The sequence below is a fragment of the Clostridium sp. MCC344 genome, from assembly GCF_018785365.1.
Taxonomy (GTDB): Bacteria; Bacillota; Clostridia; order Lachnospirales; family Lachnospiraceae; genus Pilosibacter.
Genome location: NZ_WQPQ01000060.1, coordinates 239,200 through 296,870 on the forward strand (window position 1 = coordinate 239,200; position 57,671 = coordinate 296,870).

49 protein-coding genes are annotated in these 57,671 nt (G+C 51.9%); 46 read left to right on the plus strand and 3 right to left on the minus strand.

The features are described 5' to 3' along the window. From infB to GPK90_RS14805, 14 genes are all read left to right on the plus strand, one after another. Positions 1-2,095, plus strand: a 2,095-nt coding sequence (gene infB, locus GPK90_RS14740; RefSeq protein WP_215703314.1) for a translation initiation factor IF-2, incomplete at its 5' end; no start/stop codon positions are given. Positions 2,096-2,117: 22 nt separating this feature from the next. After that, a complete protein-coding gene (rbfA, locus tag GPK90_RS14745) occupies positions 2,118-2,510 on the plus strand; it encodes a 30S ribosome-binding factor RbfA (RefSeq protein WP_142412148.1) in 393 nt (130 codons plus the stop codon). Positions 2,511-2,522: 12 nt separating this feature from the next. Further along, a complete protein-coding gene (locus GPK90_RS14750; RefSeq protein WP_252197491.1) occupies positions 2,523-3,665 on the plus strand; it encodes a DHH family phosphoesterase in 1,143 nt (380 codons plus the stop codon). Between the two features lie 55 nt (positions 3,666-3,720). Then, entirely contained in the window at positions 3,721-4,623 is a 903-nt protein-coding gene (truB, locus tag GPK90_RS14755) for a tRNA pseudouridine(55) synthase TruB (RefSeq protein WP_215703315.1), read from the plus strand. Position 4,624: 1 nt separating this feature from the next. Continuing rightward, on the plus strand, positions 4,625-5,569 hold the full coding sequence (locus GPK90_RS14760) for a bifunctional riboflavin kinase/FAD synthetase (protein WP_215703316.1): 945 nt from the start codon (positions 4,625-4,627) through the stop codon (positions 5,567-5,569). A gap of 88 nt (positions 5,570-5,657) precedes the next feature. Continuing rightward, a complete protein-coding gene (locus GPK90_RS14765) occupies positions 5,658-7,442 on the plus strand; it encodes a L,D-transpeptidase family protein (protein ID WP_215703317.1) in 1,785 nt (594 codons plus the stop codon). 289 nt (positions 7,443-7,731) lie between these two features. After that, complete coding sequence (gene rpsO / locus GPK90_RS14770; protein ID WP_118298984.1) at positions 7,732-7,998, plus strand: 30S ribosomal protein S15; 267 nt, start codon at positions 7,732-7,734, stop codon at positions 7,996-7,998. 278 nt (positions 7,999-8,276) lie between these two features. Beyond that, positions 8,277-10,496 carry a polyribonucleotide nucleotidyltransferase gene (locus tag GPK90_RS14775; RefSeq protein ID WP_215703318.1) on the plus strand — a complete coding sequence of 740 codons (2,220 nt, stop codon included), beginning with the start codon at positions 8,277-8,279 and terminating at the stop codon, positions 10,494-10,496. Positions 10,497-10,622: 126 nt separating this feature from the next. Beyond that, complete coding sequence (locus GPK90_RS14780; protein WP_118298987.1) at positions 10,623-10,901, plus strand: type II toxin-antitoxin system HicB family antitoxin; 279 nt, start codon at positions 10,623-10,625, stop codon at positions 10,899-10,901. 154 nt (positions 10,902-11,055) lie between these two features. After that, positions 11,056-11,499, plus strand: a complete 444-nt coding sequence (locus tag GPK90_RS14785) for a protease complex subunit PrcB family protein (protein WP_215703319.1) — start codon at positions 11,056-11,058, stop codon at positions 11,497-11,499. Positions 11,500-11,649: 150 nt separating this feature from the next. Then, positions 11,650-12,300: a serine O-acetyltransferase gene (cysE, locus tag GPK90_RS14790; protein WP_215703320.1), complete on the plus strand. Its 651-nt coding sequence runs from the start codon at positions 11,650-11,652 to the stop codon at positions 12,298-12,300. Between the two features lie 75 nt (positions 12,301-12,375). Beyond that, the gene (locus GPK90_RS14795; RefSeq protein WP_346011269.1) at positions 12,376-13,932 is read left to right on the plus strand and encodes an SPOCS domain-containing protein; all 1,557 of its coding nucleotides are present in this window, start codon (positions 12,376-12,378) and stop codon (positions 13,930-13,932) included. Between the two features lie 420 nt (positions 13,933-14,352). Beyond that, complete coding sequence (locus GPK90_RS14800; protein WP_118298991.1) at positions 14,353-14,628, plus strand: GIY-YIG nuclease family protein; 276 nt, start codon at positions 14,353-14,355, stop codon at positions 14,626-14,628. Then, a complete protein-coding gene (locus tag GPK90_RS14805; RefSeq protein WP_215703321.1) occupies positions 14,625-16,214 on the plus strand; it encodes a D-alanyl-D-alanine carboxypeptidase family protein in 1,590 nt (529 codons plus the stop codon). The genes GPK90_RS14800 and GPK90_RS14805 overlap by 4 nt, the downstream gene beginning before the upstream one ends. Before the next feature lie 577 nt (positions 16,215-16,791). On the opposite strand, the gene trhA is transcribed toward GPK90_RS14805, so the two are convergent. Beyond that, a complete protein-coding gene (trhA, locus tag GPK90_RS14810; protein ID WP_118298993.1) occupies positions 16,792-17,448 on the minus strand; it encodes a PAQR family membrane homeostasis protein TrhA in 657 nt (218 codons plus the stop codon). Between the two features lie 135 nt (positions 17,449-17,583). Here trhA and GPK90_RS14815 point away from each other — a divergent pair, with 135 nt between their 5' ends. The 6 genes from GPK90_RS14815 to ychF all read left to right on the plus strand — a co-directional run bounded on the left by GPK90_RS14815 (position 17,584) and on the right by ychF (position 23,364). Next, positions 17,584-18,309, plus strand: coding sequence for an RluA family pseudouridine synthase (locus GPK90_RS14815; protein ID WP_118530718.1), 726 nt, complete (start codon positions 17,584-17,586; stop codon positions 18,307-18,309). A gap of 387 nt (positions 18,310-18,696) precedes the next feature. Next, on the plus strand, positions 18,697-19,197 hold the full coding sequence (locus GPK90_RS14820; protein WP_118298995.1) for a GNAT family N-acetyltransferase: 501 nt from the start codon (positions 18,697-18,699) through the stop codon (positions 19,195-19,197). A 355-nt stretch (positions 19,198-19,552) separates the two neighbouring features. After that, positions 19,553-20,101, plus strand: coding sequence for a biotin transporter BioY (locus GPK90_RS14825; RefSeq protein WP_118299020.1), 549 nt, complete (start codon positions 19,553-19,555; stop codon positions 20,099-20,101). Positions 20,102-20,104: 3 nt separating this feature from the next. Continuing rightward, complete coding sequence (gene bioD / locus GPK90_RS14830; RefSeq protein WP_215703322.1) at positions 20,105-20,839, plus strand: dethiobiotin synthase; 735 nt, start codon at positions 20,105-20,107, stop codon at positions 20,837-20,839. Positions 20,840-20,852: 13 nt separating this feature from the next. Further along, positions 20,853-22,052: an adenosylmethionine--8-amino-7-oxononanoate transaminase gene (bioA, locus tag GPK90_RS14835; RefSeq protein ID WP_215703323.1), complete on the plus strand. Its 1,200-nt coding sequence runs from the start codon at positions 20,853-20,855 to the stop codon at positions 22,050-22,052. 214 nt (positions 22,053-22,266) lie between these two features. Further along, positions 22,267-23,364, plus strand: coding sequence for a redox-regulated ATPase YchF (gene ychF, locus GPK90_RS14840; protein WP_118530747.1), 1,098 nt, complete (start codon positions 22,267-22,269; stop codon positions 23,362-23,364). Positions 23,365-23,709: 345 nt separating this feature from the next. On the opposite strand, the gene GPK90_RS14845 is transcribed toward ychF, so the two are convergent. After that, on the minus strand, positions 23,710-25,011 hold the full coding sequence (locus tag GPK90_RS14845) for an amidohydrolase (protein ID WP_215703324.1): 1,302 nt from the start codon (positions 25,009-25,011) through the stop codon (positions 23,710-23,712). Positions 25,012-25,424: 413 nt separating this feature from the next. Here GPK90_RS14845 and lgt point away from each other — a divergent pair, with 413 nt between their 5' ends. From lgt to sigE, 16 genes are all read left to right on the plus strand, one after another. Then, positions 25,425-26,300: a prolipoprotein diacylglyceryl transferase gene (gene lgt, locus GPK90_RS14850; RefSeq protein WP_118322479.1), complete on the plus strand. Its 876-nt coding sequence runs from the start codon at positions 25,425-25,427 to the stop codon at positions 26,298-26,300. Position 26,301: 1 nt separating this feature from the next. Next, complete coding sequence (locus GPK90_RS14855; RefSeq protein WP_118530749.1) at positions 26,302-26,454, plus strand: aspartyl-phosphate phosphatase Spo0E family protein; 153 nt, start codon at positions 26,302-26,304, stop codon at positions 26,452-26,454. Positions 26,455-26,838: 384 nt separating this feature from the next. Then, positions 26,839-27,264, plus strand: coding sequence for a division/cell wall cluster transcriptional repressor MraZ (gene mraZ, locus GPK90_RS14860; RefSeq protein ID WP_118322480.1), 426 nt, complete (start codon positions 26,839-26,841; stop codon positions 27,262-27,264). Continuing rightward, positions 27,261-28,196, plus strand: coding sequence for a 16S rRNA (cytosine(1402)-N(4))-methyltransferase RsmH (gene rsmH / locus GPK90_RS14865; RefSeq protein ID WP_215703325.1), 936 nt, complete (start codon positions 27,261-27,263; stop codon positions 28,194-28,196). The genes mraZ and rsmH overlap by 4 nt, the downstream gene beginning before the upstream one ends. An 80-nt stretch (positions 28,197-28,276) precedes the next feature. Next, positions 28,277-28,768, plus strand: a complete 492-nt coding sequence (locus tag GPK90_RS14870) for a septum formation initiator family protein (protein WP_118530750.1) — start codon at positions 28,277-28,279, stop codon at positions 28,766-28,768. Positions 28,769-28,787: 19 nt separating this feature from the next. Further along, complete coding sequence (locus tag GPK90_RS14875) at positions 28,788-30,929, plus strand: peptidoglycan D,D-transpeptidase FtsI family protein (RefSeq protein WP_486463672.1); 2,142 nt, start codon at positions 28,788-28,790, stop codon at positions 30,927-30,929. Between the two features lie 145 nt (positions 30,930-31,074). Then, on the plus strand, positions 31,075-31,752 hold the full coding sequence (locus GPK90_RS14880; protein ID WP_118299006.1) for a YkgJ family cysteine cluster protein: 678 nt from the start codon (positions 31,075-31,077) through the stop codon (positions 31,750-31,752). A 59-nt stretch (positions 31,753-31,811) separates the two neighbouring features. Continuing rightward, on the plus strand, positions 31,812-33,611 hold the full coding sequence (locus GPK90_RS14885; RefSeq protein ID WP_486463673.1) for a peptidoglycan D,D-transpeptidase FtsI family protein: 1,800 nt from the start codon (positions 31,812-31,814) through the stop codon (positions 33,609-33,611). Positions 33,612-33,783: 172 nt separating this feature from the next. Next, complete coding sequence (gene mraY / locus GPK90_RS14890) at positions 33,784-34,752, plus strand: phospho-N-acetylmuramoyl-pentapeptide-transferase (protein WP_118299008.1); 969 nt, start codon at positions 33,784-33,786, stop codon at positions 34,750-34,752. A gap of 19 nt (positions 34,753-34,771) precedes the next feature. Further along, on the plus strand, positions 34,772-36,118 hold the full coding sequence (gene murD / locus GPK90_RS14895) for a UDP-N-acetylmuramoyl-L-alanine--D-glutamate ligase (protein ID WP_118299009.1): 1,347 nt from the start codon (positions 34,772-34,774) through the stop codon (positions 36,116-36,118). A gap of 12 nt (positions 36,119-36,130) precedes the next feature. Continuing rightward, complete coding sequence (locus GPK90_RS14900; protein ID WP_346011270.1) at positions 36,131-37,549, plus strand: FtsW/RodA/SpoVE family cell cycle protein; 1,419 nt, start codon at positions 36,131-36,133, stop codon at positions 37,547-37,549. Between the two features lie 88 nt (positions 37,550-37,637). Further along, the gene (gene murA / locus GPK90_RS14905; RefSeq protein ID WP_215703327.1) at positions 37,638-38,906 is read left to right on the plus strand and encodes a UDP-N-acetylglucosamine 1-carboxyvinyltransferase; all 1,269 of its coding nucleotides are present in this window, start codon (positions 37,638-37,640) and stop codon (positions 38,904-38,906) included. Positions 38,907-38,990: 84 nt separating this feature from the next. Continuing rightward, positions 38,991-39,806 carry a cell division protein FtsQ/DivIB gene (locus GPK90_RS14910; RefSeq protein WP_346011271.1) on the plus strand — a complete coding sequence of 272 codons (816 nt, stop codon included), beginning with the start codon at positions 38,991-38,993 and terminating at the stop codon, positions 39,804-39,806. Between the two features lie 141 nt (positions 39,807-39,947). Next, positions 39,948-41,141: a cell division protein FtsZ gene (gene ftsZ, locus GPK90_RS14915; protein ID WP_118515276.1), complete on the plus strand. Its 1,194-nt coding sequence runs from the start codon at positions 39,948-39,950 to the stop codon at positions 41,139-41,141. 474 nt (positions 41,142-41,615) lie between these two features. Further along, positions 41,616-42,470 carry a sigma-E processing peptidase SpoIIGA gene (locus GPK90_RS14920; protein ID WP_215703328.1) on the plus strand — a complete coding sequence of 285 codons (855 nt, stop codon included), beginning with the start codon at positions 41,616-41,618 and terminating at the stop codon, positions 42,468-42,470. 16 nt (positions 42,471-42,486) lie between these two features. Further along, on the plus strand, positions 42,487-43,227 hold the full coding sequence (gene sigE, locus GPK90_RS14925) for an RNA polymerase sporulation sigma factor SigE (protein ID WP_118299014.1): 741 nt from the start codon (positions 42,487-42,489) through the stop codon (positions 43,225-43,227). A 180-nt stretch (positions 43,228-43,407) separates the two neighbouring features. On the opposite strand, the gene GPK90_RS14930 is transcribed toward sigE, so the two are convergent. After that, a complete protein-coding gene (locus GPK90_RS14930; protein ID WP_215703329.1) occupies positions 43,408-44,124 on the minus strand; it encodes a hypothetical protein in 717 nt (238 codons plus the stop codon). Positions 44,125-44,519: 395 nt separating this feature from the next. On the opposite strand from GPK90_RS14930, the gene GPK90_RS14935 reads away from it, so the two are divergent. The 10 genes from GPK90_RS14935 to holA all read left to right on the plus strand — a co-directional run bounded on the left by GPK90_RS14935 (position 44,520) and on the right by holA (position 57,378). Continuing rightward, the gene (locus GPK90_RS14935; RefSeq protein WP_215703330.1) at positions 44,520-45,404 is read left to right on the plus strand and encodes a DegV family protein; all 885 of its coding nucleotides are present in this window, start codon (positions 44,520-44,522) and stop codon (positions 45,402-45,404) included. Beyond that, positions 45,391-46,863 carry a sensor histidine kinase gene (locus tag GPK90_RS14940; protein ID WP_182426776.1) on the plus strand — a complete coding sequence of 491 codons (1,473 nt, stop codon included), beginning with the start codon at positions 45,391-45,393 and terminating at the stop codon, positions 46,861-46,863. The genes GPK90_RS14935 and GPK90_RS14940 overlap by 14 nt, the downstream gene beginning before the upstream one ends. A 9-nt stretch (positions 46,864-46,872) precedes the next feature. Continuing rightward, complete coding sequence (locus tag GPK90_RS14945; protein ID WP_118299017.1) at positions 46,873-47,811, plus strand: GerMN domain-containing protein; 939 nt, start codon at positions 46,873-46,875, stop codon at positions 47,809-47,811. 28 nt (positions 47,812-47,839) lie between these two features. Further along, positions 47,840-50,395 carry a ComEC/Rec2 family competence protein gene (locus GPK90_RS14950; RefSeq protein ID WP_215703331.1) on the plus strand — a complete coding sequence of 852 codons (2,556 nt, stop codon included), beginning with the start codon at positions 47,840-47,842 and terminating at the stop codon, positions 50,393-50,395. A gap of 377 nt (positions 50,396-50,772) precedes the next feature. After that, on the plus strand, positions 50,773-51,618 hold the full coding sequence (locus GPK90_RS14955) for a sugar phosphate isomerase/epimerase family protein (protein ID WP_182426778.1): 846 nt from the start codon (positions 50,773-50,775) through the stop codon (positions 51,616-51,618). Next, on the plus strand, positions 51,548-52,627 hold the full coding sequence (locus tag GPK90_RS14960; RefSeq protein WP_118530770.1) for an ABC transporter substrate-binding protein: 1,080 nt from the start codon (positions 51,548-51,550) through the stop codon (positions 52,625-52,627). The genes GPK90_RS14955 and GPK90_RS14960 overlap by 71 nt, the downstream gene beginning before the upstream one ends. Before the next feature lie 91 nt (positions 52,628-52,718). Beyond that, a complete protein-coding gene (locus GPK90_RS14965; protein ID WP_118530844.1) occupies positions 52,719-54,440 on the plus strand; it encodes an ABC transporter permease in 1,722 nt (573 codons plus the stop codon). 31 nt (positions 54,441-54,471) lie between these two features. Then, positions 54,472-55,500: an ABC transporter ATP-binding protein gene (locus GPK90_RS14970; protein ID WP_215703332.1), complete on the plus strand. Its 1,029-nt coding sequence runs from the start codon at positions 54,472-54,474 to the stop codon at positions 55,498-55,500. A 1-nt stretch (position 55,501) separates the two neighbouring features. Continuing rightward, on the plus strand, positions 55,502-56,221 hold the full coding sequence (locus GPK90_RS14975; protein ID WP_252197495.1) for a phosphatase: 720 nt from the start codon (positions 55,502-55,504) through the stop codon (positions 56,219-56,221). 179 nt (positions 56,222-56,400) lie between these two features. Next, the gene (gene holA / locus GPK90_RS14980; protein WP_118515570.1) at positions 56,401-57,378 is read left to right on the plus strand and encodes a DNA polymerase III subunit delta; all 978 of its coding nucleotides are present in this window, start codon (positions 56,401-56,403) and stop codon (positions 57,376-57,378) included. Positions 57,379-57,671: the final 293 nt, after the last annotated feature.

The window sequence follows — 57,671 nt, forward strand, 5'->3', positions numbered from 1 at the left end:
TGATGGAAACCGCCAGGGCGGCTACCAGGGAAGAAACGACGGAAACCGTCAGGGCGGCTATCAGGGAAGAAACGACGGAAACCGTCAGGGTGGCTTCCAGGGCAGAAATGACAACCGTCAGGGTGGAAACCGCGGCGGAATGGGCATGTCCAAACCGTCCTTCGATACTCCGCTTGCACAGAAGCAGCAGAATACGAAGCAGAGCAAGAATGCTTACAAGAAAGAGCATGACGCAAAGAAAGACCGCGACATGGAGATGAAAGGCAAACCAGGAAAGGGCCAGAAGGGCGTAAAAGCTCCGGTTATGCCGCAGCCGAAGAAGGAGGAGGCGAAGGTCGAGGAGATCAAGACCATCGTGATCCCGGAGGTTATCACCATCAAGGAACTCGCGGAAAAGATGAAATTACGTCCGGCTGATATCGTTAAGAAGCTCTTCTTACAGGGCACGATCGTGACGATCAACCAGGAGATCGACTTTGAGAAAGCCGAAGAGATCGCAATGGAATATGACGTTCTCTGCGAGAAAGAGAAGAAAGTCAATGTCATCGAGGAACTCTTAAAAGAGGATGAAGAGGACGAGAAGGACATGGTTCCGAGACCGCCGGTCATCTGCGTAATGGGTCATGTCGATCACGGTAAAACTTCTCTTCTCGATGCGATCCGCCAGACAAACGTTACCTCCAGAGAGGCAGGCGGCATCACACAGCACATCGGTGCTTATGTTGTAGATTACAACGGCCAGAAGATCACATTCCTCGATACACCTGGTCATGAGGCGTTCACAGCCATGCGTATGCGCGGTGCCCAGGCAACCGATATCGCGATCCTCGTAGTAGCAGCGGACGACGGTGTTATGCCGCAGACCGTTGAGGCGATCAACCATGCGAAAGCCGCAGGCGTTGAGATCATCGTTGCGATCAACAAGATCGATAAGCCGAGCGCAAACGTAGAGAGAGTAAAACAGGAATTATCCGAGTATGAGCTGATCCCTGAGGACTGGGGCGGAAATACCGTATTCGTACCGGTTTCCGCACATACAAAAGAGGGAATCCCGGAACTTCTCGAGATGATCCTTTTAACAGCAGAAGTAAAAGAGCTAAAGGCAAACCCGAACCGCCGCGCAAGAGGCCTTGTGATCGAGGCGCAGCTTGATAAGGGAAGAGGACCGGTCGCAACTGTTCTCGTACAGAAAGGTACGTTAAGAGTCGGCGACGCAGTAGCGGCAGGCTGCTGCTACGGTAAAGTCCGCGCGATGATGGACGACAAGGGCAACCGTGTCAAAGAGGCAGGCCCGTCCACTCCGGTCGAGATCCTCGGTCTCAATGACGTTCCGAACGCAGGCGAGATCTTCATCGCCCACCAGAACGAGAAAGAGGCGAGAAGCTTCGCTGAGACATTCATCGCTGAGAGCAAGAACAAGCTGATCGAAGATACAAAGGCAAAACTTTCCTTAGACGACCTGTTCTCCCAGATCAAGGCCGGAAATGTCAAGGAACTTCCGATCATCGTAAAAGCCGATGTACAGGGTTCCGTAGAGGCTGTAAAACAGAGTCTCGTAAAACTTTCCAACGAGGAAGTTGTTGTCAAAGTCATCCATGGCGGCGTCGGCGCGATCAACGAGTCCGATGTTTCCCTTGCATCCGCTTCCAACGCGATCATCATCGGTTTCAACGTTCGTCCGGACGCACAGGCGAAGTCCATCGCAGACCGCGAGAAAGTCGATATGCGTCTGTACCGTGTCATCTACCAGGCGATCGAGGATGTCGAGGCAGCCATGAAGGGTATGCTCGACCCGGTATACGAGGAGCAGGTAACCGGTCATGCGGTTGTCCGCCAGACATTCAAGGCATCCGGAGTCGGCACGATCGCTGGTTCCTATGTGCTTGACGGTAAGATCACCCGCGGAAGCAAGGCACGCATCACAAGAGACGGTGAGCAGATTTTCGAGGGACCGCTTGCATCCTTAAAGCGTTTCAAGGACGATGTGAAGGAAGTTGCAGCAGGTTACGAGTGCGGTCTTGTATTCGAGGGATTCAACGATCTCCAGGAAGACGATATGATCGAAGTTTACATCATGGTAGAGGTACCGAGATAGGTTTTAAAGAAGAGGTAATATCATGAGAAAAAACAGTGTTAAAAATATCCGGATCAACGGCGAGGTCCAGAAAGCTCTGAGCGAGATCATCCGCTCCGAGCTCAAGGATCCGCGCATTCATCCGATGACAAGCGTGGTCCAGGTCTCGGTCACACCGGACCTCAAGATCTGCAAGGCGTATATCAGCGTTCTTGCGGATGAGGAGCAGGCAAAAGATACGATCCGCGGCTTAAAGAGCGCGGAGGGCTTTATCAGGACCCAGCTCGCGAAGAAGATCAACCTCCGGAATACTCCGGAGATCTTCTTCGTGCTGGATCAGTCCATCGAGTACGGCGTCCGCATGTCAAAACTCATCGATGAGGTGACAAAGGATCTGCCGGATGAGGATGATAAGAAAGAAAACGACGACCAGTAGAAAATCTGGTGAATGATCGGAGCGGTCCGGAGGAGTATCCGGGAGCCGGAACGATCGGAACAGAAGACGCACCGCGGCTGCGGAAATGAAGCAGCCGCGGAGGATCATATGGAGGAATCCGGTCAGACGCGCGCGGCGCGGATTCTGCCGGATTTTTCTGATTACGAGGAGGCGAAAGCATTGGGAATTCTTGATGAGATGCTGGAGGGAAAGAAGAGCATCGTGATCTTAGGACATGTAAACCCGGATGGGGACTGTATCGGATCCTGCCTGGGACTTTATAATTATCTGAAGGAAAATTATGAGGGACTTGAGGTTTCGGTCTATCTGGAGAAAATGGGAGTGAAATTTTCCTATCTTTCCGGTTATAATGATGTACACACAGAATATGACGGAACAAAAACATTCGATCTTTGCATCACATCGGATGCCAGCGATGTTCCGCGCCTCGGTGCGTTCGCACCTTACCGGGAGACGGCAAAGGACACGTTCTGTATCGACCATCATATCACAAACAAAGGTCTCTGCAGGGTCAATGTGATCGAAAGCGGGGCGAGCTCCGCGAGCGAAGTGCTGTTTGGTCTCCTCGATCAGGACAAGATCAGCAAAGCGGTCGCAGAGTGCCTGTATACAGGGATTGCCCATGACACAGGCGTCTTCAAGTATTCCAACACCTCCAGGAAGACCATGGATATCGCGGGGTTCCTGATGGAGAAAGGGATCGATTTCCCGAAGATCATCGATGAGAGCTTTTTCGCAAAGACATACGGTCAGGCAAAACTTCACGGACGTGCGCTCCTCGACAGTGTCAGGATCCTCGACGACCGCTGCATCTATACTGTGGTGACAACGGATGAGTTAAAGGAATACGGATGCACGGTCAAGGCGACGGACGGGATCGTGGACCAGCTGCGAGTCATTGAGGGCGCAGAGGTCGTATTCCTGCTCTATGAGACGGGAAATTCGGACGAATATAAGGTGAGCCTCAGGACGAACTCGGAGGTTGATGTGAGCAGGATTGCCCAGAGCTTCGGCGGCGGCGGTCATGTAAAGGCTGCAGGCTGCACGATGACAGGAAAGCCGGAGGAGATCGCAGAGAAGATCAGCGGAAAGATCAAAGAGCAGTGGGATGAAAATGCTGCTTTTCACGGGTGAAAATTTTCTGGAATGAAAATTCCGGGACCGTGTGTCCATAAGAGCGGAGGAAAGAATGTACGACGGAATTATTAACGTATATAAAGAAAAAGGATTCACCTCCCACGATGTCGTGGCGAAAATGAGAGGGATCCTCGGACAGAGAAAGATCGGTCATACAGGGACTCTTGACCCGGCGGCGGAAGGCGTTCTTCCGGTGTGTGCCGGAAAAGGAACAAAACTCTGCGATATGCTGACCGATCATGATAAGACATACCGGGCTGTTCTTCTTCTGGGAACGGAGACGGACACGGAGGATACAACGGGGACAGTGATCGGGACAAAGGACACGTCAGGACTTACAGAAAGTCAGGTCCGTGAGGCAGTCCTCTCCTTTACCGGGGATTATGACCAGGTTCCTCCGATGTATTCGGCGTTAAAAGTCGATGGAAAGAAATTATATGAACTTGCAAGAGAGGGAAAGACCGTGGAGCGGAAGGCGCGCCCGGTAAAGATCTTCGATATTCAGATCGAGACGATAGATCTCCCGGAGGTCACAATGACCGTGTCCTGCTCAAAGGGAACGTATATCCGGACCCTGTGCCATGATATCGGCGCGAAGCTTTCCGTCGGCGGATGCATGAAGGAACTGCTCCGCACGAAAGTGGGGAGATTTGAGATCAAAGACAGCCTGAAGCTGGATGATCTTCAGAAGTTGAAGGAGGAAGGGCGCCTCGGTGAGGTGGTACTTCCGGTGGAGGAAGTCTTTAAAGATCTTCCGGAGATCCGATCGGAGACGGAGGAGCTGGATAAGCTCTTAAAGAACGGAAATCCGTTCCGCAGCCGCGCGGTGAAGAATGTAACAGACGGGGACATGTTCCGCGTTTACCATTCGGATGGAACGTTTATCGGCGCATTTCGGTATGACGCGGAAAAACGGATGTACTATCCGGAGAAAATCTTTCTGGGAGGAAATTGACATGCAGTACATCGCAGAAACCAGAGAGTTTCAGATCAAAGAGAAGACAGTTGTCAGCATCGGAAAGTTTGACGGACTTCACAGAGGTCACCAGAAGCTGATGCACGAGATGCTGAAATGGAAGGAACAGGGATTTAAGATCGCCGTGTTCACGTTCGCGACGCCTCCGTGGACGCTCGTGAAGGGAAAAATGCAGACCATGATCATGACGAACCCGGAGCGCGAGATGCTCCTGGAGCAGGTCGGCGTGGATTATATCGTGGAGTACCCGTTTGACGAGGAAGTCTGCCATATGGCACCGGAACAATTTATCTCCGATATTCTTGTCGGGCGGATGAACGCCGGAGTCATTGTCTCCGGACCGGACTGCCATTTCGGATACAAAGCGGCCGGGGACTGTGCGATGCTGGAGCGGCTTTCCGGAGAGTATGGTTATCGCTATTTTATCGTGGATAAAGAGCGCGATGAGGAAGGAAAGATCATCAGCAGCACCTATATCCGGGAAATGCTGGCGGATGGAAATATCCGGAAGGCGAATGACCTGCTGGGATATTGTTATTTTGTCACCGGAAAAGTGGAGCATGGAAATGCGATCGGGCATACAAAGCTGTATCCGACGGCGAATCTGATCCCGCCGGCTGTGAAGCATCTTCCGAAGTTCGGCGTCTATGTGACGCGGGTGACTGTGGACGGAAAGGTTTACGGAGGCCTTACGAATGTAGGAGCGAAACCGACGATCTCCGGGGATAATCCGATCGGTGTGGAGACATATCTCTATGATTTTTCGGGGGATCTCTACGGAAAAGAGATGAAAGTGGAGCTCCTCGATTTTGTGAGACCGGAGATGAAGTTTGCATCGATCGACGCGCTGAAAGCGCAGCTGGATCATGATATCAGGGAGTGCAGGGAACGCTATCACTCTTTTCAGAAAAGCCAGCTTGGCTGAATACAGATAAAACAGAGTCAGAAAAGGATGCGCCTGGATCTTGAAAGAAAAAAGGCGGCAGAATGACTGGAAAAGTGGAGAAGGAAAATTGGAGTTAGAAAATAAGCCGGATGGCGAGGGAAAAGGAACGTCCGGGCAGAAGCCGACGATGACATATGCGGAATTCAAAGCCCAGAAAGGAAGAAAACGGGGAAGAGACCGCGGACCTGGAATAAATAAGGATCTTGCAGTGAAGATCGCTGCCGTGTGCGGCGGCGTGGTCGTCCTCGTCGGAGCCGTTGGCGGCGGACTTTACTGGCATGAATCTTTAAAATACAAGACATGTTTTCTGCCGGGAACCATCGTTGACGGGATGGATGTGACAGGAAAGACGGCGGCGGAAGTGGAAGACGCGATCATGGAGCAGTTAAAGGGCTACAAACTCACGATCAACGGGCGTGAGGATCTCTCCGAGTCGATCACCGGGGAAGAAGTGGGACTCTACGCGGAGTTTGACGATACCCTGGCGAAGGCGATCGCGGCCCAGAAACCGATGGAGTGGGGAAAATACCGCTTCGGAAAATCCGTGAATGAGGTGAATACGGACGCGCTGATCCGATACAATGATGAGATGCTGGGCGAAGCGGTGGACAGTCTTTCCTGCATGGATAAGGAAAATATGAGAGAACCGCAGGACGCGAAGATCTCTGATTATACGTCCGGGGGCTACACGATCATCAAAGAAGATGAGGGAACGGAGCTTCTGGAGGACAAGGTGAAAGAGGCGGTGGCCGCTGCGGTCATGTCTCTGGCGGAGAGCGTGGATCTGGAGGAACAGGGATGTTATGTGTCTCCGTCCATCACTTCCGAGGACGAGGCGTTAAAGACGGCTTGTGAGACGATGAACAAGTATGTCGGGGCAAGGATCACTTATCAATTCGGTGACAAGTCTGAGACTTTGAGCGGAGATGAGATCCACAACTGGCTGACTGTGAACGGAACGAGTGTCAGAATCAATGAGGGAAAGGCGACTGAGTATGTCAAGAAGCTGGCTGCCTCTTATGATACTGCGTATAAAGCGAAGAGTCTGAAGACATCCTACGGGAAGACGGTTTCCATCACCGGCGGAAGCTACGGTTATAAGATCAATCAGGCGAAGGAGGCAGCGACGCTTGTGAGCCTGATCAAAAACGGGGAACAGACCTCGAGGGAGCCGGAGTATTCCCAGAAGGGCGCGAGCCGGACGGGGAATGATTACGGGAATACATATGTGGAGATCAACCTTACGGCACAGCATCTTTATTTCTACGTGAAGGGAAAGCTGGTGGTCCAGTCGGATTTCGTATCGGGAAATGCGGCGAAGGGCTGGAGTACTCCTGCAGGAGCATATTCGATCACTTATAAGCAGCGGAATGCGACTTTAAAGGGACAGGGATATGCGACGCCGGTATCTTACTGGATGCCGTTTAACGGAGGGATCGGTCTTCATGACGCGAACTGGAGAAAGACGTTCGGTGGGACGATCTACAAGACGAACGGTTCTCATGGATGTGTCAATCTGCCGCCGGCGGTCGCAAAGACGATCTACGAGAATATTTCGGCGGGCGATCCGGTCCTGTGCTACCATTTAGACGGTACGGAGAGTGCTTCGACGAGCGGAACGAAGAAGGATGAGACGGCGGCGACTACGGCTGCTGCGACGACGGCAGCACCGGAGACGACAGTAGCGCCGACAACGGCAGCACCGGAGACAACGGCGGCTCCTACAACAGCGGCACCGACTACGGAAGCGCCGACAACGCCTGCGGCGGGCGGTGATCAGGAGAGTGTCGGACCGGGGTTTGCGCCGGAGACGGAAGGGACGACGGAGCAGGAGGTTGGACCGGGATTTTGAGGAGAGTGAAAGCTGGTTGGCGGGAGTACGCGGTGAGCTTCCGGGCGCTCCAGCCCGGAAGCTCACCGCTGGGAATCGTCGGTAAGAGGGGAAAGCGCTTCGCGCTTCCTGGTGGGAGATTACAATTGAAGCTAAAAAGTGATCTAAAGCAATAAAAAGTGATTTACTTTTGCAGACAGGTATGATATACTGTCGGAGTATGCGAAAAGCGCCGACGCTCGGTCTGCGGATAACTCCAACCGGGACCTGGTGATCGGTAAGTTTTAAGAATTTTAAGGAGGAAATCACAATGATTTCAAAGGAAAAGAAAGCAGCTATTATCGCTGAGTATGGCAGAAAACCGGGCGACACAGGTTCACCGGAGGTTCAGATCGCAATTCTTACAGAGAGAATCGCTGAGCTCACAGAGCATTTAAAAGTTAACCCGAAAGATCATCACTCCAGACGTGGTCTTCTTATGATGGTTGGTCAGAGACGTGGTCTTCTTGCATACCTGAAGAAGAAAGATCTTGAAGGATACCGTGCTCTTATTGAGAAGTTAGGCATCAGAAAGTAATAGCAAACTTATGGGTGGAGCGCATGTTTTTCGTGTACTCCACCTTTGTGTTATCTAAGTAAACAAAATATTGGCAGAAGAAACGTCCGAGACCGCTAAAGTGTGCATGAGAAACATCGGAAAAATCCTGCTGCAGTGCAGGGGCATGGAGTGCCCATGGATTGTAACTCGTGTCCAGTTTAGTAGTTTCGGATGGATGTCCGGCAGGTCCCGGCCTGTTGACGGACAGATCCATTTCGGCTTCTTCTGTCGCAAATGAATGAAAAGGAGACGAAGCCATGTTTAAGAGTTTTTCCATGGAACTTGCAGGACGTACCCTCACTGTTGAGGTTGGCCGTGTTGCAAAGCAGGCAAATGGTGCAGCTTTCATGCACTACGGCGATACTGTTGTTCTTTCTACCGCAACAGCATCTGACAAGCCGAGAGACGGGATCGATTTCTTCCCGTTAAGTGTAGAGTACGAAGAGAAATTATACTCTGTAGGTAAGATCCCGGGCGGATTCACAAAGAGAGAGGGAAAGGCATCCGAAAATGCAACCCTTACCTCCCGTGTTATTGACCGTCCGATGCGTCCGTTATTCCCGAAGGACTACAGAAACGACGTAACACTTGACAACATTGTTATGTCTGTTGACCCGGACTGCAGCCCGGAGCTTACAGCAATGCTCGGTTCTGCGATCGCTACCTGCATTTCCGATATCCCGTTCGACGGCCCGTGCGCAATGACACAGGTTGGTTTAATTGACGGTGAGTTCATCATCAACCCGACTTCTGCACAGAAGAAGGTATCTGATCTTGCACTTACTGTTGCTTCCACAAGAGAGAAAGTAATCATGATCGAGGCCGGTGCAAAGGAAGTTCCGGAGCAGACCATGATCGATGCGATCTTCAAGGCACATGAAGTAAACCAGGAGATCATCAAGTTCATCGACCGCATCGTTGCTGAGTGTGGTAAAGAAAAGCACACTTACGAGAGCTGCGCAATTCCGGATGAGCTGTTCGCTGCGATCAAAGAGATCGTTCCGCCGGCTGAGATGGAAGAGGCAGTATTTACAGACGAGAAGCAGAAACGTGAGGAGAACATCCGCCAGATCACAGAGCGTCTCGAAGAGGCTTTCGCTGAAAACGAAGAGTGGCTTCCGCTTATCGGACAGGCTGTTTACCAGTATCAGAAGAAGACCGTAAGAAAGATGATCTTAAAAGACCACAAGCGTCCGGATGGCCGCCGCATCGACGAGATCCGCCCGTTAGCTGCTGAGATCGACATCCTTCCGCGTGTACATGGATCCGGTATGTTCACCCGTGGACAGACTCAGATCTTAAATGCCTGCACACTGGCTCCGCTTTCCGAGGCACAGCGTCTTGACGGTCTTGATGAGAATGAGACAACTAAGAGATATATGCACCACTACAACTTCCCGTCCTTCTCCGTAGGCGAGACAAAGCCGTCCAGAGGACCGGGACGCCGTGAGATCGGTCATGGCGCTCTTGCTGAGCGTGCTCTTGTACCGGTACTCCCGAGCGAGGAAGAGTTCCCGTACGCGATCCGTACTGTATCTGAGACAATGGAGTCCAACGGTTCCACATCCCAGGCCAGCATCTGTGCATCTACCCTGTCCCTTATGGCAGCAGGTGTTCCGATCAAGACTATGGTAGCTGGTATCTCCTGCGGTCTTGTAACAGGCGAGACAGATGACGATTATATCGTTCTTACCGATATCCAGGGTCTTGAGGACTTCTTCGGAGACATGGACTTCAAGGTAGGCGGTACTCACGAAGGTATCACTGCGATCCAGATGGATATCAAGATCCACGGTTTAACACGCCCGATCATCGAGGAGGCGATCAGACGCTGCCGTGAAGCAAGACTTTACATCATGGATAACATTATGGCTCCGGTTATCAGCGAGCCGAGAAAGACTCTGTCCAAGTACGCTCCGAAGATCACACAGATCACCATCGATCCGGCTAAGATCGGCGATGTAGTCGGCAAGCAGGGTAAAGTGATCAATAAGATCATCGAGGAGACAGGAGTTAAGATCGACATCACAGACGACGGTGCTGTAAACGTTTGCGGTACTGATCAGGAGATGATCGACAAGGCTATCGCTACCATCAGAAACATCGTGACAGATGTCGAGCCGGGCATGATCTACACAGGTAAGGTTGTCCGCATCATGGAATTCGGTGCATTCGTTGAGCTTGCTCCGAACAAGGATGGTATGGTTCACATCTCCAAGCTTTCTGACAAGCGCGTCGCTAAGGTTGAGGATGTTGTCAACATTGGCGATGAGGTTACCGTAAGAGTCGTTGAGGTAGACCGCATGGGCAGAATCAACCTGACGATGAGACCGGAGGACATGACAGCTGATCTTGAGAAGCTGACTCGTCCGGAGAGACGCGAGAGAAGCGACCGTCCGGAGAGACGTGACGACAGAAGAGGCGGACGCCGCGACGACAGACGTGAGCGTTCTGATAAGAAAGAGGATAACGAGTAATCGAAAACTGGGAAGGTAATGAACAGTTATAGAAGATCACCCGCTATATAAAACATGGGCCGCAGCCTGCAGCGTTTTGCTTTGCAGCCTGCGGCCTGTTTTCGTTTTATAGGAAAGGAGAGTATCATGACATTTACATATCCTGCTGTATTTACAAAGAAGGAAGACGGAACCGGTTTTCACGCATTTTTCCCGGATCTGGAGATGTGTGAGGCAGATGGCGCTGACTTAGAGGACGCGATCGAGAATGCCCGTGATGCGGCGCAGAACTGGATCAGTGTGGAGCTTGAGGAGTTTGAGGGCGATCTGCCGTTCGCGACTCATGTGGATGATATTGAGCTTGCGGAGAATCAGGTTGCAAAGCAGATCATGGTGAAGATCAAGTTTCTGCCGGACAGCGACTGAGGGAAAAGAACCGGTCGTCTCTGCGCTGAAATGCAGATATGAGGTTATTTTCACGGGCAGGAAGTGCCCGTGGATTGTAACGATGTGAGAGCATCATAATTTCAAGATCCCCGGAATAGGATTGTAACAAAATCCATGATGGGGATCTTATTTTATGTTCAGACGGTTGCCAAAACGCGCGAGAAAGGTGCTTACGGTGCTGGGAGTCCTGATGGTCATTTTGGGCGGGATCGCGGCATTTACTGGATGTCAGTCCGGGGCTTCGGAGGAGAAAAGGGGAGAGGATCTGGAGTTTACGGTCAGCGGGGAGGCGGATATTCCGGCAGCGCTGAAGGAGCTGATCGATAAGAAGAGGGAGAAAGCGTTTAAGCTTACATATGCGGACGGGCAGGAGATGTATATTGTGATCGGTGAGGGACCTCAGAAGGGCGGCGGGTACAGTGTGGCAGTGAAGGCGCTTTATGAGACGGATAATTCGATCGTGATCCGGACGGAGCTTCAGGGGCCGGAGGCCGGGGAGGCGAAGGGGACGGAAGAGTCGTTTCCGGTGTTGATCGTGAGGACGGAGTTTCGGGATAAGCCGGTGGTGTTTCAGTAGGATAGTTTAGCACTTTACTTTAGCGATGAATTCTGTTAAAATACTGGTAATTATTTTGGCGGATCTGCAAGCTGTCCGGAGGGGATTGTGCCGGAACGGGCTGGGTGATCTTTGATGGTTACGGATGAATGACAGAAGGAGAGGAAAAGGATGTTATTGAAGGATATCTGGCTTGATGTTAAGGCGGTGCAGGAGAGGGATCCGGCGGCCAGGAGTGCGCTGGAGGTTCTGTTGTTGTATCAGGGAGTTCATGCGCTGATCTGGCACCGGATCGCTCACTGGTTCTGGACGCATAATATGCGGTTTCTTGGGCGCCTGATCTCTCAGATTGCCAGATTTTTTACTTTGATCGAGATCCATCCGGGGGCAGTTTTAGGACATGGGATCCTGATCGACCATGGATGCGGGATCGTGATAGGGGAGACTACGGTTGTCGGGGATAATTGTACGATCTATCAGGGTGTGACTCTGGGCGGCGTCGGAACCAAGAAGGGAAAGCGCCATCCGACGATCGGAAATAATGTCCTGATCGGAGCCGGAGCGAAGATCCTCGGTGCTTTTGAGGTTGGGGATAATTGTCAGATCGCGGCGAATGCGGTCCTTCTGAAGCCATTGGAGGAGAACAGTACGGCTGCGGGAATTCCGGCGAGGCAGGTGAAGAAGGACGGTCTTCCGGTGAAGGATCCGGCGAAGAAGGTCAATATGGGGCACATCTGTAAGATCCAGGACACGATCGATGAGCTGGAGCGCCGGGTGTGGGAGCTTGAAAAAGAGCTGGAAGAGGCGAAGAAGGAGCTGTAAACAGCAGGTATAAAATGTTAAACGTCATCATACAATTTCCTGAAGCATAAACTGGAAAGGTATGGTGGCGTTTTTATGATGGAACTTTTGAAGAAGCATATCCACATGAATCGTCGCCGGGGGAACGTCACGTCCCAGATGACCCTGGATGACGATTTTAATGTGCCGGATTCCATGGATGATGTGGAGGAGCTGATCATGGAAAACGGGGAGGTAAAGATCGACTCGGTGAAAAATCCCGGTGAGAAGGCGGAGGTGAGTGGAAAGCTGGAGTTTCGGATCCTGTACCGGCGTCCCGGCGGGGAACTCACGGCGCTCGCGGGCAGCATTCCGTTTACGGAGACGGTACATATGCCGGGACTTTCGGAAAATGATTATGTTCAGGCGGGATGGGAGCTGGATGATCTGAACGTGAGTCTCATCAATTCGAGAAAGCTGAATGTCAAGGCACTCGTGACGCTGAACCTCAGGGCGGACGAGATCCGGGACATGGAGGCGGCGTCCGATGCGAAGTTTGACGGTGAGGTCGAGGTGTTAAAGAAGACGCTGACCGTGGCGGCGATCGCTGTGCGGCGGCGGGATACGTTCCGGGTGCGGGAGGTACTTTCAATACCGGGAAATAATCCGGATGCGGAGACTCTTTTGTGGCAGGATATGCGTCTTCAGGATGTGGAGACGAAGCCGCTCGACGGGAAGATCCATATCAACGGAGATCTTCTCGTGTTCGCAGTCTACTCGGCAGGCGGCGGGCAGATGCCGGTGCAGTGTTTTGAGGAGACTGTTCCGTTTTCCGGGGACGTGGAGCTTACGGAGTCGGCGGAGGACATGATCCCGTTTATCACGGTAAAGCTGGTGCACCGGGATCTAGAGCTGCAGCCGGATGCCGACGGGGAGCTGCGGGAGATCGCCGTGGACGCGGTCATGGAGCTGGATATCAGGCTCTATGAGGAGGAAGAGGTGGAGCTTTTGAGCGACCTCTATGCTTTGGACCGGGAAGTGATCCCGGAGACAGGCACTGTATGTTTTGATACGCTGGCGGTCCGGAACCAGGCGCGGACAAAGCTCCAGGAGAAGATACAGCTCACCGGGCGACAGAGGATCCTTCAGGTGTGCCATGCTGACGGGGATGTGAAGATCGACGAGGTGCAGATCAGGGAGGACGGGATCCACATGGACGGGGTGCTGGAGGTCCGGCTTCTGTACCTGACGGCGGATGATCAGGCGCCTGTCGGTGCGGCGTCGGAGGTCCTGCCGTTTCATCTGATGGCAGCCGCGGACGGACTGCCGCAGGATGCGGTCTACGAGATCGCGCCGGGGATTTCCGGACTTTCCGCGGTCATGGCAGGCGGGGATGCCGTTGAGGTGAAGGCGCAGATCACGGCGGATGTGCTGGTGCTGACTCCTGTGTGTGTGCAGACTGTGGCAGCGGTGACGGAGGAGCCGCTTGATACAGAGAAGTTAAAGAAGATGCCGGGGATCATCGGATATGTGGTGAAGCCGGGAGATACGCTCTGGAAGATCGCAAGGATGTTCCACACCAGCGTGGAGCGGATCATGGAACTGAATCATCTGACGGACAGCACGATCCGGTCCGGTGACAGGCTGATCCTGGTAAAAACGGTACAGGGCTGAAATTTTTATTTTCCCCGAATGTCTGGTTGCAATTCGGGGAAAATTTTATATAATGGTATGAGTGGGATTTTTGTTACTTTTCGCGGGTAGGAATTTTCTGAACTGAAAATTCCGTATGATACCATTATGGTCGCGGATTTTTTGCGCACGCCGGAAAGAGAAAAAAATTGCTTCCGGAGCTTCCGGAACCTTTCTGATGACGCCGCATAAAATAACAGTATCACAACAGAACAGGGCATCCCGATGCTTTCATATAGATTCCGCAGGCGCTGGCTTTCGGAGGACGGTAATGGATTCCATGGTCCCATTGCCGTTTACATAATATGTAAAAAGACGGAACGCGAAGCATCGGAAGATCGCGCTGCGGTGCGCGGGCAGGGAGTGCCTGGGTACCGGAACCTGAGAAAGAGAGAACGGCAGATGAACTACACATATCTTCTGGAGTGTTCGGACGGAACGCTTTACTGCGGATGGACGAATGATCTGGAAAAGCGGGTGAACGCGCACAATTCCGGGCGCGGCGCAAAATATACGAAACCGCGGCGGCCGGTGCGGCTGGTGTGGTATGAGACGTTCGAGACGAAGGAAGAGGCGATGAGCCGGGAAGCAAAGGTAAAACAGCTTTCCCGGAAACAGAAAGAGGAGCTGGTGGCCCAGGGGCCGAATAACCGGAACACAGGGAGAAAAGATTTATGATTCATACGTTAAAAAAGAAACTGGCAAAGGTACTCTGCGGCGTGCTCGTATTTGCCCAGATGGGGACGATACAGGCGTTCGCGAGACCGGACTGGCCGTCCGATACGGGGATCGAGGCGGAAGCCGGAGCTGTCATGGACGTGGACACGGGAACGATGCTCTTCGGACAGAACAGCCATGTGGAATATTATCCGGCGAGTATCACAAAGATCCTCACGGCGCTTGTAGTGCTGGAGCATGCGGACCTTACCGATACGGTTACTTACTCGGACAAAGCGATGAACTCCGTGGAGGCGGACAGCGGAAATAAGTTAAGCCTCGTGGCTGGCGATACGATGACGGTTGAGGACTGTCTCTATGCGCTGCTTTTGGCGTCCGTGAACCAGGCGGCCAACGCGCTGGCGGAACATGTCGCGGGCAGCATCCCGGATTTCGTGGATATGATGAATGCGAAGATCGCGGAGCTTGGATGCACGGAGAGCCATTTTGCGAATCCGTCAGGACTCAACAATGATGATCAGGTTGTCACTGCGTTCGACATGACAAAGATCGCAGCTGCGGCGTACAGCAATCCGAAGCTTTTAGAGATCAGCTCCGCGAAATCATGGAAGGTCGGTGCGACCACGAACAACCCGGACGGGGTGAGTGTGAGAAATGAGCACCGCCTTGTGATCACGGAGGATACCGAGAGCCCGTACTACTGTCCGGAGGCGGTTGCCGGAAAGACAGGGTATCTTTTAAAAGCGGGAAACACACTCGTTACATACGGAGAGAAGGACGGTAGACGTGTCGTATCTGTTATCTTAAAGGGAAGTCCAAGACAGTATTTTGTAGACGGAAAGAATCTCCTGCAGTTTGGACTGAACCGTTTCCAGAACGTGGACATCGCGGAGAATGAGACAAGATATGTCACAGGCGATGACCAGGTGGATGTCAACGGGACAAGCTATGCACCGTCTGATCTGGCGGTCCAGGCGGGAAAGAAGATCACACTCCCGAAGGATGCGAGCTTTGCGGACGCGGAGCTGAGTCTCGGTGCGGTTCCGGACGGAGCGCCGGAGGGAACGGTCGGCGTCCTGAACTATATTTATAACGAGAGAAAGATCGGATCCGCGTACCTGATGACGAAGGCGGGGGCGGAGGCGCTCGCGGCTGCGGAGGCAGCAGGCGGGACGGAGACCATGGCTGCGGAAGAACCGTCCGAAGAAAGTGCGGACGCAGCGGATCCTTCGTCCGATGACGGAAACACCGATGACCAGACAGAGACGGAGACCATGGGAGAAACGGATGTGACGACTGCGGCAGACAGTGAAGACGCGTCGGACCAGGCCGGAAGCGGAGATGTAAGAGCTGCATTCCCGGTGAAGATCGTCCTGATCATTGTGGGGATCCTTGCGGCAGCAGCCCTGATCGGCGGCGGTATCTGGTTCAGGATCCAGAGCAACAAGAAAGAGGCGGAAGCGGAAGCACTCCGGCGTGAAAAGAGAAGGCAGCGTCTCATGGCGGAAGGCGGCGACGCGGAAGCCGAATTCAACCGGCTGCTCGAGGAGAAGCGGAAGCGGGACGAAAAGAGACGGAAACGATAAAAAGACAGGCAGGATCCGGAATATGGATCTTGTGAGGAAAAGCGCCCGGGGTAAGAATCCGGTCATGCATAAGAACAATAATAAAGGAGCAGAGCTTGCTGGCGAAATGCTGGCAGGCTCTGCTTTTTCTGTTTACGCGAACAACGAGCCAAAGCCCGCGCTTGCGCGAGACCTTGGCCGACTGTCGCGATAACAAGGGGAAACTCGCGAAGCGTGTTTTCAATTGTTTCATTTCACAGGAAATGCCGATGGAACTTTCTATGAAACCAGGCAGGATAACCGCCAAAACAGTTCAGAATGACAAAGCAGCCGAAGTCTGCTATACTGAAAAAGGCGCGGTTTTTAGCCGCGCCGGAAATGAAAACAATAGAAATTGGTGTAGTTGGAAAGTTTGTAACTGTTCAGTAGGTCTGCGCATTTACTGCGCTGACCGTAAGAAAACATGGGTTTGAAGGCAAAAATCCCATCGGCGCAGCCGATCTGGAATGGATTTTTGCGTGTAACTTGCCATGCATCCGAAGGGAAGCTCCGGGGGAGGTTCCTGTAGGTGTGAAGGTACTGAACAGTTACGAAAATTTTATGCAGCTGCCACATATCCGTACATCATCATATAGTGGCAGAAGCTTCCTCCCATGACGAAGAGGTGGAAGATCTCGTGGGAGCCGAAGTTTTTGTGCTTTGAGTTGAAGATCGGCAGTTTCAGAGCGTAGATCACGCCGCCGATCGTGTAGATGATCCCGCCGGCGAGGAGCCAGGCGAAAGCGGCAGGAGTCAGGGCTGCGACGATCTGACGGATCGCCATGACGCACACCCAGCCCATCGCGATATAGATCACGGAGGAGAACCACTTCGGGCAGTTGATCCAGAGGGCGTTGATGATGATTCCCACGATCGCGATGCCCCAGACGAGGGACAGCATCCGGTATCCGGAACGGTTTCCGAGGACGATGAGGCATACCGGAGTGTAAGTTCCGGCGATCAGGATGAAGATCATCATGTGATCGATCTTTCGGAGAAGTTTATTGACATGCTCCGAGATATCGAAGGTGTGGTAGACCGTACTTGCGGCGTAGAGCAGGATCATACTGACGATGAACACGCTGAGCGCCTTTAAATGCATCGTTCCGGGGACGGATGCGGCTTTTACGAGAAGCGGCGCTGCGGCAGCCATAGCGGCCAGCATTGCGATAAAGTGAGTCAGCGCGCTTCCGGGATCTTTTATTTTCAGTTCCATAATCATTCCTCCAATCATGTGAATGAGTAACCTGTATTAAATACCAGAAACATGATATGTAGTTTTGAAAACTACTTATCATGTTTGAATATACTATACCACTTACGATAAAAATATGCAAGGGGAAATATTTTGATGTTAAAAGTATTATACGAGGATGACGAGATCATCGTCGTCGTAAAGCCGGCGGGAGTGGAATCCCAGGCGGCAAAACGATTCGCGCCGGATATGGTGAGTGAGGTAAAAAAACACCTGGTTATCAACAAATCATGCACACCGGGGAAGGAACCGTATGTGGGAGTTATCCACAGATTGGACAAGCCGGTTTCCGGTGTAATGGTGTACGCGAAGACGAAACGGGCAGCAGCGGCTTTGAGTGAGCAGGTTCAGAGCCATAAGATGAAAAAAATCTACACGGCAGTTGTCTACGGAAAGCCTGTGAATACGGTGGATAACTATGTGGATTATCTGGTGAAAACACCGGACGGGAATTATTCACAGGTTGTGGATAAGGGGATAACCGGAGCAAAGAAGGCGGAGCTCTCCTATGAGGTGTTAAAAACGATCGATGGGGAAGAGAATGGGATGCCCGGAAAAGGGCTGAGTCTCGTAAAAGTTGCATTAAAGACCGGAAGACATCACCAGATCCGTGTGCAGATGGCGTATCATGGAACGCCGCTTTATGGGGATATGAAGTATGGCATGGCGGCAGAAAAAAGAACATCAGCCGGAAATTTTTGCGGACAGAGAGAGTCGATCGCCCTTTGCGCATCATCGCTGACTTTTTTCCATCCGGTGACAAAAAAAGAAATGACGTTTGCGATGGAACCGGCGGGCGGTGTGTTCCAGCTTTTTAGGTGATGTGACTGCCCGGGGAATGCGATTCATGGAAAAAATGGAACAGGGAACCTGTTATCAGCGCGCATAGCAGGCGGATTTTGGACCATACTATGAGCAGTACAAAGGAAGTACAGAACAGAAAACAGGTGATTCCATGGTAAGCCCTGGGAAAGACTGAAGAAATATTTTAACAAGAGCAAGTAAGTCTCACGCTTTTGCTGCGTAAAGTAATAAGCAGTGGCAGGAAACTTGCACTGAGGATCACAGGGCGGGATGCAAAGGATCCCGGTGGATTTTCCTCCCTGTGATCCTTACGCAAAAAATGACAGATTGTCTTGCAAAATATGCTGTGATACAATGATGAAAACAGGCCAGTGAAAAATATACATATGCAGGAGGATGAAATCCATGACAGAAGATACCTTTACAATCAGAAAAGCAGCTCCGGCCGATCTTCCGAGAATCCATGAAATCTACGCGGCCGCCCGCCAGTTCATGCGTGACCACGGGAATTTCAGCCAGTGGGACGGCGAAGATGCTCCGGAGCGTCTGCTTCCGGGGGATATTGAAGCAGGAAATCTGTACGTTCTCGAGGAAGCAGGCGAGATCCATGCGGCCTTTGCTTTTATCATCGGCGCAGACCCATGCTACGCGGTGATTGAGCAGGGCGAGTGGAAATCCGATGCCCCATACGCCGCGGTACATCGTGTCGCGAGCGACGGAACCCTTCACAATGTCATCGGGCGGATCATGGATTTTGCAAAATCCAACATCTCCCATATCAGGATCGATACCCACGAACATAATAAAGTCATGCAGAAAGCCCTGGAAAAACAGGGATTTGAGAGATGCGGGATCATTTACGTTCCGGATGGAACACCGCGGATCGCGTTTGAGTGGATGAAGTGAGATTGTTCGAAGCGCGCGGGAACAGGAACGATAAAACGTAATGATACCAGGATACCGAGTAGGCCATAGAGCTTAGTCGGTATCTTTTTAATATAATTGTCAACCATATAAAAACAATAGGTTGACAATACGAAAATTCTGTGATAAGCTCCTTCTCAGTTCTTCTCTGTGATACCACCCGGGATCTGAGGATGGCGGCGGCTGTCTCAGAAGGTATGGGAGAGACGGGAAAAGCATGCGCATGTGCAGAAAGCTGAGACGCTCCGGATCGCTGGAGATTTCAGACATTTCAAGGGAAAATGTTCCGGATTGCCGGGACGTTCATGTATTTGAGGAGGAAATCATTTTGAAGCGTATGAAAACAAAAGACCTTGTGCTGTGCGCGATGTTTGTCGCGCTGATCGCAGTCGGGGCATTTATCAAGGTTCCTGTTCCGGTCGTTCCGTTTACCCTGCAGTTTCTGTTCACTATGCTGGCCGGGCTTCTTCTCGGCCCCGGAAACGGGGCGCTGGCGGTCGTGATCTACATCGTGCTGGGCCTGGCGGGACTCCCAATCTTTACGCAGGGCGGCGGGCCTGGCTACATCTTTCAGCCGAGCTTCGGGTACATCATCGGATTTGCGGCGGCCGCTTATGTGACCGGACGGATCGCGAATGAGAAAAGTCATCCCGGCTACGGACGGCTTCTGGCAGCAAATTTCATCGGCCTTTTTATCGTCTATGCGTTCGGCATGGTCTACTATTATGTGATCAGTAATTTCGTGCTGAACACACCGATCGGTCTGTGGCCGCTGTTTTTATACTGCTTCTTGCTGGCAGTTCCGGGGGATATCGCGCTGTGCATTCTGGCTGCGGCGATCGGAAAACGGATGATCCCGATGATCAGGGAAGGGAGACTTGGATAAGAGATGAGCAGAAATATTTTTATCACAGGCACGGGAACCGATGTCGGAAAGACGTATGTGACCGGTTTGATCGTGAAAAAGCTGAAGGAGAGCGGAGCGGACGCGGCCTACTATAAGGCGGCAATGAGCGGGAATGAGAGGCGCCCGGACGGCAGTCTGATCCCGGGGGATGCTCTTCAGGTAAAAACAATGTCGGGGATCCGTCAGCCGCTGGAGGAGATGTGTCCGTACGTCTATGAGACGGCAGTCTCCCCGCATCTGGCATCGCGGCTGGAGGGAAATCCGGTCCGGATGGAAACGGTACTGGAAAAGTTCCATGAAGTCTGTGAAAAATACGAATATGTGACCGTGGAGGGAAGCGGCGGGATCCTGTGTCCGCTCTGCTTCGATGAGGCAGATCTCCGCCTTCCGGATGTTGTAAAAGCCTGTGACCTTGGCTGTCTGATCGTCGCGGACGCGGGTCTTGGAACAATCAACGGCGTGGCTCTGACCGCATATTACCTCAAAGAACAGGGGATCGCTCTGAAGGGGATCATTTTAAACCACTACAGACAGGGAGACGTGCTCTGTGAGGACAACCGGAAAATGTGTGAATTTTATACAGGAGTTCCGGTCATCGCCTGTGTGGCGGATGGTGACACGGAACTTTCCATCGGGGCGGAGAAATTGAAGTCCTTATATGACGATGGGAAATCATGCAGCGCGAAACAGGCGGAGCAGGAAACAAAGATGAGATAAGGAGAAGAGAAAAATGATCTGGTATCCATATGAACAATTAAAGACAATGAAGGCACCGTACGAGATCGTGGACGCAAACGGGGTGTACCTGTATACAAAGGATCAGAAAATGATCGATTCCGTTTCCTCTTGGTGGAGCGTGATCCATGGATATAAGAATCCCGTCATCAACCAGGCGATCATCTCCCAGGTGGAAAAGTTTTCCCACGTCATGCTCGGCGGACTGACCCATGAGCCGGCGAGAAAACTTTCGGAAAAGCTGGCATCCTGGCTGCCGGGAGATCTGGACTATTGTTTCTTCTCTGATTCCGGCAGTGTGGCAGTCGAGGTTGCACTGAAAATGGCGCTTCAGTACTACATGAACCGCGGGGATGAAAAGAGAACGATGATCCTGGCGCTGGAGCATGCCTACCATGGAGACACTTTTAAGACGATGGAAGCTGGGGATGATGAAGATTATCATTTCGTGCTGAAGGCGTACGGGGCAAGCCCATATGTCGTCCATATCCCGACGGAGATCACGGCGCTGGAGCAGGCGTTTGAGACATACCATGACCGGCTGAACTGTGTATTGGTGGAGCCGCTTCTCCAGGGAGCCGGAGGTATGCGGATGTATGATGTATCGTTCTTAAAAAAGGCGCGGGAGCTCTGTGACCGGTACGGTGTGCTCCTGATCTTTGATGAGGTGGCGACCGGATTCGGGCGGACCGGAAACCGCTTTGTGGCGGATCTTGTCCTTCCGGACATCCTGGTTCTCGGAAAGGCTCTGACAGGCGGATATATCGGTCATGCCGCTACCGTGGCGAACCGGAAAGTATTTGAAGGCTTTTATGATGACGTTCCGGAACATGCCCTGATGCATGGACCGACCTTCATGGGAAATGCGCTGGCCTGCAGCGCGGCTCTGGCATCGATCGAGCTGTTTGAGACGCAGAATTACATGGAGAAGATCAGAAAGATCGAGGAGATCACACGCCGCGAGATGGCAGGTTTCACAGACCCGAGGATCCGGGAAGTCCGGATCATGGGTGGATGTGTCTGCGTTGAGGTCTACGATCCGGCCGTTCTGAAAGGATATCAGGAGTATGCTTACCAGAGAGGTGTGTTCAGCCGTCCATTTTTAAATTATCTCTACGCGATGGTTCCGTATGTGATCAAAGAGGAGGAACTGGTACAGGTCCTTCAGTGCATGAAGGATTGGTTTGCAAGGTAGACATGTGAGGCAGTGCGGCAGTCATGCAAGTCATGCAAAAAATTCCTGTTAAGATTTACAAAGCAGAGCCCTTATGCTATAATTTATAGTCGCGATGGACTTTTTTGCCGGAAAGCGGGAGTTGCATCGAAAAAGTAAAAATTGCGTACAGGAAAATTAAAGAAAGGCGAAGAGTCCTGCATGGAAAGGTTCTTCGAACAGGGATTAAAATAAAATGAAGCTTGGGATCGTCGGTCTGCCGAACGTAGGAAAAAGTACCTTATTTAACTCATTGACAAAGGCGGGTGCAGAATCCGCGAACTATCCGTTCTGTACTATCGACCCGAACGTGGGCGTTGTACCGGTACCGGATTTCCGTTTAAAACTTTTAACAGACCTCTATCACTCTGAGAAGACAACACCGGCTGTAATCGAGTTCGTTGATATCGCCGGCCTCGTAAAGGGCGCGTCCAAAGGTGAAGGACTTGGAAACCAGTTTCTTGCAAATATCCGTGAGGTTGACGCGATCGTTCATGTTGTCCGCTGCTTTGAGGACCCGAACGTCATCCATGTAGACGGAAGCGTTGACCCGCTCCGCGACATCGAGACGATCAACCTGGAGCTGATCTTCTCAGATATCGAGCTCATCGACCGCCGGATCGCAAAGATGGGAAAAGGCGCAGCTTCCAACAAGGCACTCGCGAAGGAATTAAATATCTTAAAGGCCGTAAAGGAACATCTTGAGAACGGCAACCTTGCAAAGAGCTTCGAGTGCGAGGACGAGGAGGAGCAGGCATTTGTCGCATCTCTCGACCTTCTCACCTGGAAACCGGTGATCTTCGCAGCGAACGTAGGTGAGGATGATCTCGCAGATGACGGTGCTTCCAACCCGCATGTACAGGCTGTCCGCAAGTTCGCGGCAGAAAACGACAGTGAGGTATTTGTCGTATGTGCCCAGATCGAGGAAGAGATTTCTGAACTCGACGATGATGAGAAGAAGATGTTCTTAGACGACCTCGGATTAAAAGAGTCCGGTCTTGACAAGCTGATCGCTGCAAGCTACCGTCTCCTTGGCCTGATCAGCTATCTGACAGCAGGAGAGAAGGAGACACGTGCATGGACCATCAAGGTTGGCACAAAAGCTCCGCAGGCAGCAGGAAAGATCCACTCCGACTTCGAGCGCGGATTCATCAAGGCAGAGGTTGTCAACTACAAGGATCTTTTAGACTGCGGTTCCTACAACGGTGCGAAGGAGAAAGGTCTTGTCCGCATGGAAGGTAAGGATTACGTGATGAAGGATGGAGATGTTGTTCTCTTTAGATTCAACGTATAATTTTTCAACTGGATCATAAATTTTTACAATAGATACGATCCCGGCAGAAAGTTTGTGAGTTTGTTGTGACAATCTCAGGATAACAGGAAATGTGAGCTGTTAAATGACTATCACAGAAGAATTATAAAAAATACAGGAAAAGCCATGGAATGAGTATTATGTACTGTTCCATGGCTTTTTTGTATCAAAATTTATCCTGTTCTGAGAAGTTCAACCTTTTGAACACGACGAGGTAACAGGTTCAGTGATGCGGAGGAAAAACTTCAACTAAGAGAAAATTTTCACAATGCAGGTATCAGATATTCTGCGCTGACCGAAATGAAGTGCAGACCACGTAGTCTTTTACTAGCGGTGCATGATCTCCCACACGGTGGAGACATAAAGCCGCAGCCCCGTGAGCAGGGACGACTCATCAAAATTAAAATGATCATTGTGGTGCGGAGCAGCAATATTGGAGCCGATGCACATATAAGCAGCCTTTCCGCCGTGGGACTGGACTTTTGCCATCAGGTAGGTGGCATCCTCAGACCCGGAGAAAGCGGCTTCCTTTACATAATTGGTGATCTCCGAGATTCTCGCGGCTCCGGCCCTGATGAACGGTTCCAGCTCTGCACTGCTGTCGGCACTCGAAGCGCTGCCCATGATCTTCGTATCCACGGAGCAGTCGAACATTTCGGCGGCCCCGTTTACCGCGTTCATCGCCTTTTTCAGGACAAGCTCCTGAATATCGGCGGTCTCCCCGCGTGTCTCAAAGCGGATCATGGCGTCCGCCGGGACCACATTCCGTCCGCTTCCGCCCTGGATCGTTCCGACGTTGATCCGGGATGCGCCTCTGGAGTCCTGGCAGGCGGTGTGCATGGCGAGAGTTGCCGAGCATGCCGCAAGGATTGCATTTTTTCCGTCCTGCGGGGACATTCCGGCATGAGCGGAGACTCCCTTAAATTCGGCATCGACCTTCGTTGTGGAGAGAAATTCTTTTGAGAGGGCGACGAGGGAACCGGTATTCCATCCCATCCCGAGGTGTCCGGTGAGAAGATAGTCCACATCATCGAGGATCCCGCCTTCCGCGATCGACTGTGCGCCGCGGACTCCTTCCTCGGCGGGCTGGAAGATGACTTTGATGGTCCCGCAAAGATCATTTTTGATCTCATTCAACGCGATACAGGTGTGGAGTCCCAGGGATGCGTGTCCATCATGACCGCACGCATGCATGGAGCCGTCATGGATCGAGCAGAATCCGTCTTTCACAGGCTGGCGGTCCGCATCGGTGCTCTCGGTGACATCGTTACAGTCGATATCAAAGCGGAGTGCGAGGACAGGTCCCGGCGTTCCGGTCTCGATCACGGCGCAGAGACCGGTGAAACCGTCCATTTTTTCGATGATTTCCGGGTCGGCGCCCTCTGCAAGCGCCCGGTCGATGGCGCTTTTCCGAACGCTTTCAGACGGGTAAGCCCAGAGATAATCCTTGTTGATGATCTCTTTTCCGTATTTCACCGGGATCCCGTGTTCCTTTAACTTCTTAATAAGAAGCGCGGTGGTGCGGTATTCGAGCCAGCCGGTCTCCGCGTGTCTGTGAAGATCGCGGCGCGTCCGGATCATGGAAGGTTCATATGATTTCAGTGTATCGAGATAGGATTGAATGTCCATGGCTGTTCCTCCTTGTAAGGGATAAATTCAGATGAATGTTTTCGAGTATTGTGGGAGCACGAAGTGCGGAACAATACGGTATCACAAGGGGTCAAAACCTTTTGACCCCAACATCTTATGGTTTCAGTATAAAAACTTATAAAATTGATGTCAATGGAAAGTATAAAATATACCGTAACAGGATTTTGCCGATGCTTCGCATTCCGAATCGGCAAAACCCGCGGCCACAACGGTATCATACGGAATTTTCAGTTCAGAAAATTCCTGCCCGCGAAAAGTAACCGGAAAGTTCCACAGGAATCGTCAACTTTTGTCGAATAAACATGAGGAGTGTCTGGCGAATCTGTTTGCTTTTTGCATGTTTTCGGAGTAAAATAAAACTCACCAAAGAAATAAAGGAGAAAAAATACGATATGACAGGAGCAGATGTAAGCTTCGTTCACCTCGGGATCACGATCCCGCATATGGTGAAGAGCTTTTCGATCGGAGGGATCTCCTTCGCATACTACGGGCTGATCATCGGGATCGGTATGATCATGGGACTTCTGGTCGCCCAGTCCGACGCGAAGCGCAGGGGACAGGATCCGGATATTTATGTTGATTTCGCACTCTACGGGATTATCTTTTCCATCATCGGAGCGCGGATCTACTATGTTTTCTTTCAGTGGGGATATTACAAAGACCACCTGCTGGAGATCGTGAATTTAAGGAAAGGCGGACTTGCGATCTACGGGGGAGTGATCGCCGGGATCCTGACGCTGCTCGTATTTACGAAAAAACGCCATCTTTCCTTTTTGTCCATGGCAGACAGCGCCTGCCTCGGACTTGTAACCGGACAGATGATCGGACGATGGGGAAACTTTGTGAACTGCGAGGCCTTTGGCCGTTATACGGACTGTCTGTTTGCCATGCGGCTCAAACGTAGTATCGTGAATGAAAGCATGATCTCACAGAACCTCCTCGACCATCTGATCCTTGACAACGGGATCGAGTACATTCAGGTCCATCCGACGTTCCTCTATGAATCACTGTGGAATTTCGGACTTCTGATGTTTATGCTCTGGTTCCGCAAACGGAAAACGTTCACGGGGGAAATGCTTTGTATCTATCTTGCCGGATACGGGATCGGAAGAACATGGATCGAAGGCCTGCGGACGGATTCTCTCCTGATACCAGGTACCGGGATTGCGGTATCCCAGGCGTTATCTGTTGTGCTGGCGACGGTATCTCTTGTGGTACTGATCTACCACAGGAGAAAAGCGTTCGCCCAGAGAAAGGGAGCAAACTGATATGGAGAGCAGGGAAGAACTGGTAAATCGGATCGAAGAGGCGAGAAAACGCCTGAACGGAAGCATTGATGGAAAAGAGGCATATGATCTGATCTACCGGTATAGTGTGGAGCTTGACCGGCTGATCGAAGAGTATATGGATGCGGGATATTAAAGTCCGCAGTACATAAAAATCGAATATACACCTGATGAAATGAAAAAAGCTGTCCGGATGGGCAGCTTTTTTCATTTCATCAGGAAAATTCCTTTGCTTAGGTGTGAAATCAGTCACAGGCAGAGGGATCCGGCGCAGTTATATCCGGCACATATGGGATCTTTTCTGTGGAAAACTCTGAAAATATCCGGTTTTACACCGTTTCCCCGGCATGTGGATAACTAAAAAAGCGCACCTCCTTTTATACATGAAAAAGTGAAAAATTCCTTGCTATTTTAAAGTAAATGTACTAAGATTACATTAGAAGTGGTGGAAAGTGGATAAAAGTGGTTTAAAATGGTGGATCGGTGGATAAAAAACAGTCGCCGTCCAACGGGGAGAGTCATGTTCATAGGGGAGTACAGTCACACAATCGATGCAAAAGGTCGTCTGATCGTCCCTTCCAAATTCCGTGAGCAGCTGGGCGATGAGTTCGTTGTGACAAAGGGATTGGACGGGTGTCTTTTCGTGTACGAAAATTCCGAATGGAAATCCTTTGAAGAAAAACTCCACGCACTTCCTCTTACGAATGCCAATGCCAGAAAGTTTTCAAGATTTTTCCTGGCAGGAGCCTGCGCCTGCGAGGTGGACAGGCAGGGAAGGATCCTGATCCCTTCTGTTTTAAGAGAATTTGCACATCTGGAAAAAGACGTTGTCTTAGTTGGCGTCGGAAGCCGGATCGAGATCTGGAATAAGGCAGTCTGGAACGAGAAGAATGTCTATGATGACATGGAAGAAATTGCAGAAAATATGGAAGGTCTTGGCATATGATTTTTGAACACAAATCAGTCCTGCTGATGGAGACCGTCGACAGTCTGAACGTAAAACCGGGCGGTATTTACGTGGACGGAACACTGGGCGGCGGCGGACATGCATACGAAGTATCGAGGAGACTTGGCGAAAACGGACGCCTGATCGGGATCGATCAGGACGCGGACGCGATCGCGGCTGCGACAGAGCGCCTTCTCCCATTTAAAGATAAAGTGACGATCGTCAGAAGCAACTACAAAAATATCCGGGAAGTGCTCTTTAACCTTGGAATCGAAAAGGTGGACGGCATTTACCTGGATCTTGGCGTGTCTTCCTACCAGTTAGACACGGCGGACCGTGGATTCTCCTACCGGGAGGATGCCCCGTTGGACATGAGAATGGACCAGAGAAACGATAAGACAGCGGCGGACATCGTAAACGGATACAGCGAGATGGAGTTGTATAAGATCATCCGCGATTACGGTGAGGACCGCTTTGCGAAGAATATCGCGAAGCATATCGTGAGAGAGCGGGAGATCCACCCGATCGAGACGACACTGCAGCTCGCGGAGATCATCCGCGGTGCGATCCCTGCAAAGATCCGCGCAGAGGGCGGACATCCGGCAAAACGGACATTCCAGGCGATCCGCATCGAACTGAACCATGAGCTGGATGTGTTGAACGATTCCATTGACACGATGATCGATCTCTTAAATCCGGGTGGACGCCTCTCGATTATTACGTTCCACTCTCTGGAGGACAGGATCGTAAAGACGAGATTCCGGACCAATGAAAATCCATGTATCTGCCCGCCGGACTTCCCGGTGTGCGTGTGCGGAAGAAAGAGCAAAGGCCGTGTCGTGACGAGAAAACCGATCGTCCCGTCGGAAGAGGAACTGGAAGAGAACAGAAGATCAAAGAGCTCGAAGCTTCGTGTGTTTGAGAGAAGCTAGAGAGCATCGCAAAAGAAGAATCCTATATAACTGTGAAGATACTGAGCAGTTACAGCCATTTTTAGAAAGGAAGTGATGGTATGGCAGCAAGGAGACGGAGAAGAGCCCCACAGGCAACCGAATATGTAGAGGGAAATACTGTCCGCAAGATCGAGCGTGCTCCGCAGTATGAGGGGCAGGAAAGAAGAAAGCAGAAGAAACGGAATTCATCCCATACCGTTACAGTTCGGAGAAATCAGGAAAAAGCGCTTCAGATGAATCTTTTTTCCGTATTACTGCTGACAGCGGCTATGATCTGCACGCTGTATATCTGTGTGAGCTATTTAAAGCTCCAGTCTTCCGTGACGGCGAGACTGAATCACATTGAAAGCCTGGAGGAGAGTATTGAAAAGCTGAAAGGGGACAACGACGCCCTTCTTACAAGGATCAACACGTCGGTGGACCTGGATTATGTGTATAAGGTAGCAACAGAGGAGCTGGGAATGGTTTATGCCAATAAGGACCAGGTCCGCTTATACAATAAGACGGAAAGCGAGTATGTAAGACAGTATGAAGACATCCCGGAACGGTAATAATAAAAGAGTTTTTACCATGAGTATGAAAGAAAAGCTGGCGGTTACGGTTCTCGTAACGACGCTGGCTTTGTTTGGTCTTGTCGTTGTTTTATACCGGATGATCAAGGATAAAAACGCAGACTACACCCAGATCGTATTGAACCAGCATTCCTCCTATGACAGCCGGACGATCCCGTACCGCCGCGGTGATATCGTGGACAGAAACGGAACGTATCTGGCGACGAGCGAGAAGGTCTACAACCTGATCCTCGACCCGAATCAGATCAACCAGGATAAGGATAACTATCTGGAGCCGACGGTGTCCGCCCTCTGCGAGGTGTTCGGGTACGACCGGGCGGACCTGATGGCTGTGATCTCCGCAAACGAGAATTCCTACTATGTGCCGTATGAGAAGCAGATCTCTGCGGATAAGAAGGAAGAATTCGAGGCAAAGAAGAAGGAACTGAATGATGCCTACGCAAAGTCGAAGGATGACAGCGGAAAGAAGGTCAAAGGTGTCTGGTTTGAGGATGAGTACCGGAGATTTTACCCGTACAACACGCTGGCCTGCAATGTGATCGGCTTTTCCTATGATAACGGAAAACAGGGAAGCGGCGGGATCGAGCAGTATTACAACGACCAGCTGACAGGAACAAACGGAAGAGAGTACGGCTATCTGGATGATGAGGCCAACATGGAGAAGGTCATCAAGTCCGCCGAGAACGGAAACACGATCGTTTCCACCATTGACGTGAACATCCAGCGCATCGTGGAAAAATATATCGATGAGTGGATGAGCGGGATCGGAAGCAAGACCGCGGCTGTCATCGCCATGGACCCGAGAAACGGCGAGATCCTTGCCATGTCCTCCAACAGGAGATTCGACCTGAATAATCCGAGAGATCTGAGCAGCGCCTACTCCCAGGAGGAGATCGCTGCCATGACGGATGAAGGCAGGATGGATGCCTGGAACCAGATGTGGAGAAACTACTGTGTAAACGATACCTACGAGCCGGGTTCCCCGGCAAAGCCGATGACAGTTGCAGCCGGTCTGGAGGAGGGCGTGATCGGACAAAACGATACATTCCTCTGTGACGGCGGACAGGATGTCGGCGGATACAGGATCAAATGTGTCAGCATCTATGGACACGGGATCCTCACGGTAGAGCAGTCCCTGATGAAATCCTGCAACGATGTCATGATGCAGATCGCGGCAAAACTCGGGATCCAGCGCTTTGCGAAATATCAGAAATTATTCGGTATGGGCCAGAAGACCGGGATCGATCTTCCGGGTGAGGCGTACGGACTGATCTACAATTCCGACAATATGGGACCGACGGACCTTGCGGTAAACTCTTTTGGACAGAGTTATAACTGCACGATGATCCAGATGGCAGCGGCATTCGCCTCTGTCATCAATGGCGGTTCCTACTATGAACCGCATGTGGTAAAACAGATCGTGAATGATCAGGGATCAGTCGTCAGAAAGATCGAGCCGAACCTGGTTCGGGAGACGGTATCCGAGTCCACCAGCGAATTTATCCGTCATGCACTGTTCATGACCGTCGATGACGAGGAAGGAACCGGAAAAGCGGGACGTGTTGCCGGATATAGGGTCGGCGGAAAGACAGGAACAGCGGAGAAGCTTCCGCGTTCTGCACACAACTATCTCGTATCTTTCTGCGGCTTTGCACCGGCGGATGATCCGCAGCTTCTTGTATATGTGGTCATCGATACCCCGAACCTTCCAGGAAAAGAGCAGGCGCACAGTACATTCGCTACAGAGGTTTTCCAGAAGATCATGACGGAGGCTCTTCCTTACCTGAATGTGTTCCCGGATACAGATACCGTAGCGGAGGACGCAAGTCTCGCGGACCAGAGTGAGGGGATCACGAACAACAATGAAGGCGGACTGGAGCCCGGAACAGGAGAGACTGAGGCGGAGACAGAAGCGCCGACGGACGCTGACGGAAATGTGATCCCGCAGGAGACAACACCGCAGGATGAAGTGGTCCCGTTTGATGACGGTCTCGGGCTGCCGGATGATATGCCGGCGGACACTTCCGATGGTTCAGATGCGGGCACAGCGGAAGCCCAGAGCATGGAAGCCGTTCAGGAGACGGAGACTGTGCAGGACGGAGCGGAAGAGACGATGGAGACGACGCAGGCTGCACAGTAATTCCGGTGAAGACCGGTCAGCTTATGCCTGCTGCATGGAATTACGCAAACGATAAGCCGGAGTCCGCGCAACGCGCAGGGCTCTGGCTGCTGTCACAATAATGGGGAAATGCGCGGAGCGTGTTTTGCCACGTGGGGAGAAGACGATGAACAGAGAGATGGATATGGCAGAGGTTTCCGACGGAAAACTCTATGGCCTGGATGATATGGTGAAGGCGGACTGCGCCGGGTGCGAGGGCTGCCACGCCTGCTGTACCGGGATGGGGACCTCCGTGGTCCTCGATCCTTTTGACGCGTACCGCATGACAGCCGGGACCGGAAAAACGTTTGAGGCGCTTTTGGCGGGACCGCTGGAGTTAAATGTGGTGGACGGGATCATTCTCCCGAACCTTAAAATGAGCGGTGAGGAAGAGACCTGTTCTTTTCTGGACGCAAATGGACGATGCACGATCCATGCGTACCGTCCGGGGATCTGCCGACTGTTTCCTCTCGGAAGGATCTATGAGGACGGCGGATTCCGCTATTTTTTACAGGTCTACGAGTGTGCGAAGGAGACCCGCGCCAAAGTAAAAGTCAGGAAATGGATCGATATGCCGGAGCCAAAGCGCTATGACGCTTTTGTCTGTACCTGGCATTATTTTTTAAAGGATCTGGAGCGCGTGATCGGGAAAGATACGTCCGGACAGGCTGCGAAGACGATCAGCCTGTATCTGATCCGGCAGTTTTACCTGTCTCCTTATAAAAAAGAAGAGGATTTTTATCCGCAGTTTGAGGAGAGACTTACCGGGGCGAAACGGGCTCTGGCCGGATTCCTTGCGATGTAGCGGATCGAACGGGAAAGAGGAAAATGCAGACCGGAAGCTGAGAACATGGATTTTTGCGCATGATAAAACGGGAAGTCCCGTATATTAGTTACCAAGACTTTTTATTGAAAGTTTTGGAGATGGCGGAATTTCTGACATATCACAGGAAAAAAATCCTGGTCGTTTTTGTGATCTCGGCGCTCCTGATGACAGGCTTATGTGGACAGCTGGGGTTCCTGATGATCGCAAGATCGGATCATTACAGCAAAATGGCGGATGCGCTCCATGAGCGGGAACGGACCATCAAGGCCTCCAGGGGTGAGATCGTGGACCGGAACGGGACCGTGATCGCGGCGAACCGGACGGTCTGCACGGTGTCCGTGATCCACAATCAGGTGAAGGAGCCGGAGAAAGTGATCCGGGAGCTTGCGCGGATCCTGGATCTTTCCGAGGAGGAAGTCCGGAAAAAAGTGGAAAAGTGGTCTTCCAGGGAGATCATCCGGACGAATGTGGAAAAGTCGGTGGGGGACGAGATCATGAATCTCGGACTTTCCGGCGTAAAAGTCGATGAGGACTACAGGCGCTATTATCCTTACGGAAGTCTCGCATCCAAAGTTCTTGGATTTACAGGGGCGGACAATCAGGGGATCATCGGTCTGGAAGTCATGTACGAGAAATATCTGAAGGGACAGGACGGTCTGATCCTGGCACTCTCAGACGCGAAAGGGACAGAACTTCAAAATGCCGCGGAGGAGCGGGTGGAACCGATCCCCGGAAATACCCTGACCGTGAGTCTGGATGTGAATATCCAGAAGTACGCGGAGCAGGCTGCATACCAGGTCATGGAGAAAAAAGGTGCAAAGGCGGTCTCCATCATCATCATGAATCCTCAGAACGGAGAGATCTACGCGATGGTGAATGCGCCGGAATTTGACCTGAACGACCCGTTTTCATTGAGCGGGGAAAGCAGCGGACTCACAGGGGCAGAGCTTCAGGATGCGCGGAACAAAATGTGGAGGAACCGCTGTATCAACGATACGTATGAGCCGGGATCCACATTTAAGATCATCACAGCCGCTGCCGGACTTGAGGCCGGAGTGGTCCATCTGGACGATAAATTTTCCTGTCCGGGATTCCGGATCGTGGAGGACCGGAAGATCCGCTGCCATAAAGTCGGCGGACATGGTGCGGAGACATTCCTCCAGGGCGCGATGAATTCCTGCAATCCGGTATTCATCGACGTGGGACAGAGACTCGGCGTGGATTCGTTCTACCACTATTTTGAACAGTTCGGACTTCTCGGAAAGACCGGGATCGATCTTCCGGGCGAGGCGGCGACGATCATGCATAAAAAGGAAAATATGGGGTTAGTCGAACTTGCGACGGTTTCCTTCGGTCAGTCTTTCCAGATCACACCCATCCAGCTCATCACGACGGCCTCCTCCATCATAAACGGGGGAAGGCGGATCACACCGCACTTCGCGGTCAGTGCGGAGAGCACGGACGGGATGTTTTACAGGACATTTTCTTACCCGGAAAGGACCGGCGTCGTATCGGGATCCACGAGTGAGACCATGCGCTATATTTTAGAGCAGGTGGTAGCGGAGGGTAGCGGAAAACGAGCAAAGCTCCCGGAATACCGGATCGGCGGAAAGACGGCGACATCCGAAAAGCTCCCGAGAAGCTTAAAGAAGTATATTTCTTCTTTCCTGGGTTTCGCGCCGGCGGATGATCCTCAGGTGATCGCCCTGATCACGATCGATGAGCCGGTGGGGATCTATTACGGCGGCACGATCGCGGCTCCGGTGATCGCGGATATCTTTTCAAATATCCTGCCGTATCTGGATGTGGAAAGAGTGGATCCTGCCGATCCGGAATGAATTTTTGCGCGTGGGCGTGAAGGTACGGAACAGATACAAATTTCGATTGATTATTAAGAGAAAAGGACGTATACTATTTACGCGGCAGACCGGAAAATGTGATGAAAAACAGGCCGGTCCCGCGATATTTACATAGGAAGTATGAGGTGCAACTGGAAATATGAGGTTCAGTATGGTAAATGAGACAATCCTGGCGATCATTATCGCCTTTGCGATCAGCGCGGCGCTCTGCCCGGTGGTGATCCCTTTCCTTCACCGCCTGAAATTCGGGCAGCAGGTCCGCGATGACGGCCCGCAGAGCCATTTAAAGAAACAGGGAACTCCGACAATGGGAGGACTCATTATTCTCACGGCGACCGTGATCACATCCTTATTCTATATCAAGAGCTATCCGAGGATCATTCCGATCCTGTTCGTGACAGTCGGATTCGGGATCATCGGTTTCCTGGACGACTACATCAAAATCGTCATGAAGCGGTCGGAAGGACTGAATCCGATCCAGAAACTCATCGGTCAGTTTATCATTACCGGGATCTTCACCTATTATCTGATGACCTCCGGGGATGTGGGAACAGGAATGCTGATCCCGTTCACCGGCGGATTTGAGAACGGATATTATCTGAATCTCGGCTGGCTGTTTGTCCCGGCGGTATTCTTTATCGTTCTCGGTACAGACAACGGCGTAAACTTTACGGATGGACTCGACGGACTCTGCACGAGCGTGACGATCCTCGTAGCGACCTTCTTTACAGTGGTCGCGATCGGCGAGGACAGCGGGATCAGCCCGATCACCGGTGCGGTAGTCGGAAGTCTGTTGGGATTTTTACTGTTCAACGTATATCCGGCGAAGGTCTTTATGGGAGATACAGGTTCCCTGGCTCTCGGCGGTTTCGTGGCATCCAGCGCGTTTATGATGCAGATGCCGATCTTTATCGCGCTTGTCGGTCTGATCTACCTGGTGGAGGTCCTTTCCGTGATCATCCAGGTCACATACTTTAAAAAGACCGGCGGAAAGAGGATCTTCAAGATGGCTCCGATCCACCATCACTTTGAGCTCTGCGGATGGTCCGAGACGAGAGTTGTCGCAGTATTCTCGATCATTACGGCAATCCTTTGCCTGGTTGCCTATCTGGGATTATAAACATATAGGAGGAGAAACCATGTCACAGAAAGTATTAGTTGCAGGAACAGGGATCAGCGGTATTTCCGCAGCAAAACTTCTGCTTGCCCAGGGCGGCGAAGTGATCCTTTATGATGGAAATGAGAAACTTTCCGAAGAAAAACTGAAAGCAAAATTTGACGAAGGCGCGAAAGTGACCATCGTTCTCGGAGAACTGAAAAAGACAGACCTTGCAGGGGTAGAGTTATGCGTGATCAGCCCGGGCATCCCGCTTGAGGCACCGTTCGTTGCGGTGATCGACGAGGCGAAGATCCCGATCTGGAGTGAGATCGAGCTCGCTTACCACTGCTCAAAGGGAAAACTTGCCGCGATCACCGGTACAAACGGAAAGACAACGACGACAGCGCTCACCGGAGAGATCATGAAGAAGTTTTATAAGAGCGTATTCGTAGTAGGAAATATCGGAGATCCGTATACTGCCCACGCACTCGAGACAACTGATGAGTCCGTGACAGTCGCTGAGGTTTCCAGCTTCCAGCTCGAGACGATCATGGACTTCCATCCGAACGTGTCCGCGATCACAAACATCACTCCGGACCACCTGGACCGCCATAAGACGATGGAATGCTATATTCAGGTAAAGGAAGGAATTACAAGAAATCAGACAGAGGAAGATACCTGCGTATTAAACTACGAGGATCCGGTCCTCAGAGAGTTCGGAAAGACCTTAAAGTGCAAGGTCCTCTACTTCAGCAGCAAGGAGAAGCTCGACGAGGGCATCTTCATGGACGGCGATCTCATCATCTACCGTCATGACGGAAAGAGCGAGAAAGTCCTTGACGTCAACGAATTAAATATCATCGGAAGACATAACCATGAGAATGTGATGACAGCTGTTGCGATCGCGATCCGTTTAGGTGTCCCGATGGATATGATCCGCGAGGCGTGCAAGGAATTCAAGGCAGTCGAGCACAGGATTGAGTATGTGAGAGAACGTTTCGGCGTTACTTATTATAACGACTCCAAGGGAACAAACCCGGATGCAGCGATCCAGGCTATCAAGGCGATGCCGGGACCGACACTTCTGATCGCGGGCGGATATGATAAGCATTCCGAGTACGACGAGTGGATCGAGAGTTTTGACGGAAAAGTCCGCTATCTCGTTCTCATCGGTCAGACGAGAGATAAGATCGCTGAGTGCGCGAAGAAACATGGTATCACCGATATCATGTACGCGGAAGATATGCAGGAAGCTGTTCAGGTATGTGCTTCCTACGCAAATGCAGGCGATTATGTGCTGCTCTCCCCGGCATGCGCCAGCTGGGGAATGTTCAAGAACTTTGAGGAGCGTGGACGGATCTTTAAGGAATGCGTCAACGCCCTGTAATGGAGGCTTAGCGTGGCTCGAAAAAAGGTTCGAAAAGCCGGCGGCAGGGCACAGGCACAGAGACAGGCGGTACAGCGCCAGCAGGCAAAACGTCAGCAAATGCAGCGCCAGCAGATGTCCGGAAAGCAGGTGGAGCGCCAGCAGATCGAAAGAGAACGGGCGAAACGCCAGCAGGAAGGACAGCGCCGGGAACAGCTTCTGATGCAGCAGCGCCAGGAAATGCAGGAGAGGCAGGAGATGCTCCGCAGACAGCAGATGCAGATGCGGGGAGAGCCCGAACAGGAAGAGGAAAGACGGAAAAAGAAAGCCCGCCGCTTCTATGATTATGACCTTCTTGTGGTCATCATCTTCCTGACGGCATTCGGACTGATCATGATCTACAGCTCCAGTGCGTACAATGCGCAGGTGAGCGGGCAGCCGTCCACCTACTATATGATACGTCAGGGAGGAATCGCCGTTGTGGGATTCATCATGATGCTCATCATCTCAAAGATCGACTACCACTTTTTTGCGAAGTTTGCCGTTCCGGCAGTGGTCGTATCCTACATCTGCGAATTCCTCGTAACCTTTACTCCGCTGGGAATCGCAGTAAACGGTAAAAAAAGATGGCTGGGAACAAGATCTCTGCGTTTCCAGCCTGCAGAGCTCGTAAAGATCGTGATGATCCTGTTTCTTGCGGTCGTCATCACGAGACTTGGAAAACGGATCAATGAATGGCGCGTGTGGGGAATGCTTGCGGTGCTGCTCGGACCGCTGGCACTCTTTGTCATGCTGAACAACCTGAGTTCCGGTATCATCATCTGCGGGATCGCTTTTGTGATGATGTTTGTCGCATGCAAGAGAAAATGGCCGTTTATATTGGTCGTGGTGGTGCTGATCGTCGTGATCGTATTCGCCCCCCCTGTGGCCATCGCCATGGAGAAAGCGGGAATCCTTCACTCCTACCAGCTGAGCAGAATCCTGGTATGGAAAAATCCGGAGGCATACCCGAAGTCCGGCGGATATCAGGTCTTACAGGGACTTTATGCGATCGGTTCCGGCGGACTTCTCGGAAAGGGGCTCGGACAGAGTATCCAGAAATTAAGTTTCCTTCCGGAGCCGCAGAATGATATGATCTTTGCGGTGATCTGTGAGGAGCTGGGACTTTTCGGCGCGATCGCCGTGATCTTCATGTTCCTCTTCATGCTGTACCGTTTCCTTGTCATTGCGGGAAACGCGCCGGATCTGTTCGGTGCGATGCTGGTGACAGGCGTCCTGGCGCATATCGCGATCCAGGTTGTCTTAAACATCGCCGTTGTTACCAACGTGATCCCGAACACAGGTATCACACTTCCGTTTATCAGTTACGGAGGTACGTCGGTCCTGTTTTTGATGGTGGAAATGGGAATGGTCCTGAGCGTGTCCAACCGGATCCGGCTGGAACAGGCGTAAGCGTCCTGAAAATGTAAGGCGCAGAACAGGAACAAAAAATATTTTTCCGCATATACTGTTTTATAGCGGCATATGCGGGGGAATCGGTTTGCAGGTATATAAAGTTCAGGGGCTCAGGCCTCTGCGTGGAAAAATAAAGATCCAGGGTTCAAAAAATGCAGTACTGCCGATGATGGCGGCGAGTCTCCTCACGGAAGGATGCACCGAGATCCGGAATGTTCCGAGAATCTCGGACGTGTTCCTCATGGCGGAGATCATCAGAGACCTGGGATGCCGGGTGATCTTTGAGGATGATGTTCTTATGATCGATGCCTCAGGGCTTTCGGGGACAGTGATCCCGAAGGAGACAGTGGGGAAGATGAGGTCTTCCAGTCTGCTCTTAGGACCGCTGCTTTCCAGAGGCGGGGAGGTGACGACCTGGTATCCGGGCGGCTGCGTGATCGGAAAACGTCCGATCGATTTTCATCTGGATGTGCTCCGGGCAATGGGAGCAGAGATACTTGATGATGGCGGAATGCTGATTGCAAAGGCGGAAACGTTTTGCGGAACAACATTCCGTTTTCCATATCCGAGTGTCGGGGCGACGGAGAATGCGGTGATGGCTGCTGTGCTGGCGTCCGGTACGACGAAACTCCTCAACTGTGCGCGGGAGCCGGAGATCGCGGAACTCTGCGGATTTTTGCGGTCCATGGGAGCGAAGATCAGCGGGGAGCGGACCGGGACCATCACGGTGACTGGAGTGGAAAAGCTCTTTCCGACAAACCATGTGACAGCGGGAGACAGGATCTGCGCCGGGACATACCTGGCGGCGGCAGCGGCATCCGGCGGCGAGATCGAGATCACCGGAGTGGAGCCGGTCGTCCTGGTGGAACCGTTAAAGGCACTCCGGAAAATGGGGGCCGGACTCCGGATCTTCGGGGCAGCCGGTCCGAAGGCGAGGATCCGCATGGTGATGGAACGGCGCCCGGCCGGGATCACGATCGATACCGGACCGTATCCGGGATTTCCGACGGATCTGCAGTCGGTCTTTCTCGCGGCGGAGGCGTCGGGAACCGGGGAGAGCCAGATCCGGGAGACCGTATACGAGGCGAGATTCGAGGCGGCGGTGCGTCTTGCGTCTTTTGGAGCCGATGTATCGGTTCACGGAGATACAGCTATAATAAAAGGAAGATATCCGCTTCTTCCCGGAGTTGTCGAGACACCGGATCTTCGCGGCGGAGCAGCGCTTCTCGTCGCAGCTCTGTCGGCAGACGGACTCAGCGTGGTCTCGGACCGGGGACACTTAAAGCGCGGATATGAAGATATCGGAAGAGATCTCAGAATACTGGGAGCGGACATTGAAGAGAATATTCTTTAAGAAAAAGAGATCATGCGGCGGTTGTGTACCGGAAATACTTCCCGGTACAGCAGGTTGCGATCAGGCAGATAACGGGTGAGAGGAATGTTATTTAGAAGAAGAGGACTTGGTTTTGGAAGGCGCGGCTTCGGGATCCATTTCGGGAGAAGGAGCAGCAGCGGTTTTGGAATGTATCATAGGAGAGGCGGAAGAAAGAAGGGGATCATTCTCGGGGTGATTCTGGGAATCCTCATCATTCTTCTCGTCCTCATCTTTTCGGTCCGCATCAAGGATGTGGAAGTGAGCGGCAACAAACAATATACAAAGGAACAGATCGAGTCGCTTTTGTTTGACGGGAAATGGTCGAGAAATTCTGCGTTCTGCTACTATCAGAACCGGTTTAAGGAACATAAGTCCATTCCGTTCATCGAGGAATACAAGATCAATTTCAAGAGTCCCACGAAGGTGGAGGTCGTTGTTTTCGAGAAGAGCGTTGTGGGCTGCGTTTCCTATATGAGCAGCTATATGTACTTTGATAAGGACGGGATCATCGTTGAGAGTTCTTCTGAACAGCTTCCGGGAGTTCCGGTGATCACCGGGCTGGAGTTCGGACATATCGTCCTGCACCAGCCGCTTCCTGTGGCGGATCAGGATATCTTCGGAGAGATCTTAAATCTGACGCAGGTACTGAACGTCAGCGGCATCCAGGTGGACAGGATCAATTACAGCAGCTACAAAGAGGCGGAGCTTGTGATGGGAGATATTACGGTGGAACTCGGGAACTCTGACAGCCTCGACGGAAAGATCGCGGAACTTCATGATATCATGCCGGAACTTTCCGGTCTCTCCGGTACTTTGTATCTGGATACTTACGATGAGACGAATTCCAGCCCGACATACCGTTTCGTGAAGAAAAACTAAAAAAAACCATCAAAAAACCATAAATTAAAGGTTGATATTTTTCAAAAAATCAAATATGATATATGTTAGATTAACTTGGGATTTTTATGCCATGCTAATGAAAATATAATAGATTGATAGATATTAAAGGAGGAGACATTCTTGTTAGAGATTAAGATAAACGAGGCAGAGAATGCCGCAAGAATTCTTGTGATCGGTGTCGGCGGCGCCGGAAATAACGCGGTAAACCGCATGGTAGAAGAAAATATTATGGGCGTTGAGTTTATCGGTATCAACACAGATAAACAGGCGCTTCAGTTCTGTAAAGCTCCGACTGCTATGCAGATCGGTGAGAAGCTCACAAAAGGACTTGGCGCCGGTGCAAAACCTGAGATCGGTGAGAAGGCAGCCGAGGAGAGCCAGGAGGAGATCTCCCAGGCATTAAAGGGAGCCGATATGGTATTCGTTACCTGTGGTATGGGCGGCGGAACCGGTACCGGTGCAGCTCCGGTGATCGCTCAGATCGCGAAAGATATGGGAATTCTGACAGTCGGCGTTGTAACAAAGCCGTTCCGTTTTGAAGCAAGACAGAGAATGAACAACGCGTTAAAGGGAATCGAGAACTTAAAGAACGCAGTTGACACTCTGATCGTAATCCCGAACGACCGTCTCCTTGAGATCGTTGACAGACGGACAACCATGCCGGATGCATTAAAGAAAGCCGATGAGGTCCTTCTTCAGGCTGTACAGGGAATCACAGATCTGATCAACGTTCCGGGTCTTATCAATCTTGACTTCGCAGATGTTCAGACTGTAATGACAGACAAGGGCATCGCACATATCGGTATCGGCAAGGCGAAGGGCGACGAGAAGGCACTCGAGGCTGTAAAACAGGCTGTATCCAGCCCGCTTCTTGAGACAACGATCGAGGGCGCTTCCCACGTGATCATCAACATTTCCGGTGATATCAGCCTGATCGAGGCAAACGAGGCTGCCGGTTATGTTCAGGAGCTCGCAGGTGATGATGCAAACATCATCTTCGGTGCAATGTACGATGAGAACGCAGAGGACGAGGTAACGATCACTGTTATCGCGACAGGTCTTGACGCTCACGGCGCAAACACACCGGTTGAGCGCGCAATGAAGGACTTTACAAACTATAAGACAAAAGTTCCGGCTCAGCAGGCTCCGATCCAGAGAACTGCTCCGACCGTAAAAGTTCCGTCTGAGGCAGCAGCTACAACAGAGTCTGCTCCGAAGTACAATATTCCGACCGGAAACGCACCGGTTTACCGTCCGGCACAGCGCGGCGAGACTCAGATCAACATCCCGGATTTCTTAAAGAACCGCAGATAAGATCCTGAGAATGGACAAGCTGCTTAAAAACAGTAAGGATGAACATATGAGGACCCAGGGAGAGAAATCTTCCCGGGTCTTTTTGGTTTCATAGAAAATTCCGATGGAACTTCCTGTGAAACTAAAAGGCACAGCATGGCTGAGATTTTATACATCACTTCTATAAAAATTCATCGCGGATCCCGACAGGAAAATGTCTGGATCCGCATTCTTTTTTTCCTCTGTTTTCACAGATCCTGCAAATATCAGCGAAAATTTCCAATTTTTACGAAAAAACAGGGAAGAACCTGTTGGAAGAACCCGATGAGTTTCCAGGGTTCGCGTCCCCGCTTTGACAAATTCCGGATAGGAAGACAGGTATACTGTTGGAAAACGATATCAGGATTTCGGGGACGGATGATCGGAACTGAAAATCCTGTCTGACGCAGTATGGGCGGTCTTTGACGGTCCGGAATGCGGAAAGGGGGAATCCCGGTGGAATATGAATGGTACGCCGATCTCTTTTTTCTGGAAGAGGCGTACCGGGATGTCTTGATCCTGTGGCTGGCGGCGGTGCTCGGGAGAAAGAAGATTTCTGTTTTCCGGCTTTTGGCGGCGGGAATTGCAGGCGGACTTTGCGGGACCGCAGTTTCCTGCCTTGAGCTGTCAGGAATCGCAGCACGGATTACGGGAAGAAGCCTGGTGGTCTGGATTTTCTGGGAAAGCGGGAAAGTTCTGATAAATGGCTTTTTGATTATAACGGCTGCACTTCCCCCAAAAAGAGTGTCCGGATGGAAAAAAGCGTTCTTTCAAAGGGGAAAGGAGCTTGGGCTGCTGGTCTTGTCAGCGGGGATCCTGCAGAGCGGTCTTGCGGTCTTGCGGGAGCGCTGCTTTCTCACCGGGTGGAAAAGTCTTCTGTTTATGGGATTTTTCTGTGCGGGAGTCCGCTTCTTTGCGGAGGCGCTCGTGAAGCGGCCGGTGATCGGAAAAATGAGGTATCAGGTCCGACTTTTTCTGAACGGACGATCAAAGGAGTTTACCGCGATGGAGGATTCCGGGAACCGTCTCGTGGAACCTGTGACGGGAAAGCCGGTCAGCATTATCGCAGCGGCAGATGCGAAAGAGTTTGGGAGCGAGCCGGCAGGCGTCCTGATGATCCCGTACCGGGCGGTAGGGACAAAAAGCGGAATGCTTCCGGGAATCCTGTTCGACCGGATGGAGATCACGGACGGAGAAAACAGGAGTGTCCGGATTGACAGACCGGTCGTGGCTGTCTCGAAGGAACCGCTGTTTTTCAGAAAAGATTTTACGATGATCCTGCCGGAAAGTCTTTTCACTGATAAGTTATGAAAGGGAGAAAATGAGTATGATCATGAGAATTTCTATGCCAAACCGGTTTCGGTTAAAAAAAGTGATGGGATTCCGGACAATGATCCGGCCGGAGCGCGGGGAAATCCATTATATCGGAGGCGCGGATATCCTCCCGGCACCGCTGTCCTTGAAGGAGGAGACGGAGGCGTTAAATAAGTTTGGAACGGAGGAGGAAAAAGAGGCAAAATCAGAGCTGATCGAACACAATCTCCGTCTGGTCGTTTACATAGCAAAGAAATTTGACAACACGAGCGTCGGGGTCGAAGACCTGATCTCTATCGGGACGATCGGTCTCATCAAGGCGATCAATACGTTCAATCCGACGAAGAATATCAAGCTGGCGACTTACGCGTCCAGATGCATCGAGAATGAGATCCTCATGTATCTCAGGAGAACCAGCAAGATGAAGCTGGAGGTCTCCATCGATGAGCCGTTAAACGTGGACTGGGATGGAAATGAGCTGCTCTTATCGGATATCCTTGGCACCGATGAGGATGTGATCTACAAGGACATGGAGGACGAGGTGGAAAAGGATCTCCTGAAAAATGCGGTGAGCCGGCTGAGTCCGAGAGAGCGGAAGATCGTGGAGCTGCGCTACGGCCTAAAGCGCCAGGACGGGGCGGAGATGACCCAGAAGGAGGTGGCGGATCTCATGGGAATCTCGCAGTCCTATATTTCGCGGCTCGAGAAGAAGATCATGATGAGGTTAAAGAAGGAAATCGTGAAATTTGAGTAGAGCAGAGCGTGTGACGAGTCATATCCGAAATGGTGAAAAAGACAGGTAGGAAATCCGCGGACAGAACTGTATCATACAGAATTTTCAGTTCAGAAAATTCCTACCATGAAAAGTATCAAATAAAAGAACTGTCTGACTGAAAAATTATCAGCCAGACAGTCCTTTTTGTCTAATGGAAAATTACTCATCATACAGCTTCGCGTACAGCATCTCACACAGCGAATCTGCGTAGGCCTGGTCCGGAATATCGCGGCCGGTGATCAGGAAATCCTGGATCAGCTCGAAGCGCTTGAGACTCAGCTCTTCACCGGAAAGATCCGGATCTTCCATCAAGAGCTGCTCATCGAGTTCTTTTGCGGAATAATTCTTTAAGAACCAGTCGATGATCTCCTGAGTCTCCCGTTTTTCGTCGTCGGCTTCCACTTTTAACTCGGCGGCGCGTTTCCTTGAGGAGACGGCGACGACAAGGCTGGCGACGGCGAGAATGACAAGTGCCCCCTCAAAGATGTATTTCTGGAATCCCTCCATCGGGAGATGGAAGACGCCGAGAAGGCAGAGCGCTGCTCCCACGGCGAGAACCCCGCCGACCAGGAAAAATGCGGATGCGGAGGAGCTCATGTCCTCGTAGCGCTGTCCTTTATCGACGTAGGCATGGACGATCTCGTCAGCCGGCTTCTTTTTGGCGGAAGAGATTTCGTCGGGATCCGCGTCTTCTGTTTTGGCCATCTCACCGGAGAACGGATCCATCTCCTGCGCCATGACGGCAAGCTGTTCTTCTTTTTCTTTCTGTTTCATCGCGTCAGCGACTTCTTTTGATTCCACGAGAGGACCGCCGCAGTCGCTGCAGATCTTGATCCCCTCAACAAATTCCATATCACATTTCGGACAATAAGGCATAACCTTTCCCTCCAGAATTTAAAATAAAGTGCCAAACATGCAAGCATGTTTTTCACTCACTTACTGCTCAAACATATTACGGCTCGCACTTCGTGCTAAGCGCCGCTGCGCAGCTGCCGTAATCGGCTTCGCCGCTCGTGCCAAACATGCAAGCATGTTTTTCACTCACTTACTGCTCAGCATATCATATTTTTGAATATTCGTCCACAGTTTGGGTAGTTTTGGACTTCCATTTATATAGGAAATCGGTTAAAATAAGAAGAAGGTCTGTCTGCGTGGAAGAAAAGAAAAAACGCAGCGGGACAGGGTTACTTTTCAAAGGTAGGAATTTTCTGAATGGAAAAATCCGTATGATATAGTAACGGGCGAAGAGAAACAGAAAGGGGAAATTTTGTATGAAGATCGCAGTTGTTACAGACAGCAACAGCGGGATCACCCAGGCACAGGCAAAAGAGATGGGGATCACGGTCCTGCCGATGCCGTTTATGATAGATGGAGAAACGTATTATGAGGATATTACACTGACCCAGGAGCAGTTTTATCAGAGGCTGAAGGACAATTCCGATATCTCGACCTCACAGCCGACACCGGACTCCATCATGAAACTGTGGGATGAACTGTTAAAAGAGTATGATCAGATCGTCCACATCCCGATGTCCGCCGGACTTTCCGGATCCTGCGCGACTGCAATGATGCTGGCGGGAGAGGACGAGTACGAGGGAAAGGCATTTGTCGTTGATAATCACCGGATCTCCGTGACCCAGTATCAGTCCGTGAAGGACGCGATGATGCTGGCAGATATGGGAATGGACGGCGCACAGATCAAAAAGTGCCTGGAGGAGACAGCGGCTGATTCCGTGATCTTTGTTACGGTGGACACCCTGAAATATCTGAAAAAAGGCGGACGCATCACACCGGCGGCCGCGGCTCTCGGCACACTTTTAAGGATCAAGCCGGTCCTGATTATCCTGGGAGAAAAGCTGGATTCCTTTGCAAAGGCCCGCACGATGAAGCAGGCGAAGACACTGATGATGAATGCGATCCAGAAAGAGCTGGATGAGAGACTTCATGACAGTGAGTGCAAAGACTGCCACCTTGCGATCGCCCATTCGGACAACGAGGAGGCGGCTCTGGAGTTTAAGAAGGAAGTGGAAGAGCAATTCCCGGACGCAGATATCTATCTGGCACCGCTTTCCCTGAGCATTGCCTGCCATATCGGACCGGGCAGCCTTGCGCTGACGGCAACAAGAAAGATGGAAGAGGAACATGAGAAAAATTAGGGAACGGATCCGGGAGATCTACCGGAAACATACGCCGAGCGTCAAACTTCCTCTGATCATCCTGACTGTTTTATTCTGTATGATCCCGCTCCTCGTGGAGAGCCGGATTCTCGCCCGCTCCTCGCGGCAGGAGCAGGTGGAGCGCAGAATCATCGATGTCCAGAACCAGTGTCAGATCCTGAGCAATAAGATGTCGAGAAGCGGATATCTCACAAACTCCGCGCTGGATAATGCGGCCATCGACACAGAATTATCGCTCCTGTCGGATATCTTCAGCGGGCGGATCCTGATCGTAAATTCCGGCTTTAAGATCGTTGAGGATACGTTCGCGATCTCTGACGGAAAGACGCTGATCTCGGACGAGGTGATCCGGTGTTTCCAGGGAGAGAACACGAGCCGGTACGACAGTCTGAAACATTACTTCGTCCTGGCGATCCCGATCCCGGAATTTGAGCAGGAGACGGGAACGATCACGACGGGAAAGACAGCCGGAGTGATGATCGTTACCGCGTCCACGGAGAGCATGTACAGCCTGGAGGAGAGCCTGAAAGATAAGGCATCCCTGTACGAGATGATGATCTTCGTCATCGTACTGATCGTGACAATCCTGTCAGTTCACCTGATCATGAAGCCGTTCGGAACGCTGATCGCGTCGATCCGGCGCGCGGGTGACGGAAATCTGGATGAGGATGTCAACGAGGAAGCATACCGGGAGACGAAGCAGATCTCCGGGACGATCAATAAGACGCTGGAGAAGCTAAAGGCTGTGGATCAGTCGAGGCAGGAATTTGTTTCCAATGTCTCCCATGAGCTCAAGACCCCGATCACGTCGATCCGTGTCCTGGCGGATTCCCTGATGGGAATGGAGGACGCGCCGAAGGAGCTTTACCAGGAATTTATGCATGATATTTCGGACGAAATCGACCGGGAGAGCAAGATCATCGATGATCTTCTGACTCTTGTGCGGATGGACAAGGCATCCTCGGAGCTTTCCTGCACGCAGGTCCAGATCAACGGACTGATCGAGATGGTCTTAAAGCGCCTGCGCCCGATCGCCAGAAAACGGAACATTGAGCTGATCTTTGAGAGTAAGCGCGATGTCACGGCCGATATCGATGAGGTGAAGTTCTCACTGGCGATAAACAATCTTGTGGAGAATGCGGTCAAGTATAACAAAGAAGATGGCTGGGTCCGGGTAACGCTGGATGCTGACCATAAGTTCTTCTATCTGAAAGTGGCAGATTCCGGGATCGGGATCCCTGCGGAATTTAAGGAAAGAGTTTTTGAGCGTTTTTACCGCGTGGACAAGGCGCGGTCCCGGGAGACCGGAGGTACCGGCCTCGGACTCGCGATCACGAGAAGCGTGGTCCTGATGCATCACGGCGCGATCCGGGTGGACAGCGTCGAGGGAGAGGGAAGCACCTTCATGGTGCGGATCCCGCTCATCTATATTCCGTAGGAGGGAAAAATGAAGAAATTGTTGAAGATTCGGGCATTTTTTCTCCTCTTCGCACTTCTGTTTGCTTTGAGCGGCTGTACAGGGGAAAAAGCTGTGGAGCAGAGCGGAAATGCCTATACGATCTACTATTTAAACGCATCCGGGATCCAGCTTGTCGGGAGTGAGTACCGGACGGAAACGGCGGATACAGACGCGCTGGTGCGGGAGCTGCTCGATAAGATGGGAAATGTTCCGGCGGATCTCGATTGTCAGAGAGCACTGCCGGAGCGGATCGAAAAGATCACCTATCGGATCGAAGGAAATGTTCTGTACCTGTACGCGGATGCCAATTATGCGCTGATGAATTCCGTGCAGGAGATCCTGTGCCGGGCGGCTCTCACAAAGACGCTGACCCAGATCCCGGGGATCGAGTATCTGAGCATCTACTGTGCAGAGCAGCCGATCACGGATGCAGCCGGAAACCCGGTCGGGATGTTGTCGGCGTCAGATTTCGTGGACAGTATCCGGGATGTCAACTCCTTCGAGCGGACCGAGCTGACGCTGTATTTTGCCAACGAGACAGGGGATCAGCTGGTGGAAGAAAAACGGGAAGTCATGCAAAACAGCAATACTTCTCTGGAACGTCTGATCGTGGAGCAGCTGATCGAGGGACCGCAGGAGCTCGGCCATTACGCGACGATCCCGTCGGATGTAAAGCTTTTGAATGTGTCCGTCAACGATTCCGTCTGCTCGATCAACTTTAATGCGGCGTTCCTGAACAGCAGTCTGGATGTGGCGGCATACATTCCGATCTATTCCATCGTGGATTCCCTCGCGGAACTTTCCACGGTGAGCCGTGTGCAGATCCGGATCAACGGGTCCCAAGACGATGTGTTCCGGGACCAGATCCCGTTGAGCACGGTGTTTGAACGAAACTACGATTATATCGCAGGAGGAAAAAACGATTAAAAGACCTTTGCTGTGTGTGACAGGGGGATTGGTACTTGGAGAGGCACTGAACCTGTGGATCCCGGCAGAGCAGATCATTTTTGGACTGGCAGTCTGGCTGCTCTTTTTGGTGTGCGCATTTGCGCGCCGGAAGAGCAGATACAGGCTGCCAGTCCTTCTTTTTATGGCGGGACTGGCTGTGGGGAGTCTCAGGATGGAGGCGGAACAGGCGGCATTTTTGCGGGAAGAGGGATTTTTTCTGGAGGAACAGGAGGATGGAGTGGTTTTAAACGGGACCGTCCGGTCGGTGAAGGAGAAGGACGGGACGCTGGAGGTTGTTCTCGGGGACTGTACCTCGGAAGAGGAAAACGGCGGACTGGTGGAGAGATTCCGGAGAGTTTTATGTTACCTTGAGATCGTGGAAGCAGAAACAAATGAAAGTGTGGGATGGAATTCAGAGTCACTTTCTGCAGGAAAAAGGATCCGTGTCTTTGGAGAGGGAAAGGCTGCGGATCCGGCGAGAAATCCGGGCGGGTTCGATTACCGTCTGTACTGCAGGTCCCGGGGGATCTCCGGGATCGTCTACGCGGATGGATATGCGGTGACCGGAGGAAAAACACGGATCATCGCCGATCGCCTGTACCGGATCCGCCGATCTCTTTCGGAACGCTTAAAGACGATTGCACTCCCGGAGGATGCCGGGATCCTGTCGGCGGTCCTGTTCGGGGAGAAAGAGGATCTGGACAGTGCCGTCTATGAACTTTACCGGAAAAACGGGATTTCCCACCTTCTGGCGATCAGCGGACTTCATGTATCCATCATCGGACTCGGAATCTGGAAAATATTCCGGAAAGGCGGGGCAGGATTCTGGTTTGCGGGAGTGGGTGCAGGCGGCTTTCTCTGCGTCTACGGGATGATGGTGGGCTCCGGTGCCTCTGTGGTACGGGCGGTCTCGATGGCGCTGCTCTCCTTTCTGGCGGCGGCTGTTGGGAGGACTTACGATCTTCCGACGGCGATGTGCATTCCGGCTGTGGGACTCCTGCTCGCTCATCCTTTTCTTTTGACGCAGGCCTCATTTCAGCTCTCTTTTCTCGCTGTCACATCGTTAGTCTACCCGGGACGATTGTTTTCGGTTCGCGGGGAAAAGATTTTTGCGGGGGAACGGTCTTCTGCGGCGGCGTCCGCCTTTTTTACAAGTCTTTCACTCCAGATGGTGACGGCACCCGTCATTCTCTGGCATTCTTTTGGAATCCCGCTCTACGGGGTGTTCTTAAATCTTATCGTGATCCCGCTGATGACGTATGTGGTCATATCGGAATTTCTTGGACTTGGTCTGTCCTTTTTATCAATATCGGTGGGGAGCGCCATGCTCGGAGGCGCACATTATATTTTGCGTTTTTATGAATTCGTCTGCAGCAGCACCGGAAAGCTTCCGGGGGCGGAGCTCGTTTTTGGGCAGCCGGAGGTGTGGAAGATCGGTTTTTATTACGGATGTCTGATCCTGGGAGCGGTTATCTATGAGCGGGGAGAGAAAACCTGGGAAAAATTTGGGAAAATGATGGCAGAAAACGGTTGGGAAAGAGGAGAAAAAGACAGAGGAAAGATTGGAAAAAAAGATGTAGAAATGGCGGACGGACAAAAAACAGAAAATTCAGAAAAAAACATGATCAGAAAGAGAGTCTGTAAATCAGTCAGACAATTGGAACATCAGAGAAAATGCAGAATGCAGTTCGATAAAAGGAAGCGCCTGTTCGGTCTTACTGTCTGCTGGCTCGCCGCATTCTGTTTCCTTCTCCCATCCCGCCCCGCAGGTCTTTCCGTCACATTCCTCGACGTCGGGCAGGGTGACGGGATCGTTCTGCGTTCATCCGACAAAGCAGTCCTTGTGGACTGCGGCAGCAGCCAGCAGAAGACGGTAGGGGAGAAGACGCTGGTCCCGTATCTCAAGAGTCAGGGTGTGGCGCACCTGGATCTTGCCGTCATGACCCATGGAGACCAGGACCACATCAACGGGATCCGGTATCTTTTAGAACACCCGGAATCGGGGATCATGGTGGGCGGTCTTATGATGCCGGAAGCAGGAACAGATGAGATCTACGGGACGATGGCGGAGCTGGCAAAAAAGCAGGGGATTCCTGTGTTTTATGCCGAACGCGGCGATATATGGAAAGATTTTCCGGGAAAAGGAATGAAGCTGGAATGCCTGTCCCCGGACGGGGAGAGGGAATTCGCAGACCGGAATGAGGAATCCCTGGTATTTCGCCTGACGCTTAAACGGTTTTCGCTGCTTCTCACGGGAGATATGGAAGAAAGCGGGGAGAAAATACTTCTGGATTCCGGGATCCTGACTCCTGTGACGGTCTTAAAAGCCGGTCACCATGGTTCTGCGACATCCTCAGGGGAAAGGTTTATAGAAACCCTGTCCCCGTCGATCACAGTGCTCTCCTATGGAAGAAAGAACCGCTACGGCCATCCGGCACCGGAAGTGAAGGAACGACTGAAAGAAGCCGGTTCTGAGATCCTCGAGACCGGAAAATCCGGCGCCGTCATGATCCGGACGGATGGAAAGAAGATCCGGGTGCGGACGATGATCCGGGAGAAATGATAAGCCGGCCGCGACGATAAGCCGGCCGCGGCGGGAGCAAAGACGCTGCAGGGAATCCATGTGAAGAGGAACCAAGGTGCGGCTTATACGAAAAGAAATTACATAAGTCACATATGTCCGATTGACCGTATGATGGATCATGGATGTATTTAACTTGAAAAAAGCTCACTGTCTTCTTGTCATTTCAGGGATGAGACCGAGTTAAAAAGGTAATTCGTAACTTATATCGAAATCATGACGTTCCTTGACACAAAATGACAGGACTTTACATCCGCAAAAAAGATTTTGGTTTTCGCTTACCGAAATTTTACAAAGTAATCCTTTTGAATTTTACATCCTGTTTCTATAATTCTGTTTGTCTGGAGGAAAGAAACAGAATGAAAGGATTTTATTTTTCATCGACGCTCATGTGGGACGCCGATGCAGAGACGCTCATGAGGACAGCGGCAGAGAATGGCTTTGACGGGATCGAATTGTGGGCGCAGCATGCGGAGACGAAAAAGCTGGATCTGGAAACGATCCGCAGGCTGAAAAAAGAGCTGGGCCTGAACATCGTAGTCCACGCAAAGAGCTGGGATCTGAACTACGCGGCATTAAACGATGCGGTCCGGAGGGCATCCGTGGAGGAGATCAAGTCATCGGTGGATATGGCTGTGGAGCTTGGAGCTGACGAGGTGACGGTCCATCCGCCGAGATACACATTAAAAGAGGACGAGGCGGCCAGAGAACGGGCCTACGAAAGCATCCGGGAATTTTACGGATACGCGAAGGAGCGGGGCGTGGATATCTCCATGGAGATCATGGAACACATTCCGAAGGAGATGGCGACGACGCCGGACGGCATGTTCGGGATCGTGAGGGATTTGAGAGGAAAGCTGACCTACACGATCGATCTGGCACACAGCCTGACGGAGGAGGAATTTTTCGAGAACATCCGTATCATGGGACGCGTCTCAAAGGTTCATCTGACAAACAAGAAAGGCACAAAACTTCACACGCCGATCCCGGACGGTGATTTTGATTTTGAGGAGATCTACCCGAGACTTCTGGCATATGGCTTTCCGATGGTCATCGAGGGCTATGAGGAGGGAGATCATTACGAAGCGCTTACAGAAAACATTCAATATATGCAAACACTGAAGGAGAAAAGAAATGAAGAAATTAAACGTACTTTTAACAACAGCGGCTATCCTGGCACTTACAGGCTGCAGTTCCAACAGTAAACCGGCGGAGACAACGGCTGCACAGACAACAGCGGCAGCGACAACGGCAGCAGAAACAACGGCGGCGGAGACAACTGCAGCAGAGAAGAAGGACGCATCAGGAACCCTGACCGTCTACACCTCCCAGCCGGAGGCAGACATCCAGGCGCTGGTGGAAGAGTACAATAAATCCTGCCCGGATGTAAAGGTTGAGATCTTCAGAAGCGGAACTGAGGAAGTTGTCAGCAAGGTCCTCGCAGAGAAAGAGGCCGGTTCCGTTCTCGCAGATGTCCTTCTCGTATCCGATGCGGCGACGTTCGAGTCCTTAAAGGCGAAAGACATCCTGATGAGATATGAGTCCCCGGAACTCTCCGAGATCGATCCGAGCTTCTATGACGCGGATCACACCTACACAGGAACAAAGATCATCAGCACCGGTATCGCGGTCAATACCGATGTGATCTCCAACATTCCGGAGTCTTTAGCGGACCTCACAAAGGCAGAGTACAAGGACGAGCTGATCATGCCGAGCCCGCTTTATTCCGGAGCAGCTGCATATAACCTCGGAGTCATCACGAGAACAGACGGTCTTGGATGGGAGTTCTATCAGGGCTTAAAGGACAACGGCGTGAAGGTCGACAAGGGCAACGGAGCTGTCCAGAAGGCAGTTGTTGCAGGAGAGAATGGTCTCGGTCTTCTCGTAGACTACATGGCGATCCGCTCCAAAAATGACGGAGCTCCGATCGAATTCGTGTACCCGTCCGAAGGTTCCCTCTGTGTCACAGAGCCGATCGGTATCGTTGCCGGAACAAAGAACGAGGCTGCAGCTGAATCCTTCGTAGACTTTATCCTCTCCGAGGACGGCCAGAAAGCGACAGCCGAGATCGGTTACACCCCGATCAGAAAAGGAGTTGCGGCTCCGGAGGGCTTAAAGAGCGCAGATGAGATCACAAACCTGACTTACGATCTTCCGACTCTGGTCGAGACAAGAGATTCCGACAAGGAAGCATTCTCCAAGATGTTTGAATAATCAGAAAAATAATGGCTCGGCAAGTCTGCTCATCCGGTCCATCAGAGTGACATGGACGAACCGCTATTTGTACACAATAAGAGGAAAAATCATGAAATCCAGTAATATTAAAACAATTGCAGGCCGGATCCTCTTTTTCCTCGCAGTATGCTTCATATTTATTATGCCGATTTTAAGCCTCCTTCGGATGAGTCTGACGACCGACGGAGGCTTTGGTCTGCAAAACTATGTGGACATGCTGCATGAGGAGAGGACGGCAAAAGCGATCCGGAACACGCTGATCATATCGGTATCTTCGACGGCGATCGCGGTGGCGGCGGGAAGTTTCTTCGCATTCTTAAACGCCTACACGAATGTGAAGAGGAAAAAGCTCCTGGAGCTCCTCGTCCTTGCCCCGTACATCATCCCTTCCTACATCATCACCTTGTCCTGGAGCAGTCTGCTCCTGAAACGCGGGTTTGTGAACACGACATTGAAAAATATCGGACTTCCGGTCATCGATATCTACACGCTTCCGGGGATCATCCTTGTGATGGGGATCTGCAACATCCCGGTCGTCTATCTCCTTGTAGTGGGAATGCTCAGAAAGATCCCGCGCGACATGGAGTGGGCAGGGCGGACTTCCGGCTATACGCCTTTTCAGACGATCCGGAAGATCACCATGGTCCAGGCGATGCCGGCGATCGCGGGCGGCGGCATGCTGGCGTTTCTTGCATCCATCGACAATTTCAGCATCCCGGCATTCTTAGGGATCTCCTCCGGAATTCCGGTGCTCAGCACTTACATTTATGAGAAAGCGATCAGCTTCGGACCGGATTCCTTCCATAAAGCGGCATCCCTCTCCGTGATCCTCTCGTTCATTGCGATCGGCGGCACCCTGATCCAGGGAAAGCTGATCCGGAAGAATTCAAACCTGGAGAGCGTGAAGGAAGATACTTCCGTCCGCTATGAGCTTCCGACGAAGTGGAGACGGATCCTCGAGTGGGGAAGCCTCGGAGTCCTGGCGGGATTTACGGTGGTTCCTGTGATTTCCATGATCATGAGCGCTTTTTTAAAGAATTACGGCACGAAATTCCGCCCGGAGAACCTGTCGCTCAAGAACTTCCAGTTCGTATTTACGAATGCAGGAGTCCGTCAGGCAGTGTTCAACAGCATCCTGCTTGCCATTGTCACCTGTATCATCTGTATCATCGCAGGTACGGCGACTGCGTACCTCAAGGTGCGGAAACACTCGAAGGCGGCCATGATGTTTGAGTCCGCGGCCTCACTGACATATGCGCTTCCGGGAATCGTCCTGGCACTCGCCATGATCTTCCACTGGACCATCGTTCCCGGTGTCTACGGAACCGTAAAGATTCTGATGATCGCCTATGCGACAAGATACGTGGTCTTACAGATCAAGGGAAGTACGACGGCGATGCTCTCCGTGGAACCAGCGCTCGAGGAGGCGGGAAGAGTGTTCGGAGCCGGAAAAGTGACGATCTGGAGAAAGATCATGATCCCGGTCATGGCGAAGCAGATCCTCTCGAGTTCCTTCCTGATCTTTGTCTCATCGCTGACGGAGCTGACGCTGTCGTCCATGCTCGCGAGTGCCGGGACAAAGACGATCGGTCTTACGATCTTCAACCTGCAGCAGGGCGGAGATTACAGTCTGTCCGCGGCAATGTCCGCAGTGATCGTGTTCATCGTATTCTTTGTGTACAGCCTGGTGGCTCTCGTAAAGAAGAAGGATGAGGAGGACGCAAAGCGCCCGAAGGTACAGGAGGGCAGTGCGGAAGAAGTCGGAGACCATGCGGTCGGACAGGGAGCGTAAGGAAACAAGAACGAGGAGAAATGAGAATAAAATGAGCCTTAAAATTGATCATATTACTAAAAAATTCGGAAATTTCACAGCATTAGATGATATTTCCCTGGAGATCCGTGACGGAGAATTTCTGGCGATCCTGGGGCCGTCCGGATGCGGAAAGACAACACTTCTCCGGATCATCGGCGGATTTGAGGCGCCGACCGAGGGGAGCATCCTGAAGGACGGGGAGATCTTTTCTTCCCAGAATGAAAATGTTCCTGTGGAGAAGAGAAATCTCGGAATGGTATTCCAGTCGTTTGCTCTCTGGCCGCACATGACCGTGCGGGAGCATGTGGAGTTTCCGTTAAACAGTAAGCGCTGTACCATGACGGAGGACGAAAAACGGAAAGCCGTGGACCAGGCGATCGAGGCGGTGGGACTTTCCACGATGGAAAAGCGGTATCCGGGGGAGCTCTCAGGCGGACAGAAACAGCGCGTCTCCCTGGCGCGCGCCATTGTCGCGAAGCCGTCGATCCTTCTGATGGATGAGCCGCTCAGCGCTCTTGACGCGGAGTTAAAGATCAGCATGCGCCGGGAGATCCAGAACATTCACAAGCTCACGGGGGCAACGATCATCTATGTGACGCACGATCAGAGTGAGGCGCTCGCCATGGCGGACCGGATCCTGATCATGAAGAGCGGAAAGATCGAGCAGCTTGACACGCCGGAGCAGGTTTACTGCAATCCGCAGACGGAATTTGCGGCGACGTTTGTCAGCAAATGCAATCTCGTGAAGGGAAAGTGGCTCGGAAACATGTTCAAGGTGGAGAACCAGGACGTTGTCTTCGAGACAGAACCGGCGGCGAAGGAATTTCTTGTCAAGGGACTCTGTCCGGTGCGCCCGGAGGAGTTCGAGATCAGCCGTGACGGAAACGGGATCCGCGGGGATATCGTGAACCGACAGTACAACGGCCGTGAGATCCACTACGCGGTCCGGACAACGGATGCGGTCTATAACGTCTACACCGGACAGGGACAGCTCTACAACGAAGGCGAGACGATCTATTTAAGAAAGAAGGCAGGCTGATATGGAACTGAGAGCACTGATGGATCTGCACACGCACACGCTGGCCAGCGGACATGCGTACAGTACGCTGAAGGAGAACCTGGAAGAGGCGAAAAAGATGGGGCTTGAGGTCCTTGGAACGAGTGAGCACGCGCGGATGATGCCGGGAACGGCACCGCTCATCTATTTCCAAAATTTTAAGGTGATTCCGAAGGAGGTGGATGGGGTCCGCCTGGTGAACGGGATCGAGGCGAATATTTTTGATGAACACGGCTCAATCGATGTGGAAGAGCCGATCCTCTCAAAGATGGATTACATCATTGCAAGTCTTCATACACCGTGTATCGCAAATCTTGGGATCGTGAAGAATACGGCGGCGCTCGTGGGCGCTGCCGAGAACCTGAATGTGACGGTCATCGGTCATCCGGATGATGACCGGTATCCGATCGATCCGGATGAGGTTGCGGCTGCAGCTGCGGAAAACCATACGGCCATCGAGCTCAACAACGGGTCGTTAAATCCGCTTTCGACGAGGATCAACGGACCGAAAAATATCAGGAAGGTCCTGGAGGCATGCAAAAAGTATCACACCATGGTGCTCATGGGGACAGACAGCCATATCTGCTATGAGATCGGACATTTTGAGGATTCGATGGTGCTGTTAGAGGAACTTGATTTTCCGGCGGAGCAGGTGATCAATTTCGATGTGGACAGGCTGGGGTATGTGCTGAGAAAGCATTGAGAACAGGTTGGGAATAGAGCAACGAAAAAGGGCGATCATATTGTAACAATATGGTCGCTTTTCGTATATCAAGCGACAGGGGCCAGTGACAGGGGAAAAGGCGCAGCTTGACCGGCAGTGGCATCTCTGATAGAATGGATGGCAGAAAATGATCAAATGTACAGTTCACGGAGGCGGTTATGCAGACATTAAACCAGGATATCAAAGAGAAAACATTTAAGCGGGTCTATCTGCTGTTTGGGGATGAACCGTTTCTTGTGAACAGTTATAAAAAGCGTCTCCGGGAGGCGATTGCCGGGGATGACACGATGAATTACAACTATTTTGAGGGCAAGGGGCCGGACGTGAAGGAGATCATAAGTCTCGCGGACACCATGCCTTTTTTTGCTGAGCGGCGGCTTGTGATGGTCGACGGCAGCGGATTTTTCAAGAACAGTGCGCCGGAGGAGCTTGTGAATTATATCGCGGAGATCCCGGAATCGACCTGCATGGTCTTTGTGGAGAGCGAGGTCGATAAGAGGAACAAGCTTTATAAGAAGGTCAAGGACAATGGATATGCGGCAGAGTTAAAGAAGCAGGATGCGGATCAGCTCATGCGCTGGGCGGCGGGGATCCTCGCAAAGGACGGGAAGAAGATCACTCGCCAGGTCATGGAGTATTTTATGGAGCGGACCGGGGATGATATGGAGAATATCCGGATGGAGCTGGAGAAGCTGATCTGCTACACGATGGGGCGCGAGGTGATCACGAAGGAGGACGTCGAGGCGGTCGGGACGGTTCATGTCACGAACCGGATCTTTGAGATGGTGACGGCGATCGTCGCGGGGAATACGAGGAAGGCAATGGATCTCTATGAGGATCTTCTGACTTTGAAGGAGCCGCCGATGAGGATCATGTTTCTGATCGCGAAGCAGTTTAACCAGCTTCTGCAGGTGAAGGAGCTTGCGGGGAAGGGCGCCCAGAAGGGGGAGATCGCTTCGAAGGTGAAGGTGCCGCCGTTTGTGGCGGGGAAGCTGATCGCGCAGGCGAGGGCGTTTTCGCGGGAGCAGATCCTTTCTTATGTGGAGTTTTGCGTGGAATCGGAGGAAGCGGTGAAGACGGGGAGGTTGTCGGATCGGTTGGCGGTGGAGTTGTTGATCGCTAGGAAGTACCGGTAGGTATGGCGGAAAGTTAGCTTTAGAAACTTGGCGAAAGGTACGCGCCGGCCTGCCTTCAGACTCAGGCGCGAGTGGATTCCGGGGGCGGTTCCTCTAGGTTTGCGAAAAAATGCTAAGGGCGGAGAACAGAGGGCACAACTCGCTGCGCTCAGACAAGTGCCCTCTGTTCTCCAACGCATTTTCCCGCGAGCCAAGAGGAAGCCAAAGCCCCCGGAATCAGGCGCCTGAGTCTGAAGCCATACCTGCGCTGTGTAGTGGCGGGAGTGAAAAAAAGAACCGCCGGTTCCGACACA

What these genes read in the sequence shown, in the direction of transcription:
- GPK90_RS14960 (WP_118530770.1), top strand. Translation starts at nt 51,548, where the DNA reads ATGAAGAAATTAAACGTACTTTTAACAACAGCGGCTATCCTGGCACTT.
- murD (WP_118299009.1), top strand. Translation starts at nt 34,772, where the DNA reads ATGTCACAGAAAGTATTAGTTGCAGGAACAGGGATCAGCGGTATTTCC.
- GPK90_RS14820 (WP_118298995.1), top strand. Translation starts at nt 18,697, where the DNA reads ATGACAGAAGATACCTTTACAATCAGAAAAGCAGCTCCGGCCGATCTT.
- truB (WP_215703315.1), top strand. Translation starts at nt 3,721, where the DNA reads ATGTACGACGGAATTATTAACGTATATAAAGAAAAAGGATTCACCTCC.
- rpsO (WP_118298984.1), top strand. Translation starts at nt 7,732, where the DNA reads ATGATTTCAAAGGAAAAGAAAGCAGCTATTATCGCTGAGTATGGCAGA.
- GPK90_RS14855 (WP_118530749.1), top strand. Translation starts at nt 26,302, where the DNA reads ATGGAGAGCAGGGAAGAACTGGTAAATCGGATCGAAGAGGCGAGAAAA.
- GPK90_RS14825 (WP_118299020.1), top strand. Translation starts at nt 19,553, where the DNA reads ATGAAAACAAAAGACCTTGTGCTGTGCGCGATGTTTGTCGCGCTGATC.
- GPK90_RS14760 (WP_215703316.1), top strand. Translation starts at nt 4,625, where the DNA reads ATGCAGTACATCGCAGAAACCAGAGAGTTTCAGATCAAAGAGAAGACA.
- bioA (WP_215703323.1), top strand. Translation starts at nt 20,853, where the DNA reads ATGATCTGGTATCCATATGAACAATTAAAGACAATGAAGGCACCGTAC.
- bioD (WP_215703322.1), top strand. Translation starts at nt 20,105, where the DNA reads ATGAGCAGAAATATTTTTATCACAGGCACGGGAACCGATGTCGGAAAG.
- GPK90_RS14965 (WP_118530844.1), top strand. Translation starts at nt 52,719, where the DNA reads ATGAAATCCAGTAATATTAAAACAATTGCAGGCCGGATCCTCTTTTTC.
- GPK90_RS14880 (WP_118299006.1), top strand. Translation starts at nt 31,075, where the DNA reads ATGAACAGAGAGATGGATATGGCAGAGGTTTCCGACGGAAAACTCTAT.
- GPK90_RS14845 (WP_215703324.1), bottom strand. Translation starts at nt 25,011, where the DNA reads ATGGACATTCAATCCTATCTCGATACACTGAAATCATATGAACCTTCC.
- sigE (WP_118299014.1), top strand. Translation starts at nt 42,487, where the DNA reads ATGATCATGAGAATTTCTATGCCAAACCGGTTTCGGTTAAAAAAAGTG.
- lgt (WP_118322479.1), top strand. Translation starts at nt 25,425, where the DNA reads ATGACAGGAGCAGATGTAAGCTTCGTTCACCTCGGGATCACGATCCCG.
- trhA (WP_118298993.1), bottom strand. Translation starts at nt 17,448, where the DNA reads ATGGAACTGAAAATAAAAGATCCCGGAAGCGCGCTGACTCACTTTATC.
- GPK90_RS14940 (WP_182426776.1), top strand. Translation starts at nt 45,391, where the DNA reads ATGAGAAAAATTAGGGAACGGATCCGGGAGATCTACCGGAAACATACG.
- GPK90_RS14805 (WP_215703321.1), top strand. Translation starts at nt 14,625, where the DNA reads ATGATTCATACGTTAAAAAAGAAACTGGCAAAGGTACTCTGCGGCGTG.
- GPK90_RS14930 (WP_215703329.1), bottom strand. Translation starts at nt 44,124, where the DNA reads ATGCCTTATTGTCCGAAATGTGATATGGAATTTGTTGAGGGGATCAAG.
- GPK90_RS14780 (WP_118298987.1), top strand. Translation starts at nt 10,623, where the DNA reads ATGACATTTACATATCCTGCTGTATTTACAAAGAAGGAAGACGGAACC.
- GPK90_RS14910 (WP_346011271.1), top strand. Translation starts at nt 38,991, where the DNA reads ATGTTATTTAGAAGAAGAGGACTTGGTTTTGGAAGGCGCGGCTTCGGG.
- GPK90_RS14795 (WP_346011269.1), top strand. Translation starts at nt 12,376, where the DNA reads ATGATGGAACTTTTGAAGAAGCATATCCACATGAATCGTCGCCGGGGG.
- GPK90_RS14870 (WP_118530750.1), top strand. Translation starts at nt 28,277, where the DNA reads ATGGCAGCAAGGAGACGGAGAAGAGCCCCACAGGCAACCGAATATGTA.
- GPK90_RS14955 (WP_182426778.1), top strand. Translation starts at nt 50,773, where the DNA reads ATGAAAGGATTTTATTTTTCATCGACGCTCATGTGGGACGCCGATGCA.
- GPK90_RS14875 (WP_486463672.1), top strand. Translation starts at nt 28,788, where the DNA reads ATGAGTATGAAAGAAAAGCTGGCGGTTACGGTTCTCGTAACGACGCTG.
- GPK90_RS14785 (WP_215703319.1), top strand. Translation starts at nt 11,056, where the DNA reads ATGTTCAGACGGTTGCCAAAACGCGCGAGAAAGGTGCTTACGGTGCTG.
- GPK90_RS14945 (WP_118299017.1), top strand. Translation starts at nt 46,873, where the DNA reads ATGAAGAAATTGTTGAAGATTCGGGCATTTTTTCTCCTCTTCGCACTT.
- cysE (WP_215703320.1), top strand. Translation starts at nt 11,650, where the DNA reads ATGTTATTGAAGGATATCTGGCTTGATGTTAAGGCGGTGCAGGAGAGG.
- GPK90_RS14750 (WP_252197491.1), top strand. Translation starts at nt 2,523, where the DNA reads ATGATCGGAGCGGTCCGGAGGAGTATCCGGGAGCCGGAACGATCGGAA.
- holA (WP_118515570.1), top strand. Translation starts at nt 56,401, where the DNA reads ATGCAGACATTAAACCAGGATATCAAAGAGAAAACATTTAAGCGGGTC.
- GPK90_RS14775 (WP_215703318.1), top strand. Translation starts at nt 8,277, where the DNA reads ATGTTTAAGAGTTTTTCCATGGAACTTGCAGGACGTACCCTCACTGTT.
- rbfA (WP_142412148.1), top strand. Translation starts at nt 2,118, where the DNA reads ATGAGAAAAAACAGTGTTAAAAATATCCGGATCAACGGCGAGGTCCAG.
- GPK90_RS14935 (WP_215703330.1), top strand. Translation starts at nt 44,520, where the DNA reads ATGAAGATCGCAGTTGTTACAGACAGCAACAGCGGGATCACCCAGGCA.
- mraZ (WP_118322480.1), top strand. Translation starts at nt 26,839, where the DNA reads ATGTTCATAGGGGAGTACAGTCACACAATCGATGCAAAAGGTCGTCTG.
- GPK90_RS14815 (WP_118530718.1), top strand. Translation starts at nt 17,584, where the DNA reads ATGTTAAAAGTATTATACGAGGATGACGAGATCATCGTCGTCGTAAAG.
- rsmH (WP_215703325.1), top strand. Translation starts at nt 27,261, where the DNA reads ATGATTTTTGAACACAAATCAGTCCTGCTGATGGAGACCGTCGACAGT.
- GPK90_RS14800 (WP_118298991.1), top strand. Translation starts at nt 14,353, where the DNA reads ATGAACTACACATATCTTCTGGAGTGTTCGGACGGAACGCTTTACTGC.
- GPK90_RS14975 (WP_252197495.1), top strand. Translation starts at nt 55,502, where the DNA reads ATGGAACTGAGAGCACTGATGGATCTGCACACGCACACGCTGGCCAGC.
- GPK90_RS14885 (WP_486463673.1), top strand. Translation starts at nt 31,812, where the DNA reads ATGATAAAACGGGAAGTCCCGTATATTAGTTACCAAGACTTTTTATTG.
- GPK90_RS14970 (WP_215703332.1), top strand. Translation starts at nt 54,472, where the DNA reads ATGAGCCTTAAAATTGATCATATTACTAAAAAATTCGGAAATTTCACA.
- mraY (WP_118299008.1), top strand. Translation starts at nt 33,784, where the DNA reads ATGGTAAATGAGACAATCCTGGCGATCATTATCGCCTTTGCGATCAGC.
- ychF (WP_118530747.1), top strand. Translation starts at nt 22,267, where the DNA reads ATGAAGCTTGGGATCGTCGGTCTGCCGAACGTAGGAAAAAGTACCTTA.